This is a genomic window from Streptomyces sp. NBC_00249 (assembly GCF_026342355.1).
Classification (GTDB): domain Bacteria; phylum Actinomycetota; class Actinomycetes; order Streptomycetales; family Streptomycetaceae; genus Streptomyces.
The window spans coordinates 337792-393740 of the sequence record NZ_JAPEMV010000005.1 but is presented as its reverse complement, the minus strand read 5'-3'; the positions used below and the strand labels follow the sequence as shown (position 1 = coordinate 393740).

The following is a 55949-nucleotide window of genomic DNA, read 5'->3' as shown; positions in this document are numbered from 1 at the left end:
CCTGCACAACATGGCGCTGCGCCTCGACCCCGAGCAGGTCGTCGTCTACGCCTCCACCTGGAAGCACGGTGCGGAGGGCCGCGAGGCCACCGCCGCCTTCGACGCCGAGCAGCCCTTCCCGGTGGTGCGCGACCGCACGACCATGCTGCTGCCGACGCCCCGGGTGACCCGCCGCGCGGTGTCCCTGCTGCGCGAACACGGCTGCGAGTCCGTGTGGTTCGGGGCCGCGGCCCCGCTCGGGCTGATGGGTCCGGCGCTGCGCCGGGCCGGGGCGCGCCGCCTCGTCGCGACCACCCACGGGCACGAGGCGGGCTGGGCCCAGCTGCCGGCCGCGCGGCAACTGCTGCGCCGGATCGGCGAGGGCACCGACACCCTGACCTACCTGGGGGAGTACACCCGCTCGCGGATCGCCTCGGCGGTGACGGACCGGGCGGCGGCCCGGATGGTGCAACTGCCGCCCGGGGTGGACGAGAAGACCTTCCACCCGGAGTCGGGCGGAGCGGAGGTCCGGGCCGGGCTCGGGCTGACCGACCGGCCGGTGGTCGTCTGCGTCTCGCGCCTCGTTCCCCGCAAGGGGCAGGACACGCTGATCGAGGCGATGCCGCGGATCCTGGCGGCGGTGCCGGACGCGGTGCTGCTGATCGTGGGCGGCGGGCCGTACGAGGCGGACCTGCGGGCGCTGGCCGCCTCGACCGGGGTCGCGGACTCGGTGGTCTTCACGGGGGCGGTCCCGTGGTCCGAACTGCCCGCCCACTACGGCGCGGGCGACGTCTTCGCGATGCCGTGCCGGACCCGGCGGGGCGGGCTGGACGTGGAGGGGCTCGGCATCGTCTACCTGGAGGCCTCCGCGACGGGCCTGCCGGTGGTCGCGGGCGACTCCGGCGGGGCGCCCGACGCGGTGCTGGACGGGGAGACGGGCTGGGTGGTCCGGGGCGGCGCCCCCGACGACGCGGCGGACCGGATCACCGCCCTGCTGCTGGACCCGGCCCTGCGGGCGCGCATGGGCGAACGCGGGCGCGCGTGGGTCGAGGAGAAGTGGCGCTGGGACCTCCTGGCGGAACGCCTGCGCGAGCTGCTGTAGAGGGGCTGAAAAGACAGCCCCTCCGGCGTTTGAGGAGCGGGGTCCGGGGCGGAGCCCCGGGAGACGGCGAAAGGGCGGGGCGGGGACAGGCTCCGCGCAGCCACGGCTGACTGTCTCTCAGATACCTGTCAGGACGGCGTCTGGCTGGATGGACGCATTCCGCCCATGATGCGCCCATGACACCCAATCTGACGCGCCGTCACCTCCTGGGACTCGGCGCACTCTCGACCGCCTCCGCCCTCGGGTTCACACGGATCGGCCTGGCCTCCGCCTCCGCCGCCGAGCCCGCCGCGGCCCAGTACGCCCCCGCCGTGGTCGTCGGCTCCGGCTACGGGTCCGCCGTCGCCGCCCTGCGCCTCGGGCAGGCGGGGGTGCGTACCGTCGTCCTGGAGATGGGCCGGCTCTGGGACACCCCCGGGCCCGACGGCAAGGTCTTCCCCTCCACCTCGGCGCCCGACCAGCGCTCCATGTGGTTCCGCACCCGCACCGAGGCCCCGCTCGCCCAGTTCCTCTGGCTCGACGTGGTCAACCGCGACATCAGCCCCTACCCCGGCGTCCTGGACCGCGTGAACTACGGGGACATGTCCGTGTACGTGGGCCGCGGCGTCGGCGGCGGGTCCCTGGTCAACGGCGGCATGGCGCCGACCCCGAGGCGCTCGTACTTCTCCGAGGTGCTGCCGCAGGTCGACGCCGACGAGATGTACGGCACCTGGTTCCCCCGCGCCCGCGCCATGCTCGGCGTCAACGACATCGACCCGGCCTGGTTCGAGTCCACGGAGTGGTACCGCTTCGCCCGGACCTCCCGCAAGCACGCCCACAACACCGGTCTGAGGACCGTCTTCGTGCCCAACGTCTACGACTTCGGGTACATGCAGCGCGAGGCCGCCGGCACCGCCACCCGCTCCGCGCTCGCCGGGGAGGTCATCTACGGCAACAACCACGGCAAGAAGAGCGTGGACAAGACCTACCTGGCCGCCGCCCTCGGCACCGGCAACGTCACCATCGAGACCATGCAGCGCGTGGTCGGCGTACGCCAGGACCCGGCGGGCGGGTACGTCCTCACCGTCCGCACCATCGACCTGAGCGGCCGGGTCACCCAGGTCCGCGAACTCGGCTGCAAGCAGCTCTTCCTGGGCGCGGGAAGCCTCGGCACCACCGAGATCCTGCTGCGCGCCAGGGAGACCGGCGCCCTGCCCGCGCTCAGCGAGGAGGTCGGGCTCGGCTGGGGCCACAACGGCAACGTCATGACCGCCCGCGCCAACCACATGTGGGACACCGTCGGCGCCCACCAGGCCACCATGCCCGCCCTGGGCATCGACGACTGGGACAACGCCGCCAACCCGGTCTTCGCCGAGATCGCCCCGCTGCCCATGGGCTTCGAGCACTGGATCTCGATGTACCTGGCCATCACCAGGAACCCCGAGCGCGGGCACTTCACCTACGACGCCGCGAGCGACTCGGCGCGGCTGAACTGGACCCGGGACCAGAACACCCCGTCCGTGGAGGCCGCCAAGCGCCTCTTCGACCGGATCAACCGGCGCAACGTCACCGTGTACCGGCACGACCTCTTCGGCGACAACAAGGCCTTCGCCGACAACTTCACCTACCACCCGCTGGGCGGCTGCGTCCTGGGCCGGGCCACCGACGCGTACGGCCGCGCCAAGGGCTACCAGGGGCTGTACGTGGTCGACGGCTCCCTGGTGCCCGGCTCGCTCGGCGTGAACCCGTTCGTGACGATCACGGCCCTCGCCGAGCGCAACCTCGCCAGGATCCTCGCGGAGGACCCCCGCTGAGGCCGTGGCCGGTAGCCGGTAGTCGTGGCCGTCAGCCCCGGTAGAGGGCTTCGATCTCGTCCGCGAAGTCCTTCGCCACCACATTGCGCTTGAGCTTCAGCGACGGCGTGATGTGACCGGACTCCTCCGTGAACTGGGAGCCGAGAATGCGGAACTTCCGCACCGATTCCGCCTTCGAGACGGCGGCGTTGCCGTCGTCCACGGCCTTCTGGACGGCGGCGATCAGATCCGCGTCCTCGCGCAGCTCCGCCGCCGTCACCCCGGCCGGCTTGCCGTTCTCCGCGGCCCACCGGCCGAGGAACTCCTCGTCGATGGTGACCAGCGCCGCCACGAACGGCCGCGCGTCGCCCACCACCATGCACTCGCCGACCAGCGCGTGCGCCCGGATCCGGTCCTCGATCACCGCGGGGGCGACGTTCTTGCCGCCCGCCGTGACGATGAGCTCCTTCTTGCGGCCGGTGATCGCGAGGAAGCCGTCCTCGTCGAGGGTGCCGACGTCACCGGTGTGGAACCAGCCGTCCGTCAGCGCCTCCGCCGTGGCCGTCTCGTTCTTCCAGTACTCCTTGAAGATGTGCTCGCCGTGCAGCAGGACCTCGCCGTCGTCCGCGATGCGCACCACGGAGCCGGGCAGCGGCTGGCCGACCGTACCGATCTTCTGCTTGTCCCACGGGTTGAAGGCCGTGGCCGCGCAGGACTCGGTCAGGCCGTAGCCCTCGAGCACCGTGAAGCCGATACCGCGGAAGAAGTGGCCGAGCCGCTCGCCCAGCGGGGCGCCGCCGGAGATCGCGTACTCGCCGCGCCCGCCGAGGACCGTGTGCAGCTTGCTGTAGACCAGCTTCGAGAAGATCTTGTGCTTGAGCTTCAGCCCGAAGGACGGGCCGCCGGGGGCGTCGAGCGCCCGGCTGTACGCGATCGCCGTCTCGGCGGCCGCGTCGAAGATCCTGCCCTTGCCGTCGGCCTGGGCCTTGGCGCGCGCCGAGTTGTAGACCTTCTCGAAGACGCGCGGCACGCCGAGGATCAGCGTGGGCTTGAAGGACTGCAGCTCGTCGGTGAGGTTCTTGATGTCCGGTACGCAGCCCAGGCGGATCGGCGCCAGCACGGCCGCCACCTCCACCAGGCGGCCGAAGACGTGCGCGGCCGGGAGGAACAGCAGCACCGAGCACTCGCCCGTGCGGAAGAGCGGGCTGAGCCGCTCCACGACGTTCCCGCACTCGGCGAAGAAGTTGCGGTGGGTCAGCACACAGCCCTTGGGGCGGCCGGTGGTGCCCGAGGTGTACACGATGGTGGCCGGGTCGTCGGCGCCGGCCAGCGCGCTGCGCTCGTCGACCTCGGCGTCGGAGACCCCGGCGCCGGCGGCCTTGAGGGTGCCCAGCGCGTCCTGCTCGATCTCCCAGACCTCGCGCAGCTCGGGGAGGCGCTCGCGCAGGGAGGCCACGTTCGCGCTGTGCGCGGGACTCTCCACGATCACCGCGACGGCCCCGGAGTCACCGAGGATCCACTGGATCTGCTCCGGCGAGCTGGTCTCGTAGACGGGGACGGTGACCGCGCCCGCGCTCCAGATCGCGAAGTCGAACAACACCCACTCGTAGCGGGTGCGGGAGATGAGGGCGACCCGGTCGCCGGGCCGGACGCCGGAGGCGATCAGGCCCTTCGCGGCGGCGCGCACCTCGGCGAGGAACTCCGTCGCCGTGACGTCCTGCCACCGGCCGTCGGCCTTGCGGGCCATGACGGCGGTGTCGGGATGCTGGGCGGCGTTGCGGCGGATGAGATCCGTCAGGTTCCCGTCCGAAGGGACCTCGTACAGGGCCGGAAGGCTGAACTCGCGCAAGACTGCTGCTCCTCTGGGCGCCATCGCCACCGTGTGGACCGACCGGACGTTACCCACCGGTAGTGGGTTCCGGATAGAGGGAACCGGCCAGATGTTCCGTGCGTCACATTCTGTACATCGCCAGACATTGCCTGTGGATCCGGGGCCGCTCCCCAGACCCGGAACCGCCCTGCCGACAGTAGTCGACCCGCTTCGAGACTCGGAAGTAACCGCAGGTCCGGCAGGCTGTACGGGCTCCTCCAGGGATCCTCTACCCGTCCGCGGCGCCCGCCCCTAGGGTGGCGGCATGGGTGGCAGCACAGCGCGTACGCGAGTCCACGTCGTCAGCGACGTCCACGGCAACACCGAGGCGCTCGCCCGCGCCGGGGACGGCGCCGACGCGCTGATCTGCCTCGGTGACCTGGTGCTCTTCCTCGACTACGCCGACCACTCGCGCGGCATCTTCCCCGACCTCTTCGGCGTCGAGAACGCCGACCGGATCGTCGAGCTGCGTAATGAGCGCCGGTTCGGCGAGGCGCGCGAATTCGGCCGACGGCTGTGGGACGGGCTCGACAGGGAGCGGCTGATCGAGGAAGCCGTACGCCGCCAGTACGCACAGATGTTCGCGGCCTTCCCCAGTCCCACGTACGCCACCTACGGCAACGTCGACATCCCGGGACTGTGGCAGGAGTACGCCGGACCGGGCACCACCGTCCTCGACGGGCAGCGCGTGGAGATCGGCGGCCGGGTCTTCGGCTTCGTCGGCGGCGGCCTGCCCTCGCCCATGCGCACCCCCTACGAGGTGGACGAGGAGGAGTACGCCGCCAAGGTCGAGGCCCTCGGCGAGGTGGACGTCCTGTGCTCGCACATCCCGCCGGAGGTGCCGGAGCTCTGCTACGACACCGTCGCGCGCCGCTTCGAGCGGGGGAGCGAGGCCCTCCTCGCCGCCATCCGCCGCACCCGGCCGCGGTACGCCCTGTTCGGGCACGTCCACCAGCCGCTGGCCCGGCGGGTCCGGATCGGCGCCACCGAGTGCGTCAACGTCGGCCACTTCGCGGCGACGGGGCGGCCGTGGGCGCTGGAGTGGTGAACCGGGCCGTGCGCGTCGTGCCCTTCGCGTGACGGGAGGGGCCGCAGTGGCGGCACCCGCACGCACGGTAGCCTTCACGCGGCGGCCGGAGGCCCCCGCAGACTTGCCGAAAGACTTGCCGAACTTGTCGAACTCCCCCAGCTCGCGCTGGGAGGTACCACCAGCCCGGAGGAGCGACCGCGATGGCGGAACACACCAGCTCGAGCATCACGATCGAGGCCGCGCCGGCCCAGGTCATGGCCGTGATCGCCGACTTCGCCCGCTACCCCGAATGGACCGGCGAGGTGAAGGAGGCCGAGGTCCTCGCCACCGACGCCGAAGGCCGCGCCGAGAAGGTGCGGCTGCTGCTCGACGCGGGCGCGATCAAGGACGACCACACCCTCGCCTACAGCTGGAAGGGCGCCGACGAGGTCAGCTGGACCCTGGACAAGTCCCAGATGCTCCGGCAGCTGGACGGCTCCTACCGGCTGGCACCGCTCGACGGCGGCCGCACCGAGGTCACCTACCAGCTGACCGTCGACGTCAAGATCCCGATGCTCGGCATGATCAAGCGCAAGGCGGAGAAGGTCATCATCGACCGCGCGCTGGCGGGCCTGAAGAAGCGCGTGGAGAGCGGCACCGCTTCTTGACGCGCGCCGCGCGCCGCTCAGCGCGCCGGCGCGCTGAGCGGCGCGAGGCACGCGTCAAAGAAGGAAGGTCAGGCAGCATGCCGCAGACCCTGTTGATCACCGGCCCCGGAGGGGCAGGGCGGAGCACCGTCGCCGCCGCCACCGCCCTCGCCGCCGCCCACGGCGGACGGCGGGTGCTGCTGCTGTCCGCCGACCCGCTCCCCGAGCTCCCGCCGGCCCCCGGCTTGCGGACCGCCCGCGTCGACTCCGGCGAGGAGTTCCGCAGCGAGCTCGTCGCCCTCCAGGAGCGCGGCTCCGCCGTCATCGGCATGCTCGGCGGCCGGCCGCTGGGCGCCGAGGAGCTCACCGAGCTGCCCGGCGCCGAACAGTTCTCCCTGCTCCGCGCCCTGCGCCGGGCCGCCGAAGATCCCGCGGCCGACCTCGTCGTCGTGGACATGCCCCCGCTGCACCAGGCCCTGACCACCCTCGCCCTCCCCGCCCAGCTGCGCCGCTACCTGGCCCGGCTGCTGCCCGCGGAGCGCCAGGCGGCCCGCGCCCTGCGCCCCGTACTGGCCCAGCTGGCCGGGGTCCCGATGCCCGCCCAGTGGCTCTACGAGGCCGCCGCCCGCTGGGACGAGGAGCTGGCCGCCGTCCAGGCCGTCGTCGAGGCCGCCACGACCCGGGTCCGGCTCGTCGCCGAGCCCGGACCCGCCGCCGACGCCGCCCTGCGCACCGGGCGGCTCGGGCTGGCCCTGTACCGGACCGGAGTCGAGACCCTGGTGGCCAACCGGCTCGCCCCGGCCGGCTCCGCCGACCCCTGGACGGCGGGGATCGCCGCCCAGCAGGACGCCAGCCTCGCCGCGTGGGCCGGCGCGGCCGACGCCGTCCCCGTGACCCGCCTGCCGCACCTGGGCCGCGACCCCCGGGGCTCCGGTGACCTGGCCGTGCTCGCCGCCGCCGACGGGATCGCCCCGCTGCCCGACGGCGGCGGCGCGCAGCCCGCCTGGGCGGTCGAGGACCGGATCGCCGCGGACGGGGTGCTGGCCTGGGTGATCCCGCTGCCCGGCGCCCGCAAGAGCGAGCTCGACCTCGTACGGCGCGGCGACGAGCTGCTCCTCACCGTCGGCCCGTACCGCAGGATCGTTCCGCTGCCCTCGGCGCTGCGCCGCTGCACCGTCTCCGGCGCGGCCCTCGCCGACGGGAAGCTGACCGTCCGCTTCACCCCTGACCCGCAGCTCTGGCCCCGGGGGGACTGAACGCCGTACCCCCGTTCGGGTAAGGTCGAAAGAGGCCGTACCGAACGCCCCGCAAGGAGAATCCGCGATGAGCGAGGCCACCGAGAACGACGCCTGGGCGCAGGCCTGCGCCGAGGACCTCGCCGCCGAGAAGGAGCGCCGCCGGGCCCGTACGCAGGGCGCCGGCGCGAGCACGGGCACCGCCGCCGAGGAGCTGTTCAAGCTGTTCGAGGCCGTCGCCGACAAGGTCTCCTCCCTGGACAATCCGCTCCTCGGCACCGCGGCCCAAGGCGCGGTGCGCGAGTTCGTCAACCAGGCGAGGACCGCCGCCAAGCCCGTCGTCGAGCGCAACCCCGAGGTCTTCGGCCACCTGGCGGCCGCCGGCTCCGAACTGCTGGCGGCCTACCGCTCGGCCGTCGCGGGGCACGAACGCCGCTGGACGCGGGACGAACCGCCCGCACCCCGCAAGCCCGCCGACGACGGCACGGACGCGGGCACCGACGACGGCGGGGACGACCCCGGACCGGGCCCGGCCGAGCGGATCGATCTCGACTGATCCTCCGCCGGCCTCGGGTACGGTGGGCCGTGGCGGGGTTTGACCGGAAACCGAGGGACTAATGGGACTCACCATCGGCGTCGACATCGGCGGCACGAAGATCGCGGCCGGCGTGGTCGACGAAGAGGGCACCATCCTTGAGACGTACAAGGTGCCCACCCCGCCGACCGCGGACGGAGTGACGGAGGCCATCTGCGCCGCCGTGTCCGAGGTCAGCAGCAACCACACCATCGACGCCGTCGGTATCGGCGCCGCCGGATACGTGGACGACAAGCGCGCCACGGTGCTCTTCGCGCCGAACATCAACTGGCGCCACGAGCCCCTGAAGGACAAGGTCGAGCAGCGCATCGGCCTGCCGGTGGTCGTCGAGAACGACGCGAACTGCGCGGCCTGGGGCGAGTACCGCTTCGGCGCCGGCCAGGGCCACGAGGACGTCATCTGCATCACCCTCGGCACCGGCCTGGGCGGCGGCATCATCATCGGCAACAAGCTGCGCCGCGGACGCTTCGGCGTCGCCGCCGAGTTCGGTCACATCCGCGTCGTCCCCGACGGCCTGCTGTGCGGCTGCGGCAGCCAGGGCTGCTGGGAGCAGTACGCCTCCGGGCGCGCGCTCGTCCGCTACGCGAAGCAGCGCGCGAACGCCACCCCCGAGAACGCCGCCGTCCTCCTCGGCCTCGGCGACGGCACCCCCGAGGGCATCGAGGGCAAGCACATCAGCGAAGCCGCGCGGGCCGGAGACCTGGTGGCCATCGACTCCTTCCGCGAGCTCGCCCGCTGGGCCGGCGCGGGCCTGGCCGACCTGGCCTCCCTCTTCGACCCGTCGGCGTTCATCGTCGGCGGCGGGGTCTCCGACGAGGGCGACCTCGTCCTGGACCCGATCCGCAAGTCCTTCAAGCGCTGGCTGATCGGCGGCGCGTGGCGCCCGCACGCGCAGGTACTGGCCGCACAGCTCGGCGGCAAGGCCGGGATGGTCGGCGCCGCGGACCTGGCGCGCCAGGGCTGACCGGATGCCTGCCGTTGCCCGCCGCGCCCCTTGGGGGAGCGGCGGGCAACTGCGTATGTTGCGGAGCATGCTGCCCAACTCTGTGACAGAACCGGACGGTTCAGCCGTGATCCGGGTACTCAGCTACAACATCCGCTCCCTGCGCGACGACGAGGAGGCGCTGGCCCGGGTGATCCGGGCGTGCGCGCCCGACCTGGTCTTCGTCCAGGAGGCGCCGCGGTTCTTCCGCTGGCGCAAGCACGCCGCCCGGCTGGCCTCGAAGGCCGACCTGGTGGTGCTGAGCGGCGGCGCCACGGCCGCCGGCCCGCTGCTGCTGTGCTCGCTACGGGCCTTCGTGGAGCGCACCGAGGACGTGCTCCTGCCGCGCACCCCCGGCCACCACCGGCGGGGCCTCGCGACGGCGGTGGTCCGCTTCGGCGCGGCCAGGGTCGGGGTGGTCAGCGCGCACCTGTCGCTGAACCGGGCGGAACGGACGGCCCAGGCGGGGATGCTGCTGGACCGGGTCGCCGGGCTGGGCACGCCGTACGCGATCGCGGCCGGGGACCTGAACGAGAGCCCGGGCGGCCCCGCCTTCAGCCGCCTCTCCCAGACCCTCCAGGACTGCTGGACGGTCGCCCCCTGGGGCGGGGAGCACACCTTCCCGGCGGCGGCGCCGGACCGGCGCATCGACGCCGTCTTCGCCTCACCGGGCGTCCAGGTCCTCACCTGCGGCGTCCCCGCGGACCTCCCGGGCCTCACCCGGGGGGACCTCCACCGCGCGACGGACCACCTCCCGGTCCTGGCCACCCTCCGGCTGCCCGTTCCTTCTTGACGCGGCCCTCGCACCGCTCGGCCCTGGCGGGCCTCCCCTTTTTGACGCGCCGCTTGCACGGCTCGGCCGCGAGCGGCGCGTGAAGAAGGGGTGCGGTGCGTCAAGAAGGACAGCTCACACCACCGCGCCGCGGCCCGGGTCGTCCTCGTCGTCGTCGCCCTGCGACATGCGGGCCACCAGGGTGGCGAAGCCGCCCAGGAAGCCGCCGATGCCCAAGGTGGTCAGCCACCAGGTCATGTCCCACTGCAGCAGCACCGCCAGCAGCAGCAGGACCGGCCCGCCCACCACCGCCAGCCACGCGAACTTCGCCGTGGTGTCGGCCGGCGGCAGCTCCGGTTCCGGCGGGACGAAGTGTCCCTCCTCGGCCGGGGTCAGGTCGTCGTCCTCCGGTTCCGCCAGGGCGTGGTCCCGGGGGCCCTCGACGCCCACGCCCGGGGCGAAGACCACCGAGCTGCCCAGCGCGGCCGGCGGCGCCGCCGCCGGGGGTTCCGGCTTGACGTCCTCCTCCGGCAGCATCAGGTTCTCGATCGGGCGGAACGGCCTGGCCCCCGGCGGGTCCGGCGGCTCCTGCCCGTACCCGGCGACGATCGCGGCCCACGCCGCTTCCTCGTCCAGCGGGGGAACACCCCCGGAGGACTCCTCGTGCTCAGCCACCGCTGGCCGCCCCCTCCCTGCCGACGCTCTCCGCGAGCCGTCCGACGAACGCAAAACTGTCCGCGAAGATCCGCTCCGCGTCATGGTCCAACGTCGCGACGTGGTAGCTCTGTTCCAGCAGGGTCTCGGTGACGTCCGTCGACGACACCCGGGCCAGGATCCGCGCCGAGTCGACCGGCGGTACGACGTGGTCCTGCGGGCTGTGCAGCAGCAGCACCGGCTGCGTCACCTGCGGCAGTTCGGCGTCGACCAGCCGGAAGAACTTGCGCAGCGAGTCCGCGGCCCGCGTCGGGACCCGGTCGTAGCCGACCTCCGCCGAGCCCGGCTTCGCGATGTCGCTCGCGATGCCCGGCGTCGACCGGATGAAGTGCTTGGCCACCGGAAGGGCTACGGCCAGCGGGTCGTGCACCTTGTTGGCCGGGTTGACGAGCACGATGCCGCTGATCGCGTCCCCGTGCTTGGCGGCCAGCCGCAGCGTCAGCGCGCCGCCCATCGAGAGACCGAAGACGAACACCCGCTCGCACCGGTCCAGCAGCTCCCGCAGCGCGCGGTCGACCTCGGCGTACCAGTCCTGCCAGCCCGTGAGCTGCATGTCCTGCCAGCGCGTCCCGTGTCCGGGCAGCAGCGGCAGGGACACCGTCAGCCCCCGCTCGGCGAGGTACTCGGCCCACGGGCGCAGGGACTGCGGGGAACCGGTGAAGCCGTGGCAGAGGAGGACGCCGACCTCTCCGCCCTCGTGGCGGAAGGGCTCGGCTCCAGGGAGGACGGGCACCAGGGTCTCCTTCAAGGGGGGCGGGGGGTGCGTTGCTCTGTGTGACTTCACCGTACGCGACCGGGGTGGTACCGACCAGGGTCGTCGGGCCGCTCCGGGCGGAGCCAGGGGATAAGGTCTGTTCGACAGACACAGGAAGGCTTTCGAGTTGATCTACGGCGCAATGAAGTTCTCCATCGGCGGTTCCCTGAAGCTCGCTTTCAGGCCGTGGGTGGAGGGCCTCGAGAACATTCCCGCGGAGGGGCCGGCGATCCTCGCGAGCAACCACCTGTCCTTCTCGGACTCCTTCTTCCTTCCGGCCGTGCTGGACCGGAAGGTGACCTTCATCGCGAAGGCGGAGTACTTCACCTCCCCCGGGGTCAAGGGCAAGCTGACGGCGGCCTTCTTCAAGGGCGTCGGCCAGCTCCCCGTGGACCGTTCCGGCGCGCGCGGCGCGGGCGAGGCCGCCATCAAGAGCGGTATCGATGTCATCGAGCGCGGGGAGCTGTTCGGTATCTACCCCGAGGGGACCCGTTCACCCGACGGCCGGCTGTACCGGGGCAAGCCCGGCGGGCTGGCCCGGGTGGCGCTCGCCACCGGCGCGCCCGTGATCCCCGTGGCGATGATCGACACCGAGAAGATCCAGCCGCCCGGCAAGGTGGTCCCGAAGCTGATGCGCCCGGGCATCCGGATCGGCAAGCCGCTGGACTTCAGCCGCTACCACGGGATGGACGGGGACCGCTTCATCCTCCGCTCGGTGACCGACGAGGTCATGTACGAGATCATGAAGCTGTCCGGCCAGGAGTACGTGGACATCTACGCGACGGCCGCCAAGCGGCAGATCGCGGACGCGGAGAAGGCCGCCAAGGCCGACAGCAAGGCCGAGCACAAGGCCGACAAGAGCACGGAGTAGGGCGGTCGCGGCAGCGCCCGCACGGGGGTGGGGGAGATGGCGAAGCGCGAGCGCGTCGTACGGATGTCGGTCGAGCTGCCGCTGTGGCGGGCCCTGACCTTCTACCGGCTGCTCACCATGGTCTACGCGGTGCTGCTCTTCGCCTCCGCGTACAAGCGGTTCGACCACCCCTGGACGGCGGCCGGTTACCTCGCCGTGCTCGCCGTCTGGACCCTCGCCACCTACCCCAGGGTGGCGAACGCGGCCGCCTGCACCAAGGGTTTCCTCGGCGCCGACCTCGTCGTCGCGCTGACCGGCATCCTGCTCACCCCGTTCGCGGACACCCATCAGCGGATCGCCGACGGCGGCCCCACCCTCCCCACCATCTGGACGGCCGGCTCGGTCCTCGCCTTCGCCCTCAAGGGCGGCTGGCGCTGGGCCGGTTTCGCCTCGACCTTCGTCGCCGCCGCCAACATCGCCGTCCACGGCGGCGACCCCACCGAGGACACCCTGCACAACGTGCTGCTGGTCTGGGTCGCCTCCATCGCCATCGGCTACGTCGTCGAGGTCGCCCGGGCCAGCGAAGCCACCCTGGCCCGCGCCCTGGAGATCGAGGCCGCCACCCGCGAGCGCGAACGCCTCGCCCGCGACATCCACGACGGGGTCCTCCAGGTCCTCGCCATGGTCCAGCGGCGCGGCACCGAACTGGGCGGCGAGGCCGCCGAGCTCGGCCGGATGGCGGGCGAGCAGGAGGTCGCGCTGCGCACGCTGGTCTCCAGCGGCCTCGTGCACCCCTCCCGGGTCTCGCGCGACGAGTCGCTGGGCGCGCTGGTGGACACCTACGAGGTGGAGGAGCCCGGAGCCGACGAAGGCGAGCTGGACCTGCGTTCCCTGCTCGCCCCGCACGCCGGCTCGAAGGTGAGCTTCGCCGAGCCGGGCACCCCCGTACCGCTGCCGGTGCCCGCCGCGCGGGAGCTGGCGGCGGCGGTCGGAGCCGCCCTCGACAACGTGCGCAAGCACGCCGGGGAAGGGGCCCGCGCCTGGATCCTCGTCGAGGACTGGGGCGACGAGGTGATCGTCACCGTCCGCGACGACGGCCCGGGCATCCCGGCCGGGCGGCTCGACCAGGCGGAGGGCGAGGGGCGGATGGGCGTCGCCCTGTCCATCCGGGGCCGGCTGCGCGACCTCGGCGGCACCGCCGAGCTGGTGTCCGTCCCCGGACAGGGCACCGAAGTGGAACTGAAAGTACCGAGGGGGAGAACCCAGTGACCGATCCGCACGAGATCAAGGTGATGGTGGTCGACGACCACCCGATGTGGCGGGACGCGGTCGCCCGCGACCTGGCCGCCGCCGGGTTCGACGTCGTGGCCACGGCCGGCGACGGCCCGGAGGCGGTGCGCCGCGCCCGCGCCGTCGTCCCGCACGTCCTGGTCCTCGACCTCAACCTGCCGGGCATGCCCGGGGTCCAGGTCTGCAAGGAGCTGGTCGGCGCCGATCCCGCGCTGCGCGTGCTCGTCCTGTCGGCCAGCGGGGAGCACGCCGACGTCCTGGAGGCGGTCAAGTCCGGGGCGACCGGCTACCTGCTGAAGTCCGCCGGAGCCCAGGAGCTGATCGACGCGGTGAGCCGTACGGCCGCCGGCGACCCGGTGTTCACCCCCGGCCTGGCCGGCCTGGTCCTCGGCGAGTACCGGCGCCTGGCCACCGATCCGGCGCCCGCCACCGCCGACGAGCCGAAGGCCCCGCAGCTGACCGACCGCGAGACCGAGGTGCTGCGCCTGGTGGCGAAGGGCCTGTCGTACAAGCAGATCGCGGAACGCCTGGTCATCTCCCACCGCACGGTGCAGAACCACGTCCAGAACACCCTGGGCAAACTCCAGCTGCACAACCGCGTGGAGCTCGTCCGCTACGCGATAGAGCGCGGCCTCGACGACGCGTAGCGCGCGGAGCCGGTCGTACGTACTGCTTACTTCCTCGTACGAGTGAAAGCGCGGACGCAACGCCCCGTGATTCCACCGGAATTGACCCCTCCAAGGCCCTTGCTGTGACCTGAGTCACCACTAGCGTGACCGTCATGGCGAAGGGAGATTCCATGAAGGTCGGAGTGCTCACGGGCGGCGGCGACTGCCCCGGGCTCAATGCGGTGATCAGGGCCGTCGTCCGCAAGGGCGTCCAGGAGTACGGATACGGGTTCGTCGGGTTCAAGGACGGCTGGCGGGGCGCGGTCGAGGGGGACACCGTCCCGCTCGACATCCCCGCCGTCCGCGGGATCCTGCCCCGCGGCGGCACCATCCTCGGCTCCTCGCGCACCAACCCGTTCAAGACGGAGCACGGGGTCCGCGAGATCAAGGAGAACCTCGCCAAGTACGAGGTCGACGCGCTCATCGCGATCGGCGGCGAGGACACCCTGGGCGTGGCCGCCCGGCTGCACGGGGAGTACGGCATCCCGTGCGTCGGCGTGCCCAAGACCATCGACAACGACCTGTCGGCCACCGACTACACCTTCGGTTTCGACACGGCCGTCGGCATCGCGACCGAGGCCATCGACCGGCTGCACACCACCGCCGAGTCCCACATGCGGGTGCTGGTCGTCGAGGTCATGGGGCGGCACGCCGGCTGGATCGCCCTGCACTCGGGCCTCGCGGGCGGGGCGAACGTCATCCTCATCCCCGAGCAGCGCTTCGACATGGACAAGGTCTGCGCCTGGGTGACCTCCCGGTTCAAGGCGAGCTACGCGCCGATCGTGGTGGTCGCCGAGGGCGCGATGCCGACCGACGGCGAGCTGGTGCTCAAGGACGCCACCACGGACTCCTTCGGGCACGTCCGGCTCTCGGGCGTCGGCGAGTGGCTGGCCAAGGAGATCGAGGCCCGCACCGGCAAGGAGGCCCGTACGACGGTCCTCGGGCACATCCAGCGCGGCGGCACCCCGAGCGCCTTCGACCGCTGGCTGGCCACCCGCTTCGGACTGCACGCGATCGACGCGGTGCGCGACGGGGACTTCGGCAAGATGGTCGCGCTGAAGGGGACCGACATCGTCCGCGTGCCGATCGCCGAGGCCACCTCGAAGCTCAAGACGGTCGACCCCGCGCTGTACGCGGAGGTCGGGGTCTTCTTCGGCTGAGGCCGCCGAGGGCCGGGCGGCCGGGCCGCCGGGCATCGTCGGACCGTGGGTCGTATCGTGACAAACGACCCATGGTTCGACGTACGGGAGCAAGCGTGGAGATCCTGGCCTTCGGAGTGACCGCCGACGAGAAGCCCCTCCTCGAGCGGGCCTTCGCCGGACAGCACGAGGTCCGCTGCCTCGACGTCTTCCTCAGCGAGGACACCGCACCCATCGCCGCCGGGTACGAGATCGTCTCCTCCAGCGTCAACGCCGACCTGAACAGCAGGGTCCTGAACACCCTGTCCGACGGCGGGACGAAGATGATCGCCCAGCGGTCCACCGGCTTCAACAACATCGACCTGGACGTGGCCCGCCGCCTCGGCATGACGGTCGGCCGGGTCTCCTCCTACTCCCCCCACTCGGTGGCCGAGTTCGCCTGGACCCTGGCGATGGCCGTCAACCGCAAGGTCGTCCGCGCCGCGATCCGCACCCGCGACTTCGACTTCCGGCTGAACGGGCTGATGGGCCGCGACTTCCACGGCCGTACGGCCGGTGTCCTCGGCACCGGGAAGATCGGCGCGGCCTTCGCCCGGATCGCCCACGGCTTCGGGATGGACCTCCTCGGCTGGGACGTCGCCCAGAACCCGGCCTGCCTGGAGCTGGGCATGAAGTACGTGGACAAGGAGGAGCTCTTCGCGCGCTCCGACCTGATCAGCCTGCACGTGCCCCTGCTGGACTCCACGCACCACCTCATCGACGCGGCCGCCCTCAAGGCGATGCGCGACGACGTGATCCTCGTGAACTCCAGCCGGGGAGGCCTGATCGACACCGAGGCCCTGGTCGCTGAGCTGCGGGCGGGCCGCTTCACCGGTGTCGGCCTCGACGTGTACGAGGCGGAGGCCGGGGTGTTCTTCCTCGACAAGTCGCTCGAAGCCGTCGAGGACGACACCCTGGCCCGGCTGGTCACCTTCCCGCACGTCGTGGTGACCAGCCACCAGGCCTACTACACGGCCGACGCCGTCGGACAGATCATCGACACCACCGTCCGGAACGTGGCCGACTACCTGGCCGGCCGCCGCTCCGAGAACACCCTCCTGCCGTCCGCCTGACCGCTACGCCGGGGCCATGACCCCGCTCAGCAGGTCCCGGACCAGCTCCACCCCGCGCAGGGTGAGCACCGACTCCGGGTGGAACTGCACGCCCGCGACCCCGCCCGCCGCCGACCGCAGGGCGTGCACCTCACCGGTGGCCGGGTCCCGGGAGACCTCGATCCCCTCGCCGGCCAGCCGCAGCGCCAGCTCGTCGGAGCAGTGCGCGGTGTACGTGTTGTAGAAGCCGACCACCTCCTCGGCCCCGAACAGGTCGATCCGCGTCTGCGCCCCCTGCGCCGGCTCCGCCTTGCGGATCAGCGGCAGCCCCAGCTCGGCCGCCAGCAGCTCGTGGCCCAGGCAGACGCCCAGGATCCCGCCCCGGTGCGAGGCCAGCAGCTCGGCGGCCAGGGCGCGCAGCATCCGCATCTTCGGGTCGTCGGACTCCGCCGGGTTGCCCGGCCCCGGGCCCAGCACGATCGGGCCGTCCCAGGCCAGGGCGGCCTCCCGCAGCCCCGGGTCGTCGTAGCGGCGTACGGTCACGTCCAGCCCGGTCACCCGCAGCACGTGGGCCAGCATCGCGGTGAAGGTGTCCTCCCCGTCCACGACCAGGGCGTGCCCGGTGATCTCCGCCGGGCGCTCCTGCATCCGCAGCCAGAACGGGGCCAGGTCCCCGCGCCGGGCGTCCAGGGCCGCCCGCACCCGGGGGTCGTCCGTCAGCCGGGCCCCCTCGAAGGCCGGCCGGGGCGCGGCCTCCCGTACGCCCAGGGCCGCCAGCACCCCGGCGGCCTTGGCGTGCGTCTCGGCGACCTCGCCCGCCGGGTCCGAGTGCCTCACCAGGGTCGCCCCGACCGGCACGCGCAGGGCGCCGTCGGGGGCGATGTCGGCGGTGCGGATCAGGATGGGGGAGTCGAGGGTCTGCGCCCCGGCGGAGTCGATGCCCAGCAGCGCGAGGGCGCCCGCGTAGTAGCCGCGGCCGCCGCTCTCGTACCGCTCGATGACCCGGCAGGCGTTCTGCACGGGCGAGCCCGTGACCGTCGCCGCGAACATGGTCTCCCGCAGCACCTCGCGGACGTCCAGCGAGGAGCGTCCGCGCAGCTCGTACTCCGTGTGCGCGAGGTGGGACATCTCCTTCAGACGGGGGCCGACGACGACCCCGCCCATGTCGCCGACCGTGCACATCATCTTGAGCTCCTCGTCGACGACCATCGACAGCTCCTCGGTCTCCTTGCGGTCGCCGAGGAACGCCAGCAGCGAATCGGCCGTCGGGCCCCCTGCGGGATAGCGGTACGTGCCGCTGATCGGGTTCATCACGACCGTGCCCCCGGACATCCGCACGTGCACCTCGGGGCTGGCCCCGACCAGGGTGCGGTCCCCGGTGTGGACGACGTACGTCCAGTACGCGCCGCGCTCGCCGAGCAGCAGGCGGCGGAACAGGGCGAGGGCGTCGGCCCGGCCGAAGCCCTCGATGCGGTCCTCGTAGGTGCGCCGGATGACGAAGTTCGCGCCCTCGCCCCGGCCGATCTCCTCGCGGATCACCCGTTCGACGGTGGTCGCGTAGTCCTCGTCGGACACGTCGAAGCCGCCGCCGTCGACCTTCACCTCGTGGTCCGGGAGCGCGGCCAGGGCCTCGGCGAGGGGGATCTCCCAGGCCTCCTCGGCGGCCAGCACGCTCAGCGGCGTGCCGTCGTCGCGCACGTCGAAACCGCGCTCGCGGATCTGGCGGAACGGCACCAGGGCGAGGGCGGGAAGCTCCCCGACGGGCAGGTCGGCGAGGCGCTCGGCCTCGTGGACCGGGCCGAGCAGCACCTCGACGGTGTCGTGGTCGCGGCCCGGGGTGCGCCGGCGCAGCAGGGCGAAGGGCGGGCAGGAGTCGTCGAGCAGCCGGCTGAGGGAGTGGTCCTGGGACATGGGTGGGCGGGTCCTTCCGGTGTGCCGGTGGGTCCGGCGCGGTGTCGGGGGAGGAGCGGCCCTGGTCCGTCTGTCCGTGGAACACGGAAGGCCGCCCCTCGGGGCGGCCTTCGCGTCGCTCGTGTCAGTGGGTACGCACGAGGGGTGGGCCGCCGGGAGCGGGCCACCACCAGTTCTGGTCGGAGTGTGCGTACATGCGAGGCACCCTAGCCCAAGCGGACGTGATCTCGCTGCATCCGTTCTATACCGACATGTGAACCTCGGATTCCGTTCATTTCCGGGCCCTGGGCCTTCGAACGACACCGTCTCACCAGGTGGGCGCCGGGCCGGACGCGACGTGGGACGCCGTAATGTGTACGAGGTGACCGTGAACGCTGAAACCCAAGCCCCCGCCGCCAAGGCGACCTGGCGAGACCTTCCCGCGGCGCAGCAGCCTTCGTACCCCGATGCCGAGGCCCTGCGCGCTGTCGTCGCGGACCTCGAGTCGTATCCTCCCCTCGTCTTCGCGGGTGAGTGCGACCAGCTGCGCGCCCGTCTGGGAGCCGTCGCCAAGGGCGAGGCGTTCCTGCTCCAGGGTGGCGACTGCGCCGAGGCCTTCGACGCCGTGTCCGCCGACCACATCCGCGCCAAGCTGAAGACGCTGCTCCAGATGAGCGCCGTCCTGACGTACGCGGCCTCCGTGCCCGTCGTGAAGGTCGGCCGCATCGCGGGCCAGTACTCCAAGCCGCGCTCCAAGGACACCGAGACCCGCGACGGCGTCACCCTGCCGACCTACCGCGGTGACTCCGTCAACGGCTTCGCCTTCACCGAAGAGGCCCGGATCCCGGACCCCGAGCGGCTGAAGCGCATGTACCACGCGTCGGCCTCGACGCTGAACCTGGTGCGCGCCTTCACCACCGGTGGCTACGCCGACCTGCGCCAGGTGCACGCCTGGAACCAGGACTTCGTGAAGTCCTCCCCGTCCGGGCAGCGCTACGAGCAGCTCGCCCGGGAGATCGACAACGCCCTGAACTTCATGAAGGCCTGTGGCACCGACCCGGCCGAGTTCAAGGCCGTCGAGTTCTACGCCTCCCACGAGGCGCTGCTCCTCGACTACGAGGGCGCCCTCACCCGTACGGACTCCCGCACCGGGAAGCTGTACGACACCTCCGGCCACATGGTCTGGATCGGTGAGCGCACCCGCCAGCTGGACCACGCACACATCGAGTTCTGCTCGCAGATCGCCAACCCGATCGGCATCAAGCTCGGCCCGACCACCACGGTGGACGAGGCGCTGACGTACATCGACCGCCTGGACCCCGAGCGCGAGCCGGGCCGGCTGACCTTCGTCGTCCGCATGGGCGCCGACAAGGTCCGCGACAAGCTCCCCGAGCTGGTCGAGAAGGTCACCGCGTCCGGTGCGACCGTCGCCTGGGTCACCGACCCGATGCACGGCAACACCTTCGAGGCGGCCTCGGGCCACAAGACGCGCCGTTTCGACGACGTGCTCGACGAGGTCAAGGGCTTCTTCGAGGTCCACAAGGGCCTCGGCACCCACCCGGGCGGCATCCACGTCGAGCTCACCGGTGACGACGTCACCGAGTGCGTGGGCGGCGGCGACGAGATCTTCGTCGACGACCTGCACCAGCGCTACGAGACGGCCTGCGACCCGCGGCTCAACCGCAGCCAGTCCCTGGACCTGGCGTTCCTGGTCGCGGAGATGTACCGCGACCAGTAGGGATCGCGATCAGTAGGTGGCTTCCTACGACGATGGGGCGCGGATCGATGTGATCCGCGCCCCATCGTCGTACCCGGGTCTTTTAGGGGACCCTAACTTTGGGTACGGTTAGGTAAGCCTCACCGAATAGGGGATGGCCCGCCGAACCGTTCCGCACCAGGGAGGTGAACCGCGTGTACGTCTGCTCTTGCTTCGGGGTCACCGACAAGCAGGTCAAGGAACACGCGGCTGCCGGGGCCTGCACCCCCCGCCAGATCGCCTCCGCCACGAAGGCCGGCACCGACTGCGGCTCCTGCGTGCGCACCATCCAGGGCCTGCTCGGCCGCGGGGCCTGCCCCCGCCGGGAACTCCTGGAGAAGGGCAACGGGGCCGCGGTTCTCGCGGCCGAACCCGTGGCCGCGCTGGCCGAAGCGGCGTAGACGCCCGTAGGCGCCCGGGCGCGTCCGGGGCCGTCAGCTCTCCGGCTGCTCGATCAGCTGCGCGATGTAGAGCGGCTCCCCGATGCTCTCGATGAGCTCCAGCTGGGTGTCGAGGTAGTCGATGTGGTGCTCCTCGTCCTCCAGGATCTCCTCGAACAGCCGCGCCGAGGTGATGTCGCCCTTGCCGCGCATGACCTCGATGCCCCGCTTGAGGCGGTCGATGGCCTCGACCTCGACCTGTCGGTCCGCCTGGAACATCTCCGTCAGGGTCTGGCCGACGCGCACGTGGAACAGGCGCTGGTAGTTCGGCAGCCCGTCCAGCATCAGGATGCGTTCGGTGATCTTGTCCGCGTGCTTCATCTCGTCGATGGACTCGGCACGGGTGTAGTTGGCGAGCTTCGTCCAACCCTTGTTGTCCTGGATGCGGTAGTGCAGCCAGTACTGGTTGATGGCCGTGAGCTCGCCGGTCAGCTGCTCGTTGAGAAACTCAAGGACCTCGGGGTCGCCCTGCATCGCAGAGGCTCCTTCCAAGCAATGTCAGCTAGGTGACTGGGCAGGTGCGCGCATCTTTGCACCGCCGTTGGAGGCCGTCCAGTAAGTGCCTCCTTAGTGGGAGTTGCCGTGACTTGCCCGAATAGGGTCTTGCCTGGTCGTGACCACCCCGCTACGTCTGTCACCATGGAGACATGGGTCAGCCGGAAAGCCGGGAATCTCCGGGAGCAGAGCAGTTCGAGCTCCCTCCGGGGCAGCGGTTGCAACGGGGTTGGCCCGTCACCCACTACGGTCCCGTGCCCAAGTTCAAGCCGGAGCGCTGGGAGTTCCGCGTCTTCGGCGCGACGGCCGACGGCGAGAAGCACTGCTGGAACCACGAGGAGTTCGCGGCCCTGCCGTTCGAGTCGGTCGTGGCGGACCTGCACTGCGTCACCAAGTTCAGCATGCTGGGCGCCGAATGGGGCGGGGTGTCGACGCGCACCGTACTGGCCCTGGCCCCGCCGGCCCCGCAGGTCACGCACGTGATGGTGTGGGCCGAGTACGGCTTCAGCTCCAACATGAGACTGGCCGACTTCGCGGCCGAGCGCACCGTCTTCGCCACCCACATGGGCGGCGAACTGCTGACGGCCGAGCACGGTTTCCCGCTGCGGCTCGTGGTGCCGCACCTGTACGCCTGGAAGGGTCCCAAGTGGGTCCGCGGCATCGAGTACATGACCGCCGACCGCCGCGGCTTCTGGGAGGAGCGGGGCTACCACAACATCGGTGACCCCTGGCGCGAACAGCGGTACTCGTACCAGGAGGAGCCGGGCGACGGCCCCGAGCTCTAGCGGTACCCCCTGGCGGTATCAGTGGTGGTACTGGTGGACGACCGCGTGACCCTTGCCGCGGCCGATCATCCACTTGTTGACCGGGGTGGTCACGACGAAGGCCAGCACCAGTGAGAGTGCGAGCACCGTCCAGAACAGCGGCTCCGACAGGTGGGCGTCCATCGCGCCGGGCCACAGGGCGATCACCCCGTTGTCGATCAGCTCCATGACGGCGATCGAAAGGGTGTCCGCGGCCAGCGCCACCCGGACGGCCGTACGGAAGTCCACTCCCGCGGCGAGGATCCCGCGCAGGGTGAGCGCGTAGCCGAAGAAGAACGCGAGGGCGATCGCGAGGATCATCGTCGAGACGTTCCCCCAGCCCAGGGCCGTGCCGATGATCATGCCGAGCACCTCGCCGATGGCGCATCCGGTGAGGCAGTGCAGGGTGGCCTTCGCCGCCATGGCCCAGCTGACCTTGCCGTGGCTGCCGTGGCTGCCGTGGCCGCCGTGCTGGTGGTGCTCGTGTCCGTGGTGCTCGTGCTGATCGTGGTGCTGGTGTGCGTGCTCCATGACGACAACCCCCTGCTGGGAAACGCGGACTACGGTCCTGCCGAGATGACAGAACCGTATACCCCCCAGGGGTATTCCTCAAGGAGTGGATCAGGGGTCAGCGCGGGCCGCGCAGCTCCTTCAGCAGGGCCACGTCCGCCGCGTGCCCCTCCTTGCCGCCCGGCGTCTCGATGATCAGCGGCACGCCCTCCGTCTCCGGGTGCTCGTACAGCTCCGCGAAGGCCTCGCGGCCGATGTGGCCCTGGCCGATGTTGGCGTGCCGGTCCTTGTGGGCGCCGACGCCCTCCTTCGAGTCGTTCGCGTGGATCAGCTTCAGCCGGCCCGGGCCCACCGTGTCCACCAGCAGGTCCAGCGTCTGCTTGGTGCCGCCCCGCTCGGCGAGGTCGTGCCCGGCCGCGAAGATGTGGCAGGTGTCCAGGCAGATGCCCAGCTTCGGATGGTGGTCGAGCGCCTCGAAGTACGGCCCGAAGTCCCAGGTGCGCGAGCACAGCGAGGAGCCCTGCCCGGCCGTGGACTCCAGCAGCAGGAAGGGGTCGTCGTCATGGGTCAGCTCGTCCAGCAGGGGCAGCATGTGCTCCCTGACCTGCGCGTACGCCGCCTCGCGCGGGCGGCCCCCGGTCGCCGAGCCGGTGTGCACGACCACCCCGAGCGCGCCGATCCGCCGGGCCCGGCGCAGCGAGTGCCGCAGCGACTCCACCGACTTCTCCACGGTCGCCTCGGTGTGCGAGCCGAAGTTGATCAGGTACGGGGCGTGGACGTACGCGGGGATCGCCGCCTCGGCGCACCCGGCGCGGAACAGCTCGTCCTGCGCCGGGTTCCCGGTCGGGGTGGCCCAGCCGCGCGGATTGGCGACGAAGACCTGCACGGCCTCGGCGCCCATCTCGCGGGCGTAGGTCAGGCCGACCGAGGCCAGCCCGCCGGCGACGGGGACGTGCCCGCCCACCGGGTTGCGCATCGGGGGAACGCTCACAGGCCTTTCGTCCTCACGGTGATGGTGCTGCCCTCGGAGGCGCCCTGGCCGGCGGGCACCGACTGGGACTCCACCGTGTTGCTGAAGGAGAGGAACGGGCGGTCCACCTTCACCTTGAAGCCGAGGGCCTCCAGGCTCTTGCGGGCGGCGTCCACATCCTGGCCGGTGACGTTCGGCACCTGGACCTGACGCGGGCCCTTCGAGGCGGTCAGCGTCACCGTGTCACCGGCGGCGGCCTGCGAGCCCGGGGCGAGCGACTGGTTCGCCACCTGGCCGGCGGGCTGCGGGGAGTTGACCGGCTCGGGGGAGGGGCCGACCTTCAGGCCGACGCCCTCCAGCGCGGCCTTCGCGGCGACGAGGTCCAGCCCCACCACGTTCGGGACCGGCACGGGCCGGCCCTTGCTGACGAGCAGCGCGACGGCGGTGTCGGGTGCCCGCTTCTGGCCGCCCGCCGGGTTGGTGCTGATCACCGAGCCCTGGGCCACGTCCTGGCTGAAGGCCTGGGTGACGATGCCCGGCGCCAGACCCGTCTTCGTCAGCTCGGTCTGCGCGTCCTGGAGCGGCCGCCCCTTGAGGTCGGGCACGCTGACCGTCTCGGGGCCGCGCGAGACGGTCAGCGTCACCGCGCCGTTGTCGCGGATCCGCTTGCCGCCGCCGGGGTCCGTGTTCATCACCGTCCCGCGGTCGAAGGCGTCACTGAACTTCCGGTCGACGGTCTTCACCCCGAGACCGGCGGCCGACAGCTGGGACCTCGCCTGCTCCTCCGTCTTGCCGAGGAGGTTGGGGACCTTGGTGAACTGGCCGGAGCTGATGTACCAGACGCCGATGCCCAGACCGAGCGCCAGCAGCACCCCGGCGACCACCAGGACCACGCCGCGCCGCGGGCGCGGGCGCGGCGCCCGGCGGCGGTCCGGTGCGGGCGCCGGCGAGGTCGGGGGCACGGCCAGCCGGGAGGTGTGCTGCACCGCGTCCGTGTCGACGGGGCGGGGGATCACCCCCGTACGGTCCTCGCTGGAGGTCCGCTCCTGGGCCCGCGCCTGCGGCGGTACGGCGTCCAGCTCCGCGTCGCCGAGCTGCGCGCGGGCGTCGCGGGCCAGCCCGAGCAGGGACGCGGCGTCGGAGGGGCGCAGCCCGGGGTTGCGGGCCGTGGCCTGCGCGACCAGGGAGTCGAGGGCGGCGGGCAGTCCGGGGACGGCGGCCGAAGGGGGCGGCACGTCCTCGTTGAGGTGCTGGTAGAGCACCTGGGCGGGGGTGCCGCCGGTGTGCGGTTTGCCGCCCGTGAGCATCTCGTAGAGGACGACACCGCAGGCGTAGACGTCGACGCGGGTGTCGGTGACGCCGTTCTCGATCTGCTCGGGCGCCAGGTACGACACCGTCCCGAGGATCGATCCGGTGGTGTTCGTCGCCGAGTCCACGGAGCGGACGAGACCGAAATCGGCGACCTTGACGCGGCCGTCGTCGCCGATCAGGACGTTCTCGGGCTTCATGTCCCGGTGGACGAACCCGGCGCGGTGCGCGGCGCCGAGGGCGGCGAGGACCGGCTCCAGGATGTCCAGGGCGGCCCGCGGCTGGAGGGCGCCGCGCTCACGGAGCACGTCGCGCAGGGTGCAGCCGGAGACGTACTCCATGGCCAGGTAGGTGTACGGCCCGTCCGTGCCCTGGTCGAAGACGGCGACCACGTTCGGGTGGGCGAGGCGGGCCACGGACTTCGCCTCACGGATGAAGCGGTCGACGAAGCCGGCGTCGGCGGCGAGGGCCGGGTGCATCACCTTCAGCGCGAGGACGCGGTCGAGGCGCGTGTCGACGGCCCGGTAGACCGTGGCCATGCCGCCGGCCGCGATACGGGCGTCGATGCGGTAGCGGCCGTCGAGCACGCGCCCGACGAGGGGGTCATCCAGGGTCGTATCCACCCGGCGATTCTACGAGCCGACGCGTTTGAGCCGTCCGGGGCGTCCACGCTTGCAGCGCAGCCGTGACATGGGGGGCGGTACGCGGCTCGCGGCGTGGGCCCGCCATCTCCCCCTCGACCCCCTGGGGCGGGCCGGTGGCTGCCCACCCGCCCCCGGGTGCGGGCGGGTGGTCGGGGAGCCGTAGCCCCCTGGACGGTCTCAGGGAGGTGTTGGGGGTTTCCCGTCAGTCTCATCGTCCTTCCGTGTCGGGCCGGCCTGTCAAGGGCGCTCACTGCGTTCGCGTCGCTTCGCGATGGCCTTCGGCCACCCTTGACAGACCGTCCCGCCCCGGAAAAACGAAGACTGCCGGGAAACCCCCAAAAGAACGGCACGGTCCATGGCCGAAGGACGGGTCCCTCAGGGATGAGGCGAGGGACCGGGCGCCGGCCCGCCGGGCATCCGAGCCCTCAGACGTCCAGACCCCCGGACCGGGGGCCCGGCTACCCGCACCAAAGGCCGACCAGGCGCCCCTGCGGCGCACCCAGGCGCAACAGATCGCTACGCGCTCCTCGAATCACGGCGACCGACGGCCGCCGGGGGCTGATACCCCCACCACATGTCGATCAGAGCGGCGCGGGAAGCGTTCAGGCGCGTGAGATCGCTACGCGCTTCTCTGATCTCGGCGACTGACGGCCGTCAAGGGCTGATCTGTCGCGGGTTCGATGTTGGTGACGGCAGTGGCGAACTCACGGCCGGAGGCGTTGCGGATGTAGGCGAGCTCCATCCAGCGCTCTACGCCGGTGTCGGAGACGTTCTCGTTGATCACGGCCATGAGTACGCCCTCGACACCCGACGGGATGTCGCGCACGCGCTGGCGGAGGAGCCAGTGCGGCACGTACTCGTAGCACTCACTCATCGGACGTGGTCTCGAACGTGCCGAGGAAGCGCTCCCAGCCGGCCAGTGCGCGGTCGAGCAGTTCAGAGCTCGGCTCGATTGCCGCGACAGCCCTCACCGAGAGGGTGTCGCTGTCGATGCCGGACGTGGCTGCCGGGCGGACGGGAATCTGACTCATGTGGCAACTCCTCTAGAGAAGCTGAACTCCTTCACTCATGTATATGAGTGACACGAGGAAGAGTGCCCTGACTCCTGTACATGAGTCAACCCGCTGTGATGGTGAAAGCACAGCGGGTTGCAGGTGGAGTGGTAGTCGTCAGCCGGTCGCCGGGATGCGGAACTCGAAAACGAACTGGTCAGCTGCCATGAGGGTGTCGCATACCTCCACGACGCGACCCGCATCCGTGACGGCGTTCCTCAGCAGGTGCACCACAGTGGCGCCAGGGCTCAGCGCCAGCTCCGATGCCTCGGCCTTCGCGGCAGGCCGCGCCTGCAGGGTCTCCACGAACTCGGCGAAGGTGTGGCCACGCTCTTCAAGGCGGGCGTAGATGCCGCCGCCTCCGGGGTTCTCGGCGAAGAGTTCCGGGATGTCGCGCACCACGTCCCACGGCAGGTACGACGTCGCGGTTTCCACGGGAGTGCCATTGCGGAAGTACAAGCGGCGGCGCGCGAGGACCTGAGTCCCCACCTCCACGCCCAGCCGCTGGGCGATCGTCTCCGGTGCCTTCACCGGCCCGACGTAGACGACGCTGACCTTCGCGGTAGCGCCCGACTGTTCCGATTCGGCAAGGTAGGCGGCTTTGCCGCTCTGCCGAAGCGAACGACGGAACCGATCTGATGACCGGTGGCGCACCGGCGGCCGGTCCTTGACGTAGGAGCCCTTGCCATGGCGGGTCTCCACAAGACCGCTGGCGCGGATCTCCAGCATGGCCTTGCGGACGGTCCCGCCCGAGACCCCGTACCGCTCGACCATCTCGGATTCGCTGGGCACCTGGTCTCCCGGCTTCAAGGTGCCGGCATGAACCTGCTGGACGATGTCCTCGGCGATCTGCAAGTACCGAGGGACGGCCTTGCCTCCTCCTACAGCTTCTCCCATGGTCCTTCGCATCCTCCTATGCTCATGTACATGAGTAACAGTGACCCGTCGGACAGGTCAACGCCACGCCATTCTGTGTCGGTTGCCGGGGTGGTGGTGCGTGATGACGGCCGACTGCTGGCCATCCGGCGAGCCGACAACGGGACATGGGAGCTACCGGGCGGAGTGCTGGAGCTGACGGAAACGCCCGAGGGCGGGGTGAGGCGGGAAGTGCTGGAGGAAACCGGCATTCATGTCGAGGTGGACCAGCTCACCGGCGTGTACAAGAACATCACGGCTGGAGTGGTGGCCCTGGTCTTCCGCTGCAAGCCTTCAGGTGGAACCGAACGCCTCTCAGGCGAAAGCACGGCAGTCCAGTGGCTCACACCGGACGAGGTGGCCGAGCGTATGTCGGAGGTCTACGCCATCCGACTACTGGACGCCCTTGACGGCAACAGCCCCCATGTCCGAAGTCACGACGGACGCCAACTGCTCACAGATCAGCCCTTGACGGCCGTCGGTCGCCGAGATCGGAGAAGCGCGTAGCGATCTGTCGCGACCGTCCGCTTCCCGCGCCGCTCTGATCGACATGTGGTGGGGGTATCAGCCCCCGACGGCCGTCGGTCGCCGTGATTCGAGGAGCGCGTAGCGATCTGCTGCGCCTGGGTGCGCCGCAGGGGCGCCTGGTCGGCCTTTGGTGCGGGTAGCCGGGCCCCCGGCCCGGGGTCTGGGGGCTCGGATGCCCGGTGGGCCGATGCCCGGTCCCTCGCCTGATCTCTGAGGGAACCCGTCCCTTCCCTGTCGACCGTGCCGTTCTTTTGGGGGTTTCCCGGCAGTCTTCGTTTTTCCGGGGCGGGACGGTCTGTCAAGGGTGGCCGAAGGCCATCGCGAAGCGACGCGACCGAAGGGAGCGCCCTTGACAGGCCGGCCCGACACGGAAGGACGATGAGACTGACGGGAAGCCCCCAACCTTCCCTGAGGCCGTCCAGGGGGCTACGGCTCCCCGACCACCCGCCCGCACCCGGGGCGGGTGGGCAGCCACCGGCCCGCCCCAGGGGGTCGAGGGGGAGATGGCGGGCCCGCGCCGCGAGCCGCGTCGAAGGGGATCAGAACGCCGGGCGTTCCGGGTCCAGGGCCGCGCGGCCCTCCGCCGGGGAGGAGGCTTCGGCGAAGCGGCGTTGGGGGATGCGGCCCGCGCGGAAGGCGAGGCGGCCCGCCGTGACGGCGTCCCGCATCGCCGCCGCCATCAGGACGGGGGACTGGGCGCGCGTCACCGCCGAGGCGAGCATCACCGCCGCGCATCCGAGTTCCATGGCGAGGGCCACGTCGGAGGCGGTGCCGGCGCCTGCGTCGAGGATGACCGGGACCCCGGCCCGTTCCGCGATCAGCTCGAAGTTGTGCGGGTTGCGGATTCCCATCCCCGAGCCGATGGGGGACCCCAGCGGCATGATCGCCGCGCAGCCCACGTCCTCCAGCTTGCGGGCGAGGACCGGGTCGTCGTTGGTGTACGGGAGGACGGTGAAGCCCTCGTCGACCAGGGTTTCCGCGGCGTCCAGCAGCTCGACGCCGTCCGGCAGGAGGGTGCGCTCGTCGGCGACGACCTCCAGCTTGATCCAGTCCGTGCCGAGGGCCTCGCGTGCCAGCCGGGCGGTGAGGACCGCCTCGCCCGCCGTGAAGCAGCCCGCCGTGTTGGGGAGGACGGCGATGTCCAGCCGGTTCAGGACGGACAGGACCGAGCCCTGCACCGTCGGGTCCAGGCGGCGCATCGCCACGGTGGTCAGTTCGGTGCCGGAGGCGACGAGGGCGCGCTCCAGGACGTCCAGGCTCGGGGCGCCGCCCGTGCCCATGATCAGGCGGGAGGAGAAGGTCCGGCCGCCGAGGGTGAAGAGGTCGTCCGCCATGGTCGTCAGCCTCCCTGGACCGCGGTGAGGATCTCGATCCGGTCGCCCTCGTCCACCGGTGTGTGCGGCCACTGGCCGCGCGGGACGACGGTCTCGTTGAGGGCGGCGGCGACGCCCTTGGGTGCCCGGGTCAGTGTGGCGACCACCGCGTCGAGGGTGGTGCCGTCCGCGATCTCGCGCGGCTCGCCGTTGACGGAGATGGTCATACGAAGGACTCCTGACGGGTGGTGGAGAAGCGGCGCGGGCTGAAGGGGCGGGCGATCTCCGGTACGACGCCGGTCGCCAGCAGTTCCCCCATCACGTCGCCGGTGAGCGGGGTCAGCAGCACCCCGTTGCGGTAGTGCCCGGTGGCCAGGTGCAGCCCGGGCAGCTCGGTCGGGCCGAGCAGTGGCGCGTTGTCGGGGGAGCCGGGGCGCAGGCCCGCCCGGGTCTCGACGAGCGGGAGCTCGGTGATGCCGGGCACCAGCTCGTGGGCGTCGCGCAGCAGCTCGTACACCCCGCCCGCCGTGACGGTGGTGTCCCAGCCGAGTTCCTCGCTGGTGGCCCCGACGACGAGCTCGCCGTTCTCGCGCGGCACCAGGTAGACGTGGCTGCCGCGTACGACGGCCCGTACGGTCCGCGACAGGAACGGCCCGTACGCGGCCGGCACCGCGAGCCGCAGCACCTGGCCCTTGACGGGCCGTACGGGCACCGCCACCTCCGGCGGCACCCCCGCGAGGCGTCCGCTGAGGGAGCCCGCCGCGAGGACCACCTGGTCGGCGCGCAGCTGCGTACCGTCCTCCAGTGCGGCGCCCACGGCCCGGTCGGCGGTGGTCAGCAGCCGCTCGGCGCGCGTGCGGTGCACGGCGACCCCGGCCCGTTCGCAGGCGGCGAGCAGTGCGGCCGCGAGTCGGCGCGGGTCCACCTGGTGGTCGCCGTCGACGCGCAGCCCGCCGCGCACCCCGGGGGCGAGCATCGGTTCCAGGCGGCGGCACTCGCGGCCGGTGAGCCACTCGGACTCCAGGCCGCAGCGGCGCTGGAGGGCGTGCAGCTCCCGCAGGTGGAGCCGGTCGTCGGCGTCGAGGGCGACGGCGAGGGTGCCGCAGGAGCGGTAGCCGAGGTCCATGCCGCCGCTGGCTTCGGCGAGTTCGGCGGCGAACTGCGGGTAGCGCTCCGCGGAGGCGACGTTGAGCCCGAGCAGGGTCTCCTCGCCGTAGTGCAGTTCGGTGACGGCGGCGAGCATGCCGGCCGCGACCTGGGCGGCGCCGCCGCCGGGCTCCGGGTCGGCGAGCGCGGTGCGCAGCCCGCGCCGGGCGGCCCGCCAGGCGGTGACCAGGCCGATGATGCCGCCCCCGATGACGAGGACGTCGGATCCGTTTCGTCCGGATCCGCTTCGAGATGAGTGCATGGGCGTCCAGCCCCTCCCTTCGCCGGCATGACCCGGATCAGGTTCGTACGGTCGGAGGCCGGCCAGCCTCCCTCTCAGCCCGGTGCGCCCGGACTCCCGCGATAGGTACGGTGGCCAGACTAACCCTGTGCGCGGTGGCGGGTAAGGCTGCCTCCCCGCCCCCTGTTCCTGACGGGCCGTCAGTTCACTAGGCTGGGCGCGTGAGCGAGCAGACGCGAAAGCAGACGGAACAGAACACGCCCGGTGTCGTGATCGTCGGCGCCGGAATGGCCGGGGTGCAGACCGCGGTGGCCTTGCGGGAACAGGGCTTCACCGGCCCCGTCATCCTGCTCGGCGCCGAACCCCACCAGCCCTACGACCGCCCCCCGCTGTCCAAGGCGGTGCTGCTCGGCAAGGCCGAGGACTCCGCCTTCGAGGTCGATTTCGAGGGGCTCCGGATCGACCTGCGACTGGGGACCGAGGTCACCGGGCTCCGGGCCGCCGACCGGGAGCTCGACACGGAGGCCGGCCCGGTCCCGTACGAGGCCCTCGTCCTGGCCACCGGCGCACTGCCGCTGACCCTCCCCGGCACCGAGGGCGTCCCCGGCGTCCACCTGCTGCGCACCCTCGACGACGCCGCCCGGCTGCGCCCCGTCCTGGCGGCGGCCCCCGCCGCCGTGGTCGTCGGGGCGGGCTGGATCGGCGCCGAGTTCGCCACCGCGGCCCGCGAGGCCGGCTGCGCCGTCACGGTGGTCGAGGCCGCGGACCGGGTCCTCGCGGGAGCCCTCCCGGCGGAGGTCACCGCCCCGATGGCCCGCTGGTACGCCGAGGCCGGGGCCGAACTGCTCACCGGCACGAAGGTCGCCGCCGTCGAGCCGGGCCGGGTCCTGCTCGCGGACGGCCGCGCCCTGCCGGCCGGCGCGGTCGTCGTCGGCATCGGCGCCCGCCCCGCCACCGACTGGCTGGCCGGGACCGGCGTGGACCTGGGCCCCGACGGCTCCGTCACGGCCGACGCCCACCTGCGCACCAGCCTGCCCGGGGTGTACGCGGTCGGGGACTGCGCCTCCTTCCCCTCGGCCCGCTACGGGACCCGGCTGCTGGTCCACCACTGGGACAACGCCCTCCAGGGCCCGCGGGCGGTCGCCGCGAACATCCTCGCCGGGGAGCCCGTCCGGGCCTACGACCCCGTCCCGTACTTCTGGTCCGAGCAGTTCGGCCGCTTCGTCCAGTACGCGGGACACCACGGCGCCGCCGACACCCTGCTGTGGCGCGGCGACCCCGCCGCACCCACCTGGTCGGTGTGCTGGCTGCGCGGCGGCGCGCTGGTCGCGGTCCTCGCGGTGGGCCGCCCCCGGGACCTGGCCCAGGGCCGCAAGCTGATCGAGTCGGGCACCCCCCTGGACCCGGCCAGGGCGGCGGACCCGGACGTCCCCCTGCGCTCCGCCACGGCCTGACCAGGGCCCGGCCACGGCCCGGCCAGGGCCCGGCCACCGCCGGTCGGGCGCCCGGCGGGGCCACGGACGGACGGGGCCAGGTACCGGCGGCCTGTCCGAGGTGGCAGGCTTGTCCCCGTGACCGAGATTGACGCAAAGATCGATGCCCTTGTCCCCGCCTGGCTGTACCTCCCCGACATCGCGGAGATGCTCGACATCGAAGTGACCAAGGTTCGCCAGCTGGTCAAGGAAGGTCAGCTGCTCGCGGTGCGCCGCGGCGAGAACCGCTCCCTCCAGGTGCCCGCCGCCTTCATCGACGGAGACAAGATCGTCAAGGGTCTGGTCGGCCTGCTGACCGTCCTCCGCGACGATCGGTTCACCGACGAGGAGATCCTGGAGTGGCTGTTCACCGCCGACGACACCCTGCCCGGCACCCCCGTGCAGGCTCTGAGTGAGAATCGCGGCACGGAGGTGAAGCGCCGCGCTCAGGCGCTCGCCCTCTGACCGGCTGATCCACAGGTGTACGGGCCCGCAGCCCGGGCCCGTACACCGCCACCACCACGGGGGGACTCCCATGCAGCAGCTTTCCGACGCCCGGCTCTACCTCTGCACGGACGCCCGCAAGCGGCAGGGAGACCTCCCGGAGTTCCTCGAGGCCGCCCTGGCCGGCGGCGTCGACATCGTCCAGCTCCGCGACAAGGGCATGGAGGCGGGCGAGGAGCTCGAACACCTCCAGGTCTTCGCCGAGGCCGCCCGCCGCCACGGCAAGCTCCTCGCGGTCAACGACCGCGCCGACGTCGCGCACGCCATCGGCTCCGACGTCCTGCACCTCGGCCAGGGCGACATCCCCGTCCCCGCCGCCCGCGCGATCCTCGGCGCCGGCGTCCTGATCGGGCGCTCCTGCCACGCGGAGTCCGAGGTGGACGCGGCCGTCGCCGAGCCCGGCGTGGACTACTTCTGCACCGGCCCCTGCTGGCCCACCCCCACCAAGCCCGGCCGCTACGCCCCGGGCCTGGACCTCGTCCGGTACGCGGCCTCCCTGGAGCAGGACCGCCCCTGGTTCGCCATCGGGGGCATCGACCGCGGCAACCTCGACGAGGTGCTGGACGCCGGCGCCACCCGCGTCGTCGTCGTACGGGCGATCACCGAGGCCTCGGACCCGCAGGCCGCCGCGGCCGAACTCTCCAAGGTGATCCGCGCCCGCCTGGCCTAGTGTCCAAAAACGTGTCCAATTGATGGACAACGCTTCGGCGTCCGCCGGGGCGCGTCTAACCTGCCCGTATGGCCCTAGGAACCGCTTCCACCTGGTCGGACCGTGCACACACGGTCCGCGACCTCCTCGCGTCCGGAAGCTCGTACTCGTTCGAGTTCTGGGCCCCCAAGACCGAGAAGGGCGAGCGCAACCTCTGGAACGCGCTCCGCCGGATCGAGGCGGTCTCCCCGAGCTTCGTCTCCGTCACGTACGGAGCCGGCGGTTCCACCCGGGGTGGCACCGTCCGCGCCACCGAGCAGATCGCCGCGGACACCACCCTCACCCCCGTCGCGCACCTGACGGCCGTCGACCACTCCGTCGCCGAGCTGCGCCACGTCATCGGCCAGTTCGCCGACGCGGGGATCCGCAACATGCTGGCACTGCGCGGCGACCCGCCGGGCGACCCGATGGGCCCGTGGGTCAAGCACCCCGAAGGCGTGGACTACGCGGCCGACCTCGTGCGCCTGCTCAAGGAGTCCGGCGACTTCTGCGTCGGCGTCGCGGCCTTCCCCGAGATGCACCCCCGCTCGCAGGACTGGGACACGGACATCCGGCACTTCGTGGACAAGTGCCGTGCGGGCGCGGACTACGCCATCACCCAGATGTTCTTCGATCCCGAGAATTATCTGCGGCTGCGCGACAGCGTCGCGAAGGCGGGCTGCGAGACCCCGATCATCCCCGAGGTCATGCCTGTTGTGGGCATCAAGCAGCTCGACCGGTTGCCCCAACTCAGTACCGCGGTCTTCCCCGCGGACGTGAAAGAGCGCATGCTCGCCGTCAAGGACGATCCGGCCGCTGTACGCTCCATTGGCATCGAGTTCGCCACGGAGTTCTGCGCGCGGCTGCTGTCCGAGGGTGTCCCGGGACTGCACTTCATCACGCTGAACAATTCCACGGCGACCCTCGAGATCTACGAGAACCTGGGCCTGCACCAGCGGGCCTGATCGGCCGTCCCCCGTTCCCGCGCCGGCGGCCGTACCGAGAGGGGCCACGCATGGGAATGACGGTCCTCTACATCGCGTTCGGCATCGTCGCGTTGTGGCTGCTTGCCGAGGTCTTGATGCAGTACAAGGCCCGGCTGCGCTGGCGCCTGCTCGCCTTCGCCGGGTTCCTCGGCGTCGTCGCCGGGGTGGTGCTGCCCTCGGTGCTCGTGATCGCCGCGGGCGCGACCGCCTTCGCCGTCGGCCAGACCCTGGTGACGCTGTCCTTCCGCAAGGGCTTCGTGGCCGGCTGGGCGTTGCGCCGCGGCGGTGAACCCGTACGCGAGGACCGCGGCAGACGCCGCCGTGGGGGCGGTACGCCGCGCCCCGAGGCCGGGCTCGAAGTCAGCGGCCTGGAGTATGGATCGGACACCGGCCCCGCCGCCGTCCCCTCCGACGACGACCAGGTGTTCACCCCGCAGCCGGTCCCCGAGGACACGGGCTCCTACGGGATACAGAGCTTCGCCCCCCAGCAGCCCGACGCGACGGCCGCCTTCGCCTCGCCGTTCACCACGCCCGAGCAGGACGCGCACCAGTACGCGGCCTACCAGGACCCCCAGCAGGGCCAGGGCGCCTACGACTACTCCACCGGGTACCAGGGCGGCGAACAGCAGGTCTACGCCGCCTACTCGGACCCGTACATCGGCACGGGCGGCGCGGTGGCCCCGCAGCAGCCCTACGACTACACCCCCTACGCCGACTACTCGCAGCAGCAGTACTCCATGGACACCCCGCCCGGCGGGATCTGGGTCCCGCAGCAGCGGGCCACCGACACCCCGCCGGACCCGCAGGCCCCGGACCCGGACGCCCCCCAGGGGTACCCGTACCACCAGGACAACAACAACGGCTACCGCTACTGACGGCGGGGGAGGGGGCGGACTTCCGCGGCTCACTGCGAGCCGCGGAAGTCCGCCCCCTCCACGATCAGCCCGGCCACCAGGGCCCCGGTCATCCCGGCGTGCGCGAGCCCGCCGCCGGGGTGCGCCCAGCCGCCCGCGAGGTACAGGCCGGGCAGCGCCGTGACGTTGCCCGGGTGCAGCAGCGTCCCGCCCGCCCCCGCGAGGGACGGCGCGGGCACCGAACCGCCCACCGCTCCCGTGGCCGCCTCCACGTCGGCCGGGGTGCGCACCTCCTGCCACAGCAGCCTCTCCCGCAGGTCCGGGACGGCCCGTACGGCGAGGTCCAGCAGCTCCCGGGGCTCCGGGACGCCCGCACCGCCCGCCGGGCCGCACACGGCGCTCACGGTGACCGCCTCATGGCCGGCGTCGGGTCGGCCGGCCGGGTCGTCCGGGCGCAGGACGGTCACGTCCAGTCCGGGGGAGTGCACCAGCGTCCGGTGGACGGCGTCCGCCGGGCGGGCGCCGCGCAGGGCCAGCAGCAGGGTGATCCGGCCGGGCACCCGCTCGCCCCGCACCGGTACGCCGTCCGGGGGGCGGGGCACGGAGGAGGCCGGGAGCTGCCTCGGGTCGATCCCGCAGACGACGGAGTCGGCGGCGGCCTCGGTGCCGTCGGCGAGCAGCACCCCGGCCGCCCGGCCGCCGCGCACCAGGACCCCCCGTACGGGCGCGCCGAAGACGAAGGTGACCTTCCGCTCCAGGCAGCGTTCGTGGACGGCGGTGGCCAGCTCCCGCATGCCGCCCCGGACGTACCAGCTGCCGAAGGTCTGCTCCATGTAGGGCAGCGCGGCCGCCGAGGCGGGCGCGGACGCGGGGTCGATCCCGTAGGCCCGTACCCGGCCGGCCAGCAGCTCGCCGAGCTCCCCGCCCAGCTCGCGCGCGGCGACCTCGGCCAGGGTGGGCGGGCGGCGGCGCAGCAGGCCGCTGCCGCGCAGCGCCGGGTACGGGTCGCGGCCCAGCACCTGCCAGTCGGGGCGCAGCGGCTCCTCCAGCAGGGGGCGGCGGGTGGCGTCCCAGGTGTCCCGGGCGCGGCCCAGCAGGGAGTTCCAGCGCTCGCCGGCGCCCGGGCCGAAGGCCGCGTCGAGGGCGGCGGCGACCCCGCCGCGCGAGGCGCCCGGGAGGGTGACGGTGGTGTCGCCGACGATGTGCCGGACGGCCGGGTCCAGCTGGACGAGGCCGACGCGGTCTTCCAGGGGGGCCTTGCCGGTCTTCACGAACAGGTCGCGGTAGACGGCGGGCAGGTGGAGCAGCCCGGGCCCGGTGTCGAAGGAGAATCCGTCGCGCTCGTACCGGCCGACGGCTCCGCCGTACGAGGGACCGCGCTCGTACACCGTCACCTGGTGCCCCGCCACGGCCAGCCGGGCCGCTGTCGCCATCGCGCCCATCCCGGCGCCGATCACCGCAATTCGTGCCATGCGGCTGAGCCTATCGAGCGAGGTCAGGGCGTCAGGGCGGTGGTGCCCCGGTGGCGGCGCGGGCCTCGGCCGCGAGCCGCTTCTCCTCGCGGCGCTGCGCGCGGCGGCGCAGGAAGCGGCGGATGCGGGCCCACAGGTAGATCAGCAGGGCCAGGCCCGCGGCCAGCAGCACGGCCGCGATGATCGCGGCGGCCTGCGGGTTGAACATGGCGAAGGTGACGATCCCGGCGACGCCCGCGTCCTCGGCGGTGCTGACGACGATGTTGCTGAAGGGCTCGGGCGAGGTGTTGATCGCCATCCGGGTGCCCGCCTTGACGGCATGGCTGGCCAGGGCGGTGGAACCGCCGATCGCGCCCGCCGCGAGGTCGGACAGCGAGCCGCTCTGCCCGGCGAGCAGGGCCCCGACGACGGCGCCGGAGACGGGGCGGATCACGGTGTGGACGCTGTCCCACAGCGAGTCCACGTACGGGATCTTGTCGGCCACCGCCTCGCACAGGAACAGGACGGCCGCCACGATCAGGACGTCGGTGCGCTGGAGCGACGCCGGGACCTCGTCGGTCAGGCCGGTCGCGCCGAAGATGCCGAGCAGGAGGACCACGGCGTAGGCGTTGATCCCGCTGGCCCAGCCGCTGGTGAAGACCAGGGGGAGCACACTCACCCGGTCATCATGCCGCAGCCGGGCGGACGGGGCAGGAGGAAACGGTGAGGGGACGACCGCACGCGGCCGTCCCCTCACCGACGGAGTCTCTGCGGGGCTACTGCCTACTGCCCCTGTTCGTCACGGCGGCGCTGCCACCGTTCCTCGATCCGGGTCATCATCGACCGACGCTGCCGGCTGCGGCCACCATGGGCCGAACCGCCTGCACTTCCGGAGACGGGCTGCTCGCCGGGCTTGGGTGCCTTGCGCCAACCGGTGACCACGAGGACCGTACAGGCCAGCATGACGAGGAATCCCACCACGCTGATCCAGAGCACTTCCTGCCAGATCACACCGGTCATGAGGAGCGCGATACCCACCACAATGCCTGCGACTGCCTGGTAGACCCGTCGCCGGGTGTACGTGCGCAGTCCACTGCCCTCAAGCGCTGTCGCGAACTTGGGGTCTTCGGCGTACAGCGCTCGCTCCATCTGCTCGAGCATTCGCTGCTCGTGCTCCGAGAGCGGCACGGGAGTCCTCCTCATCCGTCGGTCGCGGGGGGTAGCGACCAGGGGTCCCCTTCAGGATAGGCGGGGAATCGCCCCCGTGATACCCGCCCTCTACGCCACATTCTGCAAACCACTGCGCCAAAAAATCCACTGCACAGAACAAGCATGAAGCAATATGTCAAACGTACCGTCGCCAGCGCGGTCACTGAGGCGCTTATTCCCCACTGAGCGGTCCGCCATGCCGACCGGTGCTTCCGATCATACGGGGCGGATCGCCGGACCGGAGGGTGTTCCGGCAGAGCCCGTGGGTGCAAGCTCGCAGATCAGGCGGGCTTCTCGCCCAGGACGTGCAACTGCGTGGCGACCGCGTGGAAGGCGGGCAGCTCGGCGGCGGCCTCCTCCAGACGCAGCAGTGCTTCCACCGCGCCCGGCTCGGTGTCCACCAGGACCCCGGGGACCAGGTCGGCGAAGATCCGTACGCCGTGCACCGCGCCGACCTCCAGACCGGCCCCGCCGACCAGCTCGCCGAGCTGCTCGGCGGTGAAACGGCGCGGCACCGGGTCGCCGGAGCCCCAGCGCCCGGCCGGGTCGGTGAGCGCGGTGCGGGCCTCGGTGAAGTGCCCGGCCAGCGCCCGGGCCAGCACGGCCCCGCCGACGCCGGCGCCGAGCAGGCTGAGGATGCCGCCGGGGCGCAGGGCGGCGACGGCGTTGGCCACGCCCTCGGCCGGGTCGTCCACGTACTCCAGCACGCCGTGGCACAGCACCGCGTCGTAGGACTCCCGCTCGACGACGTCCAGCAGGCCCTGGGCGTCGCCCTGGACCCCGCGCACCAGATCGGCGACGCCCTCCTCGGCGACCCGGCGTTCCAGCCCGAACAGCGCGTTCGGGCTGGGGTCGACGACGGTCACGCGGTGGCCGAGCCGGGCCACCGGGACGGCGAACTTGCCGGTGCCGCCTCCGGTGTCCAGTACGTCCAGTACGTCCCGCCCGGTCGCCTTGACCCGACGGTCGAGGGCCTCCTTGAGGACCTCCCACACCACGGCGGTGCGGAGGGAGGCACGGGGGCGGGAAGTGTCCGACACGGCTGATGACTCCTCGGCGCGTAAGGGTGGGGGAGCGGTGCGTGCCCCACCCTATTGCCTCGGACAGCCGGGCAGCTCATCCCGCGTGCGGACGCTCCGGCCGGGGCTGCGGCAGCGGGTTCGCCACGGGCTGGAGCGCGAGCATCCGCTCGACCAGCCGCACGAACATCCCCACGGCCCGTACGAGGTCGTCCGCGTCCCGGGCCGTCGCCGCGTCCCGTATGCCCGCCTCGGCCCGGGCCCGGCGCTCCGCGCCCGAGGCGAACAGGGCGCTCCACTCGGTCAGCTCCGGCGCTATCTCCGGCAGCACCTCCCACGCGCTGCGGATCCGGGGCCGCCGCCTCGGGTGCACCGGCTCCGGCCGCCCGCGGGCGGCGAGCACGGCCGCGGCGGCGCGCAGCGCGGCCAGATGGGCCGTGGCGTACCGCTCGTTGGGCCGGGGCAGGCGGGCCGCCTCGGCCAGGCCGCCGCGGGCCTTGGCGAGCAGGTCCAGGGCGGCCGGTGGTGCGGCCGACCTGCGCGGGACGGGGTGGACAGGGGACGGGGACGGTGTGGCCATGACGAACCTCCTGTCGTTGCGTGGTGCTCTGCGTGCTGGTGCCGGGTTCTTTCGTGGATCCATCGTGACGGGCCCCACTGACAATCGCGCTGACCTGCGGATTCGTACCCAATACCCCCCTCGTGTCCGGACTTTGGTCCCGGACCTGCTAGTTTTTGAACTGACTGGTCAGTTCAAAAGAAGGGGGACGGCGTGGACAGCCCGCACGGCGCGGCCGTCAAGGCCGAGGGCTTCGGACTCAAGGGCCCGCGCGGCTGGGTGTTCCGGGGCGTGGGGATCGACGCGGCACCCGGCTCGCTCATCGCGCTCGAAGGACCCTCCGGCAGCGGACGGACCTGCCTGCTCCTCGCCCTCACCGGGCGGATGAAGCCCACCGAGGGCCACGCCGAGATCGGCCGCCACCGCCTGCCGAAGAAGATGGCGGCCGTCCGCCGGATCACCGCCCTCGGCCCGGTCCCCGGCGTCAACGACCTCGACCAGGCGCTCACCGTCGCCGAGCAGCTGCGCGAAGGAGCCATGCTCCAGCGCCGCTACGACGGCCCCCTGCGCGCCCTGCTGCGCCCGCGCGGCGAACACTGCGCCACCGTCGCCGCCCGGACCGAGGCCGCCCTGGCCGCCGTCGGACTGGACCCCGCCACCCTGCCCAAGGGCCCGCGGACCTCCGTACGCGCCCTGGAGCGGCTGGAGGCCCTGCGGCTCTCCCTGGCCATCGCCCTGCTGGGCAACCCCCGGCTGATCGCCCTCGACGACCTCGACATGAAGCTCTCCGACGCCGAACGCGCCGAGGTCTGGGCCCTGCTCCGCTCGATCGCCGACCGGGGGACCACGGTCCTCGCGGTGTGCAGCGAGGCCCCGGAAGGCGTGACCGTGCTGCGCACCGTCACCGCCGAGGAGCCCCCGGCCCCGGCGACCCCGGCCGCCGCCCCGCGCGCCGAGAGCCCGAAGGTCACCTGGGGAGCCGAGGCCGACGCGAAGGCGGACTCGAAGGCGGACAAGGCCGACACGAAGGCCAAGGCGAAGCGCAAGGGCAAGCCCGACCCGACGCCCGAGCCCGACCCGACGCCCGCGTCGGAGCCGGAGGGCGAAGCCGAAGCCGCGCCCGCCACCGAGAGCGGGAACGAAGCCGCCCCGCCCACCGCGCCCGCCGCCGAACCGGCCGACGCCACCACCACCCACACCACCGACGAAGACACGAAGGGGGCGGACGATGCGCTCGCCGAAACTGGCCGCGCTTGAGCTGAAGCGGTTCGGGCGGGGGAAGCTGCCCCGGGCCGCTCTCGTCGCGCTGCTCCTCCTGCCGCTGCTCTACGGAGCCCTGTACCTCTGGTCGTTCTGGGACCCGTACAGCCGCCTCGACAAGGTGCCCGTCGCCCTCGTCAACGCCGACAAGGGCACCACCGTCGACGGCAAGCGCGTCGACGCCGGCGCCGAGATCACCAAGAAGCTGCACAGCAGCAAGACCTTCGACTGGCGCGAGGTCAGCGCGAGCGAGGCGGAGAAGGGCCTGGAGAACGGGAAGTACTACCTCTCCCTCACCATGCCCGCCGACTTCAGCACGCGGATCGCCTCCAGCTCCGGCGAGGACCCCACCACCGGGGCCCTCCAGGTCCGTACGAACGACGCGAACAACTACATCGTCGGCTCCATCTCGCGCAGCGTCTTCTCCGAGGTCCGCTCGGCGGCCTCCACCAACGCCTCCCGCGGCTTCCTCGACAAGATCTTCGTCTCGTTCTCCGACCTCCACGACAAGACCGCCGAGGCCGCCGACGGCGCCGACAAGCTCAAGGACGGCGCGGGCAAGGCCCAGCAGGGCGCGAAGGACCTCGCCGACGGCCTGGACACCGCCAAGGAGAAGTCCGGCGAGCTCACGGGCGGCCTGAAGAAGCTCAACTCGGCCGCCGGCCAGCTGGAGACCGGGTCGCGGGACGTCGCCAACGGCACCCAGACCCTCGCCGACAAGGTCAACGGGGCCTCCGCCAAGGCCCGTCCCTTCGTCAAGGACCCCAAGAACATCGCGGACACCGCCAAGCTCGTCGCCGACAACGCCGCCGTGCTGAAGAACCACCTCGACAAGTTCGCGGAGAAGGCCCCGGGCGTGGCCGCCCTCACCAAGACCCACTCCGCCGACATGGACGACTTCTACACGAAGTACTGCGTCACCCCCGCCGCCGGCATCCAGCTGCCCCCGGGCCTCTGCGTCGACGCCAAGAAGCACAAGGACCGCGCGGCCGAGGCCGCCCTCCTCGCCGGTGACGTCAACACCCTCGTCGCCAACTCCAACGGCGACGTCAACAAGCTCCGCCCCCAGCTGACCGACCTGGAGAACAAGGCCCGCGAGCTCGTCATCGCGGCCCCCGGCCTCGCCGGGGACCTCGACGCGGCCGTCGCCAAGGTCAACGCCCTCAACACCGGCGCCCACAAGGTCGCCGACGGCATGGTCCAGGTGCACTCCGGCATCGGCAAGGCCGCGGGCGGCTCCGGCGCCCTCGGCGAGGGCGTCGGCAAGCTCGGCGACGGCGCGCACAGCCTCAACGGGGGCATGTTCAAGCTCGTCGACGGCACCGGCGAACTCGCCGGCGGCCTCCACGACGGCGCCGGCAAGATCCCCGACTACGACCAGCAGCAGCGCGACACCCGCACGCAGGTCATGGCCGACCCCGTCCAGCTCGCCAACCAGTCCCTGCACAAGGCGCCCAACTACGGCACCGGCTTCGCCCCGTACTTCATCCCGCTGTCCCTGTGGGTCGGCGCGATGGTGGCGTACATGCTGATCGCCCCCATGAACAAGCGGGCCCTGGCCGCCGGCGCCTCGCCCTGGCGGATCGCCGTCGCCGGCTGGCTGCCGGTGCTCGGCCTCGGCGCCGCGCAGGTGGGCGCGCTCATGTCCGTACTGCACTGGGCCCCCGGACTCGGCCTCCAGATGGCCCGCCCGGCCCTCACCATCGCCTTCCTGGTCCTGGTCACCGGCTGCTTCGCGGCGATCGTCCAGTGGCTCAACGCCAAGTTCGGCGCCGCCGGACGCATCCTCGTCCTGGCCGTCCTGATGCTCCAGCTGACCTCGGCCGGCGGCACCTACCCCGTCCAGACCAGCCCGGACTTCTTCAACGACATCCACCCGTACCTGCCGATGTCGTACATCGTCGCCGCCCTGCGCCGCCTCATCACCGGCGGCGACCTCACCCCCGTGTGGCAGGGCTCCGCGGTCCTGCTGGCCTTCACGGTCGGCGCCCTGGCCCTCACCGCCCTGGCCGCACGCGGCAAGCAGGTGTGGACGATGGACCGGCTGCACCCCGAACTGAGCCTGTAAGGGGCTGTTGACCTGTGAGAATCAGCGCCATGGAAAGCAGCAGCGCCGGTACGGGCACGCACACGGGTACCGCCGGGGGCGGCGGTCGCCGGGCCGCCACACGGCAGAAGCTCTACGAGGCCGCCGTCACCCTCATCGCGGAACAGGGTTTCTCCGCGACCACGGTCGACGAGATCGCGGAGAGGGCCGGAGTCGCCAAGGGCACCGTCTACTACAACTTCGCGAGCAAGACCGAGCTCTTCGAAGAGCTGCTCCGGCACGGGGTGGGTCTGCTGACCGCCTCGCTGCGGGAGGCCGCCGAGGAGACGGAAGCGCGGGGCGGCAGCCGGATCGAAGCCCTCGACGGGATGATCCGGGCGGGCCTGGTCTTCATCGACCGCTACCCGGCCTTCACCCAGCTCTACGTCGCCGAACTCTGGCGCACCAACCGGGCCTGGCAGTCCACCCTGATGGTGGTCCGGGGCGAGGCGGTCGCCGTCGTCGAATCCGTCCTGCGGGAAGGCGTCGAGCGCGGGGAACTCAGCGCGGAGATCGACGTGCCGCTGACGGCGGCGGCGCTGGTGGGCATGGTGCTGGTCGCGGCGCTGGACTGGCAGGCCTTCCAGAGCGAACGGTCGCTGGACGACGTCCACTCGGCGCTGTCACTGCTGCTGCGGGGGCGGGTCAGCGGGAGCCGGTGACCCCCGGTCGGCGGTGCCGTTCGCGGGGCGGGCGGCGTAGAACTGAGTATCCGTACCTACGGCCAGAGATGAGTACGCGTACGGATGGGCTCCCACCTGCGAAGACAGCAGACTGGGGGTGACGGACAGGGCCGCCCGGCCCGTACCGCGGACACGGGGCCGCGGGGCGGGTCGGCGCCTGGCCGGCCGTGCGGAACGCCGGCGGTGGCCGGGCTCGGGGGGAACGAGCCCGGCCACCGTCGGCGCCGTGTTTTTGCCGCCCGCCTTTTTTGACGCGTGCCTCGCGCCGCTGCGCCGGCCTCCGGCCGTCGGTGGTGGGGCGGGGCCGGTTCGGGTGGCTGGGCCCGTCTGTTGTCTGCGGACCGTTGCCGCTGCGCGGGGCGGTGTCCCCTACCCGCCCTTCCACCGTTCCCGCCTCACACGCCGGCGAGGCTGGGTGGGTGGGGTGTGGGCTCTGCGCCCTGGCGCGCCTCACTACACGGCGCTCCGCGCCCGCGCCTCAAGCGCCGGCGGGGCTGGGGGCTCGGCAGGGGTAGGAGTGTCCTCGGGGTGCCCCAGCCATCGCGTGGCAACGCGCCCGCACTCGAACGGCTACGCCGGCAAAATTCAGCCCCTCCGGCGTTTGAGGAGCGGGGGTCCGGGGGCTGGCCCCCGGGAGCGGACCTGCGGACCCAGCCCCGCCGGCGATTGAGGCGGGAACGGGCGAAGGCTGGGGCGGGGAGCAGCCCCGCAGGGTCCGCCCCCCCCCGCACGGGCTAGCGGCGGAGCGGGAGGCGGACGCGGGAGGTCAGCGACGCGGCGCGGGCCGAGAGGGCGGCCAGGCGGGCCGAGACCGCCCAGGAGACGCGCGCCGCCGAGCGCGGCAGCAGCAGCGCCCGCAGCCGCACCCGGCGCGGCATCGCCGCCAGCAGGGCCGCCCGGCCCAGCAGGACGTCCGAGGCCAGCGCCCCGTACGGGGCGGCCTCCGCGCCCGGCGGGGCGTACAGCGCCCGTTCGACCGCGCCCGCGACCCGGTGCACGGCCTGCGCGGCCTCACCGTCGAGCCGGCCCAGGGTCACGACCCGTCCGGCGGCCCGGCGCGGCGACAGCGCCTCGTCGGGCTCGATGCCCACGTCCCACGCGCTGTCGCCCAGCTCCCGCCACGCCTCCAGCACGTCGGGGCCGCCCGCCCGCCCGACGCCCAAGCGCCGGGAGCGGACCCTGCGGCGCCACAGCAGCGGCAGCAGCGGCAGGCCCAGCAGGGCCAGCGCGCCCGCGCTCCAGCCGAGGACCGCGCCCACCGGGACGCCGTCGGAGCCCGCGCGGCCGCCCTGCTGGGCCGCGGCGGCCCCGCATTCGCCGAGCTTCTTCAGCTCCGGCGGGCAGGCGTCGTTCTGCGAGGGCGTCACCGCGGGCGCCGACGCCGCCTGCGAGGGCAGCGCGGACGGCGCGGAGGGCTGCGGCGCCGGGGTGTCGGTGCGGCTGTACTCGGGGATGGAGATCCCGGAGCGGGGCGTCGGCTCGAACCGGGTCCAGCCCACGCCCTCGAAGTACAGCTCCGGCCACGCGTGGGCATCGCGCATCGAGACGTTCACGCTGCCGTCGGACTGCTTCTCGCCCGGGGTGAACCCGACCGCCACCCGCGCCGGGATGCCCAGCGTGCGCGACATCGCCGCCATCGAGAAGGCGAAGTGGACGCAGAAGCCCTCCTTGTCGTTCAGGAAGCGGGCGATGGCCTGCGAGCCGGTCCCCGAGGACACCTTCGTGTCGTAGCGGAAGCCGCCGTTCACCGCGAAGAAGTCCTGGAGCTTCACCGCCCGCGTGTAGTCGTCCTTCGAGCCCTGCGTGACCTGCCGGGCCGTCTCCGCCACCACCGGCGGCAGGTTGTCCGGCAGCTTCGTGTATTCGGCCTGCACGAACGGGTTCGGGCCCGGGGCGGCCTGGAGCTGCTCGGCCGTCGGCCGCAGCAGCAGGCTCCGTACGGTGTACTGCGCGCCCTGCACGTTCTGGAAGCGGTCCTTGCCCAGCTGGTCCCCGACGAGGGTCCGCCCGGCCGGCTCGTAGCGCCACTTGCCGCCGATGTCGACCTGCGTGGCCGGGTACGGCATCGGCAGGTAGCGCTGGGCGTAGGTCTCCGCGGCGGAGACGGTGGTGCGGACCTCCGTCGCGCTCTCGCGGACCCGCTCGCTCAGCCCGGACGGGGTCGGCAGCCGCTCCGGGACGTCGGTCAGCGGGCGCCCGGAAGCCTCCCACTTGACCCCGTTGAACTCGTCCAGCGCCAGGATCCGCAGGTACTGCTCGCCGAGCTGGGGGCTGTCCGTGCGGTACTTCAGGACCACCCGGTTGTCCTGGGCGTTCAGGCTGCTCTGCAGGGACACCAGCGGGTTCACCGCCGAGATCGTGCCGCCCCCGCCCGCCTTCGCCGTGTCGTCGCCCGGCGTGCCCAGCATGCCGCCGCCGAGCGCCGGCAGTACGGCCGGCACCGCCAGCGCCAGACCCAGCGCGACCGCGCCGATCCGCCGCCCGGTGCGCACCGGGGCGAGGGCCCGGCCGCCACCGCCGGACCCGCCGCCGTAGCCGGAGGCGGCCGAGACCCGTCCGCTGGGGGCCGCGCCGAAGACCCGGCCCCACTGCGCGAGCCGGTCCCGGCCCTCGGACAGCAGGAGCAACAGGTAGCCCGCGCCGGCCAGCAGGAAGGCGAACCAGGCGCCGCCCTGGCCCGCCGACAGTCCCGCGGCCACCGAGTACAGCGCCAGCAGCGGCAGTCCGGCCGCGGCGGCCGTACGCATCGTCACCGCGAGGAAGTCCACCAGCAGCCCGATGAGCAGCACCCCGGCCAGCAGCAGCAGCCGGATGCCGTCGGTCAGCGGTGCGGGTATGGCGAACTCGCCGACGTCCCGCACACCCTGCTGGAACAGCCCGGCGAAGTCGCCGACCAGGAAGGACAGCGGCCCGCTCCCGGTCGGCTCGGCCTTCCCGGCGAACAGCAGCGCGAGCAGCAGCAGCGACACCAGCAGCTGCGCCGCCACGGTCAGCGCCCGAGCCAGCGGCACCCGCCGGGCCCCGGCCCCCACCGCGCCCTGGACGCCCAGCAGCGCGGCGGCCTGGAGCAGCCAGCCGGAGGACTCCACCAGCGGGGCCAGCGACCAGGCGGTCAGCAGCGTCGCCAGCATTCCGAAGAGCGTCACACGCGCCCGCCCGCTCATCCCCAGCCTCCGGAGGTCGCCGTGCCGAGGGGAGCGTTCCCGGCCTGTCGCCACAGCTCGCCGAACGCGGCCCCGGGCGGTACGGCCAGCGCCGTCCAGCCCGCGTCCCGCAGCCTGCTCAGCCGCTGCTCCACCCGCGAGGGCTCCCCGGCCCACAGCGCGGGGTCCAGTACGAACGCCACCGCGCCCGCGCTGCGCTGCCGCATCCGGGCCGCCATTTCCGCCTGTACGTCGTCCAGCTCGCCGAAGAAGGCGATCAGCAGTCCGTCGCCGCCCGAGGAGCCGGGGGCCGAGCCGCCGCCGCGCAGTGCCTCGTAGGCCCCGGAGAGCCCTTCGCCGACGGAGTGGCCGACGATCGCGAGGGTGTCCATCATCAGCCCGGCCGCCTCGGCGGACTCCTGGCCGCCGGAGGAGAAGCCGCCGGCGCCGTCGCCGGGGACCGAGTCACCGGTGTCGGTCAGCAGCCGTGCCGAGAATCCCTGTTCGAGGACGTGCAGCAGGGTGGAGGCGGCCGCCGAGACGGCCCACTCGAAGGCCGAGTCGGGGCCCGCGCCCTCGTAGGCGAGGTCGCGGGTGTCGAGCAGCACGGTGGCCTTGCTGCGCTGCGGCTGCTCCTCGCGGCGCACCATCAGCTCGCCGTAGCGGGCGGTGGAGCGCCAGTGCACCCGGCGCAGGTCGTCGCCGCGCCGGTAGCCGCGCGGGATCACGTCGTCCTCCCCGGACAGGGCCAGCGAGCGGCGGGTGCCGTCGCCGTAGCCGTTGGCCTCGCCGGTCATCCGGACCGGGGGCAGCGGCTGGGTGCGGGGGACGACGGTGAGGGTGTCGTAGGCGCTGAAGGAGCGGGTGAGCTCGACCAGCCCGAAGGGGTCGGTCAGCCGCAGCTGGAGCGGCCCCAGCGGGTAGCGGCCGCGCAGGTCGGAGCGGACCCGGTACGAGACCTCGCGCCGCCCCCCGGCCTCGACCCGGTCCAGGACGAAGCGGGGCCGCGGGCCCAGTACGTAGGGCACCCGGTCCTGGAGCATCAGCAGGCCCGTGGGCACCCGGGAGACGTTCTCCAGCCGCAGCTGGACCCGGGCCTCGCCGCCGGCGGGCACCCGCAGCGGGCTGAGCCGGCGGGTGCCGGTGACCCGGTGGCGGGTGCGGTGCAGGGCCAGGACGCAGATCAGCGGCAGTACGACCAGCAGCAGTCCGACCCGCAGCAGCTGGCTCTGGCCCAGGACGTACGCGCACACGGCGGCGGCCGTCCCGGCGGCCAGGAACGAGCGGCCCCGGGTGGTCAGCCCGGCCAGCGAGGCGCGCAGCCCCCCGGGATCCCTCACCTGCCCGCCGGCGCCGCCGGGGGCACCGGCGCTCATCAGAAGCCCCGGATGCCCGCGCCGGGCGGCATCTCGCCGCGGGCGTGCGCGGCGGGGACGGGGGTGCGCTGGAGGATGTCGTGGACGACCTGCTCGGCGGTGCGCCGGTTCAGCTGGGCCTGCGCGGTGGGCAGCAGCCGGTGCGCGAGGACGGGGGCGGCCAGCTGCTGGACGTCGTCGGGCAGGACGTAGTCCCGGCCGGCCAGCGCGGCGGAGGCCTTCACGGCCCGCAGCAGGTGCAGGGTGGCGCGGGGCGAGGCGCCCAGGCGCAGGTCGGGGTGGCTGCGGGTGGCGGAGACCAGGTCGACCACGTAGCGGCGTACGGGCTCGGCCACGTACACCTCGCGGACGGCCTCGATGAGCTTGACGATGTCGTGGGCGTGCGCGACGGCGGTGAGGTCGTCGAGCGGGGACAGCCCGCCGTGCACGTCGAGCATCTGGAGCTCGGCCTCGGGGCTGGGGTAGCCGACGGAGACGCGGGCCATGAAACGGTCCCGCTGCGCCTCGGGGAGGGGGTAGGTGCCCTCCATCTCCACCGGGTTCTGGGTGGCGACGACCATGAAGGGGCTGGGCAGCGTGTAGGTGGTGCCGTCGATGGTGACCTGGCGCTCCTCCATCGACTCCAGCAGCGCGGACTGGGTCTTGGGCGAGGCGCGGTTGATCTCGTCGCCGATGACGATCTGCGCGAAGATCGCGCCCGGCTTGAACTCGAACTCGCGGCGCTGCTGGTCGTAGATGCTCACGCCGGTGATGTCGGAGGGCAGCAGGTCCGGGGTGAACTGGATGCGCTGCACCGAGCAGTCGATCGACTTGGCGAGGGTCTTGGCCAGCATCGTCTTGCCGACGCCGGGGACGTCCTCGATCAGCAGGTGGCCCTCGGCGAGCAGCACGGTCAGCGCGAGGCGGACGACCTCGGGCTTGCCCTCGATCACGCTCTCGACCGACCGGCGGACCCGCTCGGCCGTACTGGTCAGATCAGCGAGGCTCGCTCGGTCGTCATACGTGGTCACCTGGTTCTCCTCGGCCCTTTCCCAGGGCCGACGCTGTTGCGCTTGAACCGGCCCACCCCGAAACACGGACACCGCCCCGGAGGGGTCTCCGGGTGACGTCATCCCCGCATTGTTGACGGCGTCACGGCCCCGTGTCACTCAGCAGGCGGGATCGATCTCCCGCAGGAGTCCGGTGTGCACGTCGAAGACGAAGCCTCGCACATCGTCCTTGAAGGGCAGGAAGGGGTTCGTGCGGACCCGCTGCATGGACTGGCGGACGTCCTGGTCCACGTCGCGGAAGGCCTCCACGGCCCAGGCGGGGCGCTGGCCGACCTCGTCCTCCAGCTCGTGCCGGAAGTCCTCGGTCAGGCTTTCGAGACCACAGCCGGTGTGGTGGATGAGTATCACCGCGCGGGTGCCCAGAGCGCGCTGGCTGATGGTGAGCGAGCGGATGGTGTCGTCGGTGACGACCCCGCCGGCGTTGCGGATCGTGTGGCAGTCGCCCAGCTCCAGGCCGAGGGCCTTGTGGAGGTCGAGGCGGGCGTCCATGCAGGCCACGACGGCCACGCGCAGGACCGGGCGGGCGTCCATGCCGGGATCGGCGAACTCCGCGGCGTACCGCCGGTTCGCCTCCACCAGGCGGTCGGTGACGGAGTCGCCGCTGGATGCCTGGGGCGCGGGACGGGCGGGCAGGGATGCGGAAGTCGTCATGGTTACGACGTTAGTGGTCACAGCTCGGAGTGGCATTGAGTGAGGGTGGACAAAGAACGTCAACGGGGCTTGTTGTGAGCTAACCCACAGAGGTGAGGCGGGGGCCTCCGTTCGGGTGATTCGGGGGTTTTGTCGGTTCGGTGGGAGTGGGGCGCACCGGCCACGGGGCGGTTCGTTGACCGCGGCGACCGTTGCACTAAAGTGGCGCGAACCGGCCGGAGACCGGCCCCCACCGGCCGTCCCGGCCCCGTGTGACAACTGGTAAGACTCCGCGTGCGCGGCGCGGCGTACGCCTGCCGCGCCGTTATCTGAGAGGGCGCTTTGACTAGCGAGTCCCGACATGTCCCGGTGATGCTCCAGCGGTGCCTGGACCTGTTGGCCCCGGCGCTGGAGAGGCCGGGGGCCGTCGTCGTCGACTGCACCCTCGGCCTCGGCGGCCACAGCGAGGCCCTGCTGACCCGGTTCCCCGAGGCCCACCTGATCGGCCTCGACCGCGACAAGGAAGCCCTGCGGCTCTCCGGCGAACGCCTCGCGCCCTTCGGGGACCGGGCCACCCTCGTCCACGCGATCTACGCCGACCTCGCCGAGGTCCTCGACGGCCTGGGCATCCCCGCCGTCCAGGGCATCCTCTTCGACCTCGGCGTCTCCTCCATGCAGCTCGACGAGGCCGACCGCGGGTTCGCGTACGCGCAGGACGCGCCGCTGGACATGCGCATGGACCAGACGACCGGCATCAGCGCCGCCGAGGTCCTCAACACCTACGCCCCCGGCGAGCTGGTGCGCATCCTGCGCCAGTACGGCGAGGAGAAGCAGGCCAAGCGGATCGTCTCGGCGGTCGTCCGCGAACGCGAGAAGGAACCCTTCAGCAACAGCGCGCGCCTGGTCGAGCTGATCCGCGACGCACTGCCGCAGGCGGCGAAGCGCACCGGCGGCAACCCCGCCAAGCGGACCTTCCAGGCCCTGCGCATCGAGGTCAACGGCGAACTGTCCGGACTGGAGCGGGCCATCCCGGCGGCCGTCGACCGGATCGCCGTCGGCGGCCGGATCGCGGTCCTCTCGTACCACTCCCTGGAAGACCGCCTGGTCAAGCAGGTCTTCGCGGCCGGCGCCACCTCCACGGCCCCGCCGGGGCTGCCGGTGGTACCGGAGAAGTACCAGCCGAAGCTGAAGCTCCTCACGCGCGGCGCCGAACTGCCGACCGAGGAGGAGATCGCCGAGAACCGGCGGGCGGCCCCGGCACGGTTCCGGGGTGTCGAACGCATCCGCGAGGCGCGGCTGTGACCAAGGCCGGGAAGGTGGCCACGCTGACGCGTGGACAGGCGGCCCGGCTGGTCCGGGGCGGGCGGGGCCCTTCGGCCGGCGCCGGGCAGGCGGCGCGGATGCCGTTCGTCCTGCTGGTCGTGGCCCTGCTCGGCGGCGGCCTGATCAGCCTGCTGCTGCTGAACTCGGCCCTCAACCAGGGCTCCTTCCAGCTCACGAAGCTGAAGAAGGAGACCACCGCGCTCACCGACGAGGAGCAGGCGCTCCAGCGGGACGTCGACGGCTACTCGGCGCCGGACGCGCTGCAGCGGCGGGCGCACGAGCTCGGGCTGGTGCCCGGGGGCAGCCCCGTCTTCGTCGGCCCCGACGGGAAGGTCGCCGGCGCCGTGTCCACGGCGGAGGCCCCGCCGTCGCCTCCGGCGGTCAGCGTGGGTCCGGCCGCCGTGCCCTCCCCGGTCCCCGGCGGCACCCCGCCGCCCACCCCGACCCCAGGCAGGTGACGTCGTGACGCGGACCCCTGCGGGCCCTCCCCCCGCCCCCCCGAACTCCACCCCACCCCCCGGCCGACCACGCGCCGCCCGCGCCTCAGTCGCCGGCGTGGCCGAGTGCCCGGGCGCTGCCCGGACCCGCGCCTCAATCGCCGGCGGGGCTGGAATGGCCCCTGCCGTCCGGACCTGCGCCTCGATCGCCGGCGCGCGCCAGGACACGGCGCTCCGCGCCCGCGCCTCAAACGCCGGCGGGGCTGGGATTGCCCCTGCCGTCCGGATCCGCGCCTCGGTCGCCGGTGCGCGCCAAGACACGGCGCTCCGCGCCCGCGCCTCAAACGCCGGCGGGGCTGGAATGGCCTCTGCCGCCGTCGGCGGGGCTGGGAGTGCCCTTCGGGCAGCCCCGCCGCCCGACGAACGGCTGCGTCGGCAAAATCCAGCCCCGCCGGCGTTTGAGGCGCGGGGTCTGGGGCGGAGCCCCAGGGGGGTGGGCGGAGCCCGCCTTCAGGGGCGCAGCGGCCGGTCCGCCGTGCCCGACGCGACCCCGCAGGCGGCGCGGAGCCCCAGGGGGCTGGGCGGAGCCCGCGGTGTGCTCGGGGCTTCCCCGCAGGGGGCCCGGTGAGTGGCAAGGAGGCACCGCGTCGCAGGACCCCCGGGCCGCCGCGCCCGCGGCCCGGGGACCGGGCGCGGGCCGGGGCGACGGCCCGCCCGGCCTCGCGCCCGGCGACCCGCCGCCCCACCGCGCAGCGCACCCCGCACACCATCCGCCTCGGCAGCCCCAAGCCCCGGCTGCGCCTGGTCGGCGTGGGCCTGACCCTGGTCATGCTGGCCTTCGTCGTACGGCTCCTCCAGGTGCAGGCCGTGGACGCCTCCGCGTACTCCGCCAAGGCCACCGAGAACCGCTTCGCCAGCCACACCCTGGCCGCCGAGCGCGGGGAGATCACCGACCGCAAGGGCGTGGCCCTGGCCACCAGCGTGGACGCGTACGACATCACCGCCGACCCGAAGATGTTCACCCCGCAGGAGAGCAAGGCCCCCGACGCCCCCGAGCAGGCCGCCGCCCTCCTCGCGCCGATCCTCGGCAAGGACGCCCAGGAGCTCACCGCGCGCCTGAAGACCAAGAACACCCGTTACGTGATCCTCGCCCGCCGCCAGACCCCCCAGGTCTGGAACCAGATCAAGGACCTCAAGAAGCTCTTCGCCGACAAGGCGGCGGCCGACCGGAAGAGCAACGGCCCCGGCGCCAACGTCATCGCGGGCGTCTTCAACGAGAACAGCAGCAAGCGCGTGTACCCGAACGGCGACCTCGCCGCCGGGATACTGGGCTACGTCAACGCCGAGGGCAAGGGCGGCGGCGGCCTGGAGTCCGCCCTGGACAAGAAGCTGTCCGGCAAGGACGGCGAGCTCACCTACGCCCAGTCCGGCGGCCGCCGCGTCCCCACCGCCGGTTCCAGCGAGAAGCCCGCCGTGCCCGGCGAGGACATCGAGCTGACCATCGACCGCGACATCCAGTGGGCCGCGCAGAGCGCCATCTCCGAGCAGGTCGAGAAGTCCGGCGCCGACCGCGGCTACGTCATCGTCCAGGACACCCGCACCGGCGAGGTCCTGGCCATGGCCAACGCCCCCGGCTTCGACCCCAACGACCTCTCCAGGGCCAGCTCGGCCGCCATGGGCAACGCCGCGCTCCAGGACGTGTACGAGCCCGGCTCCACCGCCAAGGTGATGTCGATGGCCGCCGTCCTGGAGGAGAAGAAGGCGACCCCCGGGACCCACGTCGAGGTCCCCAACCGACTCCACCGCGGGGACCGGCTGTTCAAGGACGACATCGACCACCCGACCTGGTACCTGACCCTCAACGGGGTCCTCGCCAAGTCCTCCAACATCGGCACCATCCTGGCCACCGGCCAGCTCGGCGCCACCCAGTCCGAGTCCAACAAGGTCCTCTACTCGTACCTGGACAAATTCGGCATCGGCCGGCCCACCGGCCTGAACTACCCCGGCGAGTCCCGCGGCATCCTCGCCAAGCCCGAGGCCTGGTCCACCTCCCAGCAGTACACGATCCCCTTCGGCCAGGGCCTGTCCCTCAACGCCATGCAGGCGGCCTCCGTCTACTCCACCATCGCCAACGGCGGCGTACGGATCACCCCGACCCTGGTGCGCGGCAGCAAGGGCCCCGACGGCCGCTTCACCCCCGCCCCGGCACCCGAGCGGACCCCCGTGGTGAGCCCGGAGACGGCCAGGACCCTCGCCGAGATGCTCGAATCCGTGGTCGACGACCAGGAGGGCACCGGCACCAAGGCCCGCATCCCCGGCTACCGGGTCGGCGGCAAGACCGGCACCTCCAACCGGGTGGATCCGGCCACCGGCCGCTACAAGGGCTACACCGCCTCCTTCGCCGGTTTCGCACCCGCCGACAACCCGCGGATCACCGTCTACTGCGCCATCCAGAACCCCACCAAGGGCAGCTACTTCGGCGGCCAGATCTGCGGCCCGATCTACAAGACGGTCATGGAGTTCGCGCTGAAGACCCTCCAGGTCGCGCCCTCCGGCACGGCCCCCGCCGGGCTCCCGGTGACCTTCGACGCCGGCCCGCAGCCGGCCGCCCCGAGCGCCGCTCCCGGCCCCGCCCCGAACGGCGCGCAGCCCAGTCCCCAGCCCTGACAGTGAACCGACCGCCCAGCCAGGAATGCGTGAGGCACCCCCAGTGACAACGATCACCCCGAAACCCGGGAACCAGTCGCCCGTCGACGCCCAGGCCGGGCCCTCGCTTCGCGAGCGGCCCGCCACGCCCGGTACGCTCACCGCCGTGCCCCACGCTGATCAGCCCAGAACCGCCCAGAAAGACGCCCCGGCAGTGCCGCCGGGAGCGCCCCGGCCCGTGTCCGCCCGCCCGACCCCCCTGGGCGAGCTGGCCACCCTGCTGGGTCTGCCCGATTCAGGTGCCACCCGGATCACCGGGATCACCCACGACTCCCGTGCGGTGCGCCCCGGTGACCTGTACGCGGCCCTGCCCGGCGCCAAGCTGCACGGCGCCGACTTCGCGGCCCAGGCGGCCGCCCTCGGCGCCGCCGCCGTGCTGACCGATCCGGCCGGCGCCGAACGCGCCGCCGCGACCGGCCTGCCCGTGCTCGCCGTGGACGATCCGCGCGGCCGGATGGGCGAGCTCGCCGCCGAGATCTACGGACGCCCCGGCGAGGGCCTGCTCCAGCTCGGCATCACCGGCACCTCCGGCAAGACCACCACCGCGTACCTCGTCGAAGGCGGCCTGCGCGCGGCGGGACGCAGCACCGGACTCGTCGGCACCGTCGAGATGCGCATCGGCGACGAGCGCATCAAGTCCGAGCGCACCACCCCCGAGGCCACCGACCTCCAGGCCCTGTTCGCCGTCATGCGCGAACGCGGGGTCGAGGCCGTGGCCATGGAGGTCTCCAGCCACGCCCTGGTGCTCGGCCGGGTCGACGGCTGCGTCTTCGACGTCGCCGTCTTCAACAACCTGAGCCCGGAACACATGGAGTTCCACACCGGCATGGAGGACTACTTCCAGGCCAAGGCGCAGCTGTTCACCGAACGCCGGGCCCGCGTCGGCGTGGTCAACGTCGACGACGAGTACGGCCGCCGCCTCGCCAAGGAGGCGCCGATCCCGGTCGTCACCTTCTCCGCCACCGGGGACCCGGCCGCCGACTGGCGTGCCGAGGACGTGGTCAGCGGCCACATGGACTCCACGCTGACCCTGGTCGGCCCGGAAGGACAGCGCGTACGGGCCACCGCGCCGCTGCCCGGCCCGTTCAACGTCGCCAACACCGTCGCCGCGATCGTCACCCTCGCCGCCGCCGGCCTCGACCCGCAGACCGCCGCCGACGGCGTCGCCGCGGTCCCCGGGGTCCCCGGCCGGCTGGAGCGGGTGGACGCGGGACAGCCGTACCTGGCCGTCGTCGACTACGCCCACAAGACGGACGCCGTCGAGTCGGTGCTGCGCGCCCTGCGCGAGGTCACCACCGGCAAACTGCACATCGTCCTGGGCTGCGGCGGCGACCGCGACACCACCAAGCGCGCCCCGATGGGCGCCGCGGCCGCCCGCTACGCCGACGTGGCCGTGCTGACCTCCGACAACCCGCGCTCCGAGGACCCCCTCGCGATCCTCGCCGCGATGTTCGAGGGCGCCGTCTCCGTACCGCCCGCCGAACGCGGCGCCGTCCTCGTCGACGCCGACCGGGCCGCGGCCATCGCCGCCGCCGTCGCGCGCGCCGGGGCCGGGGACACCGTGCTCGTCGCCGGCAAGGGCCACGAGCAGGGCCAGGACACGGGCGGCGTCGTACGCCCCTTCGACGACCGCGCCGTACTGCGCGAGGCCATCGAGAACCGCCAGCGCAGCGCCCGACAGGCCGAGGTGGACCAGTGATCGCCCTTTCCCTCGCCGAGATCGCCGACATCACCGGCGGCCGGCCCCACGACATACCGGACCCCTCGGTGCGGATCAGCGGCCCCGTCGTCATCGACTCCCGCCAGGTGGAGTCCGGCAGCCTCTTCGCCGCCTTCGAGGGCGAACACGTCGACGGGCACGACTACGCCGCACGCGCGGCCGCGGCCGGCGCCGCCGCCGTCCTCGCCGCCCGGCCCGTGGGCGTCCCGGCGATCGTCGTCCCCGACGTGGAGAAGGCGCTGGGCGCCCTCGCCCGCGCCGTCGTCGAACGCCTCGGCACCGACGTGGTGGCCCTGACCGGCTCCGCCGGCAAG

Annotated in this window: 53 protein-coding genes and 1 riboswitch (2 of these 54 only partly in view); of the genes, 30 read left to right on the top strand and 23 right to left on the bottom strand. The window is 72.7% G+C overall.

What is annotated here, in order from left to right:
• Together OOK31_RS23565 and OOK31_RS23560 are read left to right on the top strand one after the other, a co-directional pair.
• Positions 1–1081, top strand: the 3' portion of a protein-coding gene (locus OOK31_RS23565) for a glycosyltransferase family 4 protein (protein WP_267089287.1). 62 nt of this gene lie to the left of the window's left edge; the window shows 1081 of its 1143 coding nt (coding positions 63–1143); its start codon lies off the left edge, out of view; its stop codon occupies positions 1079–1081.
• Between the two features lie 176 nt (positions 1082–1257).
• On the top strand, positions 1258–2874 hold the full coding sequence (locus OOK31_RS23560; RefSeq protein WP_267089286.1) for a GMC oxidoreductase: 1617 nt from the start codon (positions 1258–1260) through the stop codon (positions 2872–2874).
• A gap of 31 nt (positions 2875–2905) precedes the next feature.
• On the opposite strand, the gene OOK31_RS23555 is transcribed toward OOK31_RS23560, so the two are convergent.
• Positions 2906–4702 (bottom strand): long-chain fatty acid--CoA ligase, encoded by a 1797-nt coding sequence (locus tag OOK31_RS23555; RefSeq protein ID WP_267089285.1) that lies wholly within the window; start codon positions 4700–4702, stop codon positions 2906–2908.
• Between the two features lie 286 nt (positions 4703–4988).
• On the opposite strand from OOK31_RS23555, the gene OOK31_RS23550 reads away from it, so the two are divergent.
• The 6 genes from OOK31_RS23550 to OOK31_RS23525 all read left to right on the top strand — a co-directional run bounded on the left by OOK31_RS23550 (position 4989) and on the right by OOK31_RS23525 (position 9984).
• Positions 4989–5771 (top strand): metallophosphoesterase, encoded by a 783-nt coding sequence (locus OOK31_RS23550; RefSeq protein WP_267089284.1) that lies wholly within the window; start codon positions 4989–4991, stop codon positions 5769–5771.
• A gap of 182 nt (positions 5772–5953) precedes the next feature.
• A complete protein-coding gene (locus OOK31_RS23545) occupies positions 5954–6400 on the top strand; it encodes an SRPBCC family protein (RefSeq protein WP_267089283.1) in 447 nt (148 codons plus the stop codon).
• 77 nt (positions 6401–6477) lie between these two features.
• Positions 6478–7635, top strand: coding sequence for an ArsA family ATPase (locus OOK31_RS23540; RefSeq protein ID WP_267089282.1), 1158 nt, complete (start codon positions 6478–6480; stop codon positions 7633–7635).
• Positions 7636–7702: 67 nt separating this feature from the next.
• Positions 7703–8170, top strand: a complete 468-nt coding sequence (locus tag OOK31_RS23535; RefSeq protein ID WP_267089281.1) for a DUF5304 domain-containing protein — start codon at positions 7703–7705, stop codon at positions 8168–8170.
• A 61-nt stretch (positions 8171–8231) separates the two neighbouring features.
• Positions 8232–9173, top strand: coding sequence for an ROK family glucokinase (locus OOK31_RS23530; RefSeq protein WP_267089280.1), 942 nt, complete (start codon positions 8232–8234; stop codon positions 9171–9173).
• 55 nt (positions 9174–9228) lie between these two features.
• The gene (locus tag OOK31_RS23525) at positions 9229–9984 is read left to right on the top strand and encodes an endonuclease/exonuclease/phosphatase family protein (protein WP_267089279.1); all 756 of its coding nucleotides are present in this window, start codon (positions 9229–9231) and stop codon (positions 9982–9984) included.
• Between the two features lie 114 nt (positions 9985–10098).
• On the opposite strand, the gene OOK31_RS23520 is transcribed toward OOK31_RS23525, so the two are convergent.
• Positions 10099–10638: a hypothetical protein gene (locus OOK31_RS23520; protein ID WP_267089278.1), complete on the bottom strand. Its 540-nt coding sequence runs from the start codon at positions 10636–10638 to the stop codon at positions 10099–10101.
• Positions 10631–11410, bottom strand: a complete 780-nt coding sequence (locus tag OOK31_RS23515) for a carboxylesterase (protein ID WP_267089277.1) — start codon at positions 11408–11410, stop codon at positions 10631–10633. Before OOK31_RS23515 ends, OOK31_RS23520 begins: the two co-directional genes overlap by 8 nt.
• Before the next feature lie 163 nt (positions 11411–11573).
• Between OOK31_RS23515 and OOK31_RS23510 the strand changes: the two genes are divergently transcribed.
• The 5 genes from OOK31_RS23510 (at position 11574) to OOK31_RS23490 (ending at position 16490) form a co-directional block, all read left to right on the top strand.
• Complete coding sequence (locus OOK31_RS23510; RefSeq protein ID WP_267089522.1) at positions 11574–12302, top strand: 1-acyl-sn-glycerol-3-phosphate acyltransferase; 729 nt, start codon at positions 11574–11576, stop codon at positions 12300–12302.
• 36 nt (positions 12303–12338) lie between these two features.
• Positions 12339–13550, top strand: coding sequence for a MacS family sensor histidine kinase (locus tag OOK31_RS23505; protein WP_267089276.1), 1212 nt, complete (start codon positions 12339–12341; stop codon positions 13548–13550).
• Between the two features lie 23 nt (positions 13551–13573).
• Entirely contained in the window at positions 13574–14218 is a 645-nt protein-coding gene (locus OOK31_RS23500) for a response regulator transcription factor (protein WP_267089521.1), read from the top strand.
• Between the two features lie 152 nt (positions 14219–14370).
• A complete protein-coding gene (locus OOK31_RS23495) occupies positions 14371–15399 on the top strand; it encodes a 6-phosphofructokinase (protein ID WP_267089520.1) in 1029 nt (342 codons plus the stop codon).
• 95 nt (positions 15400–15494) lie between these two features.
• Positions 15495–16490 carry a 2-hydroxyacid dehydrogenase gene (locus OOK31_RS23490; protein WP_267089519.1) on the top strand — a complete coding sequence of 332 codons (996 nt, stop codon included), beginning with the start codon at positions 15495–15497 and terminating at the stop codon, positions 16488–16490.
• A gap of 3 nt (positions 16491–16493) precedes the next feature.
• Here the strand turns inward: OOK31_RS23490 and OOK31_RS23485 are convergent, their stop codons facing one another.
• The gene (locus OOK31_RS23485; protein ID WP_267089275.1) at positions 16494–18380 is read right to left on the bottom strand and encodes an anthranilate synthase family protein; all 1887 of its coding nucleotides are present in this window, start codon (positions 18378–18380) and stop codon (positions 16494–16496) included.
• Positions 18381–18741: 361 nt separating this feature from the next.
• Between OOK31_RS23485 and OOK31_RS23480 the strand changes: the two genes are divergently transcribed.
• Positions 18742–20097, top strand: a complete 1356-nt coding sequence (locus OOK31_RS23480; RefSeq protein ID WP_267089274.1) for a class II 3-deoxy-7-phosphoheptulonate synthase — start codon at positions 18742–18744, stop codon at positions 20095–20097.
• 173 nt (positions 20098–20270) lie between these two features.
• Positions 20271–20516: a bacterioferritin-associated ferredoxin gene (locus OOK31_RS23475; protein ID WP_267089273.1), complete on the top strand. Its 246-nt coding sequence runs from the start codon at positions 20271–20273 to the stop codon at positions 20514–20516.
• Positions 20517–20549: 33 nt separating this feature from the next.
• Here the strand turns inward: OOK31_RS23475 and bfr are convergent, their stop codons facing one another.
• Entirely contained in the window at positions 20550–21029 is a 480-nt protein-coding gene (gene bfr / locus OOK31_RS23470) for a bacterioferritin (protein WP_053676038.1), read from the bottom strand.
• Between the two features lie 173 nt (positions 21030–21202).
• Here bfr and OOK31_RS23465 point away from each other — a divergent pair, with 173 nt between their 5' ends.
• The gene (locus OOK31_RS23465) at positions 21203–21835 is read left to right on the top strand and encodes a sulfite oxidase-like oxidoreductase (protein WP_267089272.1); all 633 of its coding nucleotides are present in this window, start codon (positions 21203–21205) and stop codon (positions 21833–21835) included.
• An 18-nt stretch (positions 21836–21853) separates the two neighbouring features.
• Here OOK31_RS23465 and OOK31_RS23460 read toward each other — a convergent pair whose 3' ends face one another.
• From OOK31_RS23460 to OOK31_RS23435, 6 genes are all read right to left on the bottom strand, one after another.
• Complete coding sequence (locus OOK31_RS23460) at positions 21854–22384, bottom strand: DUF4396 domain-containing protein (RefSeq protein WP_267089271.1); 531 nt, start codon at positions 22382–22384, stop codon at positions 21854–21856.
• Between the two features lie 97 nt (positions 22385–22481).
• Positions 22482–23339, bottom strand: coding sequence for a deoxyribonuclease IV (locus OOK31_RS23455; RefSeq protein WP_267089518.1), 858 nt, complete (start codon positions 23337–23339; stop codon positions 22482–22484).
• An 11-nt stretch (positions 23340–23350) separates the two neighbouring features.
• A complete protein-coding gene (gene pknB / locus OOK31_RS23450; RefSeq protein ID WP_267089270.1) occupies positions 23351–25264 on the bottom strand; it encodes a Stk1 family PASTA domain-containing Ser/Thr kinase in 1914 nt (637 codons plus the stop codon).
• A 640-nt stretch (positions 25265–25904) separates the two neighbouring features.
• Positions 25905–26159, bottom strand: a complete 255-nt coding sequence (locus OOK31_RS23445) for a hypothetical protein (protein ID WP_267089269.1) — start codon at positions 26157–26159, stop codon at positions 25905–25907.
• Positions 26152–26316 (bottom strand): hypothetical protein, encoded by a 165-nt coding sequence (locus OOK31_RS23440; protein ID WP_267089268.1) that lies wholly within the window; start codon positions 26314–26316, stop codon positions 26152–26154. Before OOK31_RS23440 ends, OOK31_RS23445 begins: the two co-directional genes overlap by 8 nt.
• Positions 26317–26454: 138 nt before the next feature.
• Positions 26455–27234 carry a GntR family transcriptional regulator gene (locus OOK31_RS23435; RefSeq protein WP_267089267.1) on the bottom strand — a complete coding sequence of 260 codons (780 nt, stop codon included), beginning with the start codon at positions 27232–27234 and terminating at the stop codon, positions 26455–26457.
• Between the two features lie 18 nt (positions 27235–27252).
• Between OOK31_RS23435 and OOK31_RS23430 the strand changes: the two genes are divergently transcribed.
• A complete protein-coding gene (locus tag OOK31_RS23430) occupies positions 27253–27759 on the top strand; it encodes an NUDIX hydrolase (protein WP_267089266.1) in 507 nt (168 codons plus the stop codon).
• 560 nt (positions 27760–28319) lie between these two features.
• Here OOK31_RS23430 and OOK31_RS23425 read toward each other — a convergent pair.
• From OOK31_RS23425 to thiO, 3 genes are all read right to left on the bottom strand, one after another.
• Positions 28320–29114: a thiazole synthase gene (locus OOK31_RS23425; protein WP_267089265.1), complete on the bottom strand. Its 795-nt coding sequence runs from the start codon at positions 29112–29114 to the stop codon at positions 28320–28322.
• A gap of 5 nt (positions 29115–29119) precedes the next feature.
• Positions 29120–29320 (bottom strand): sulfur carrier protein ThiS, encoded by a 201-nt coding sequence (gene thiS / locus OOK31_RS23420; RefSeq protein WP_267089264.1) that lies wholly within the window; start codon positions 29318–29320, stop codon positions 29120–29122.
• Positions 29317–30501, bottom strand: coding sequence for a glycine oxidase ThiO (gene thiO / locus OOK31_RS23415; RefSeq protein ID WP_267089263.1), 1185 nt, complete (start codon positions 30499–30501; stop codon positions 29317–29319). The genes thiS and thiO overlap by 4 nt, the downstream gene beginning before the upstream one ends.
• Positions 30499–30611, bottom strand: a riboswitch (TPP riboswitch). (Overlaps the previous gene by 3 nt.)
• 156 nt (positions 30612–30767) lie before the next feature.
• Here thiO and OOK31_RS23410 point away from each other — a divergent pair.
• The 5 genes from OOK31_RS23410 to OOK31_RS23390 all read left to right on the top strand — a co-directional run bounded on the left by OOK31_RS23410 (position 30768) and on the right by OOK31_RS23390 (position 35005).
• Positions 30768–31934, top strand: a complete 1167-nt coding sequence (locus tag OOK31_RS23410; protein WP_267089517.1) for an NAD(P)/FAD-dependent oxidoreductase — start codon at positions 30768–30770, stop codon at positions 31932–31934.
• 117 nt (positions 31935–32051) lie between these two features.
• Complete coding sequence (locus OOK31_RS23405; protein WP_267089262.1) at positions 32052–32417, top strand: Rv2175c family DNA-binding protein; 366 nt, start codon at positions 32052–32054, stop codon at positions 32415–32417.
• A 70-nt stretch (positions 32418–32487) separates the two neighbouring features.
• A complete protein-coding gene (gene thiE / locus OOK31_RS23400) occupies positions 32488–33126 on the top strand; it encodes a thiamine phosphate synthase (RefSeq protein ID WP_267089261.1) in 639 nt (212 codons plus the stop codon).
• 68 nt (positions 33127–33194) lie between these two features.
• Positions 33195–34109, top strand: a complete 915-nt coding sequence (gene metF / locus OOK31_RS23395) for a methylenetetrahydrofolate reductase [NAD(P)H] (protein WP_267089260.1) — start codon at positions 33195–33197, stop codon at positions 34107–34109.
• 50 nt (positions 34110–34159) lie between these two features.
• Positions 34160–35005 (top strand): hypothetical protein, encoded by an 846-nt coding sequence (locus OOK31_RS23390; protein ID WP_267089259.1) that lies wholly within the window; start codon positions 34160–34162, stop codon positions 35003–35005.
• 29 nt (positions 35006–35034) lie between these two features.
• Here the strand turns inward: OOK31_RS23390 and OOK31_RS23385 are convergent, their stop codons facing one another.
• The 5 genes from OOK31_RS23385 to OOK31_RS23365 all read right to left on the bottom strand — a co-directional run bounded on the left by OOK31_RS23385 (position 35035) and on the right by OOK31_RS23365 (position 39243).
• Positions 35035–36456, bottom strand: coding sequence for an NAD(P)/FAD-dependent oxidoreductase (locus tag OOK31_RS23385; protein WP_267089258.1), 1422 nt, complete (start codon positions 36454–36456; stop codon positions 35035–35037).
• 31 nt (positions 36457–36487) lie between these two features.
• Complete coding sequence (locus tag OOK31_RS23380) at positions 36488–37114, bottom strand: DUF4126 domain-containing protein (protein ID WP_267089257.1); 627 nt, start codon at positions 37112–37114, stop codon at positions 36488–36490.
• A 104-nt stretch (positions 37115–37218) separates the two neighbouring features.
• A complete protein-coding gene (locus OOK31_RS23375) occupies positions 37219–37623 on the bottom strand; it encodes a DUF3040 domain-containing protein (protein ID WP_267089256.1) in 405 nt (134 codons plus the stop codon).
• Between the two features lie 302 nt (positions 37624–37925).
• On the bottom strand, positions 37926–38684 hold the full coding sequence (locus tag OOK31_RS23370) for a bifunctional 2-polyprenyl-6-hydroxyphenol methylase/3-demethylubiquinol 3-O-methyltransferase UbiG (protein ID WP_267089255.1): 759 nt from the start codon (positions 38682–38684) through the stop codon (positions 37926–37928).
• Between the two features lie 76 nt (positions 38685–38760).
• The gene (locus OOK31_RS23365) at positions 38761–39243 is read right to left on the bottom strand and encodes an SAV_6107 family HEPN domain-containing protein (RefSeq protein ID WP_267089254.1); all 483 of its coding nucleotides are present in this window, start codon (positions 39241–39243) and stop codon (positions 38761–38763) included.
• A 192-nt stretch (positions 39244–39435) separates the two neighbouring features.
• Here OOK31_RS23365 and OOK31_RS23360 point away from each other — a divergent pair, with 192 nt between their 5' ends.
• The 3 genes from OOK31_RS23360 to OOK31_RS23350 are packed head-to-tail and all read left to right on the top strand — an operon-like array spanning position 39436 to position 43230.
• Positions 39436–40479 (top strand): ATP-binding cassette domain-containing protein, encoded by a 1044-nt coding sequence (locus tag OOK31_RS23360; protein ID WP_267089253.1) that lies wholly within the window; start codon positions 39436–39438, stop codon positions 40477–40479.
• Positions 40451–42550, top strand: a complete 2100-nt coding sequence (locus OOK31_RS23355) for a YhgE/Pip family protein (RefSeq protein ID WP_267089252.1) — start codon at positions 40451–40453, stop codon at positions 42548–42550. The genes OOK31_RS23360 and OOK31_RS23355 overlap by 29 nt, the downstream gene beginning before the upstream one ends.
• Before the next feature lie 29 nt (positions 42551–42579).
• Entirely contained in the window at positions 42580–43230 is a 651-nt protein-coding gene (locus tag OOK31_RS23350; RefSeq protein ID WP_267089251.1) for a TetR/AcrR family transcriptional regulator, read from the top strand.
• Between the two features lie 755 nt (positions 43231–43985).
• On the opposite strand, the gene OOK31_RS23345 is transcribed toward OOK31_RS23350, so the two are convergent.
• The 4 genes from OOK31_RS23345 to OOK31_RS23330 all read right to left on the bottom strand — a co-directional run bounded on the left by OOK31_RS23345 (position 43986) and on the right by OOK31_RS23330 (position 49506).
• Entirely contained in the window at positions 43986–46397 is a 2412-nt protein-coding gene (locus OOK31_RS23345) for a DUF3488 and transglutaminase-like domain-containing protein (RefSeq protein WP_323188246.1), read from the bottom strand.
• Between the two features lie 14 nt (positions 46398–46411).
• Positions 46412–47770, bottom strand: coding sequence for a DUF58 domain-containing protein (locus tag OOK31_RS23340; protein WP_267089249.1), 1359 nt, complete (start codon positions 47768–47770; stop codon positions 46412–46414).
• Positions 47770–48780, bottom strand: a complete 1011-nt coding sequence (locus OOK31_RS23335) for a MoxR family ATPase (protein WP_267089248.1) — start codon at positions 48778–48780, stop codon at positions 47770–47772. Before OOK31_RS23335 ends, OOK31_RS23340 begins: the two co-directional genes overlap by 1 nt.
• Positions 48781–48918: 138 nt before the next feature.
• Positions 48919–49506: a carbonic anhydrase gene (locus OOK31_RS23330; protein ID WP_267089247.1), complete on the bottom strand. Its 588-nt coding sequence runs from the start codon at positions 49504–49506 to the stop codon at positions 48919–48921.
• A 315-nt stretch (positions 49507–49821) separates the two neighbouring features.
• Here OOK31_RS23330 and rsmH point away from each other — a divergent pair, with 315 nt between their 5' ends.
• The 5 genes from rsmH to murF form a co-directional block, all read left to right on the top strand.
• The gene (rsmH, locus tag OOK31_RS23325) at positions 49822–50751 is read left to right on the top strand and encodes a 16S rRNA (cytosine(1402)-N(4))-methyltransferase RsmH (protein WP_267089516.1); all 930 of its coding nucleotides are present in this window, start codon (positions 49822–49824) and stop codon (positions 50749–50751) included.
• The gene (locus OOK31_RS23320; RefSeq protein ID WP_323188245.1) at positions 50748–51230 is read left to right on the top strand and encodes a hypothetical protein; all 483 of its coding nucleotides are present in this window, start codon (positions 50748–50750) and stop codon (positions 51228–51230) included. The genes rsmH and OOK31_RS23320 overlap by 4 nt, the downstream gene beginning before the upstream one ends.
• 603 nt (positions 51231–51833) lie before the next feature.
• On the top strand, positions 51834–53876 hold the full coding sequence (locus OOK31_RS23315; protein ID WP_323188244.1) for a penicillin-binding protein 2: 2043 nt from the start codon (positions 51834–51836) through the stop codon (positions 53874–53876).
• 43 nt (positions 53877–53919) lie between these two features.
• Positions 53920–55614, top strand: a complete 1695-nt coding sequence (locus tag OOK31_RS23310) for a UDP-N-acetylmuramoyl-L-alanyl-D-glutamate--2,6-diaminopimelate ligase (RefSeq protein WP_267089246.1) — start codon at positions 53920–53922, stop codon at positions 55612–55614.
• A protein-coding gene (gene murF, locus OOK31_RS23305; protein WP_267089245.1) for a UDP-N-acetylmuramoyl-tripeptide--D-alanyl-D-alanine ligase crosses the window boundary here: on the top strand, positions 55611–55949 show its beginning. It continues 1086 nt past the right edge of the window; the window shows 339 of its 1425 coding nt (coding positions 1–339); it begins with the start codon at positions 55611–55613; its stop codon lies beyond the right edge, outside the window. Before OOK31_RS23310 ends, murF begins: the two co-directional genes overlap by 4 nt.

What these genes read in the sequence shown, in the direction of transcription:
- OOK31_RS23560 (WP_267089286.1), top strand. Translation starts at nt 1,258, where the DNA reads ATGACACCCAATCTGACGCGCCGTCACCTCCTGGGACTCGGCGCACTC.
- OOK31_RS23550 (WP_267089284.1), top strand. Translation starts at nt 4,989, where the DNA reads ATGGGTGGCAGCACAGCGCGTACGCGAGTCCACGTCGTCAGCGACGTC.
- OOK31_RS23545 (WP_267089283.1), top strand. Translation starts at nt 5,954, where the DNA reads ATGGCGGAACACACCAGCTCGAGCATCACGATCGAGGCCGCGCCGGCC.
- OOK31_RS23540 (WP_267089282.1), top strand. Translation starts at nt 6,478, where the DNA reads ATGCCGCAGACCCTGTTGATCACCGGCCCCGGAGGGGCAGGGCGGAGC.
- OOK31_RS23535 (WP_267089281.1), top strand. Translation starts at nt 7,703, where the DNA reads ATGAGCGAGGCCACCGAGAACGACGCCTGGGCGCAGGCCTGCGCCGAG.
- OOK31_RS23530 (WP_267089280.1), top strand. Translation starts at nt 8,232, where the DNA reads ATGGGACTCACCATCGGCGTCGACATCGGCGGCACGAAGATCGCGGCC.
- OOK31_RS23525 (WP_267089279.1), top strand. Translation starts at nt 9,229, where the DNA reads ATGTTGCGGAGCATGCTGCCCAACTCTGTGACAGAACCGGACGGTTCA.
- OOK31_RS23510 (WP_267089522.1), top strand. Translation starts at nt 11,574, where the DNA reads ATGAAGTTCTCCATCGGCGGTTCCCTGAAGCTCGCTTTCAGGCCGTGG.
- OOK31_RS23505 (WP_267089276.1), top strand. Translation starts at nt 12,339, where the DNA reads ATGGCGAAGCGCGAGCGCGTCGTACGGATGTCGGTCGAGCTGCCGCTG.
- OOK31_RS23500 (WP_267089521.1), top strand. Translation starts at nt 13,574, where the DNA reads ATGGTGGTCGACGACCACCCGATGTGGCGGGACGCGGTCGCCCGCGAC.
- OOK31_RS23495 (WP_267089520.1), top strand. Translation starts at nt 14,371, where the DNA reads ATGAAGGTCGGAGTGCTCACGGGCGGCGGCGACTGCCCCGGGCTCAAT.
- OOK31_RS23485 (WP_267089275.1), bottom strand. Translation starts at nt 18,380, where the DNA reads ATGTCCCAGGACCACTCCCTCAGCCGGCTGCTCGACGACTCCTGCCCG.
- bfr (WP_053676038.1), bottom strand. Translation starts at nt 21,029, where the DNA reads ATGCAGGGCGACCCCGAGGTCCTTGAGTTTCTCAACGAGCAGCTGACC.
- OOK31_RS23465 (WP_267089272.1), top strand. Translation starts at nt 21,203, where the DNA reads ATGGGTCAGCCGGAAAGCCGGGAATCTCCGGGAGCAGAGCAGTTCGAG.
- OOK31_RS23460 (WP_267089271.1), bottom strand. Translation starts at nt 22,384, where the DNA reads ATGGAGCACGCACACCAGCACCACGATCAGCACGAGCACCACGGACAC.
- OOK31_RS23455 (WP_267089518.1), bottom strand. Translation starts at nt 23,339, where the DNA reads ATGCGCAACCCGGTGGGCGGGCACGTCCCCGTCGCCGGCGGGCTGGCC.
- OOK31_RS23445 (WP_267089269.1), bottom strand. Translation starts at nt 26,159, where the DNA reads ATGAGTGAGTGCTACGAGTACGTGCCGCACTGGCTCCTCCGCCAGCGC.
- OOK31_RS23440 (WP_267089268.1), bottom strand. Translation starts at nt 26,316, where the DNA reads ATGAGTCAGATTCCCGTCCGCCCGGCAGCCACGTCCGGCATCGACAGC.
- OOK31_RS23435 (WP_267089267.1), bottom strand. Translation starts at nt 27,234, where the DNA reads ATGGGAGAAGCTGTAGGAGGAGGCAAGGCCGTCCCTCGGTACTTGCAG.
- OOK31_RS23430 (WP_267089266.1), top strand. Translation starts at nt 27,253, where the DNA reads ATGCTCATGTACATGAGTAACAGTGACCCGTCGGACAGGTCAACGCCA.
- OOK31_RS23425 (WP_267089265.1), bottom strand. Translation starts at nt 29,114, where the DNA reads ATGGCGGACGACCTCTTCACCCTCGGCGGCCGGACCTTCTCCTCCCGC.
- thiS (WP_267089264.1), bottom strand. Translation starts at nt 29,320, where the DNA reads ATGACCATCTCCGTCAACGGCGAGCCGCGCGAGATCGCGGACGGCACC.
- thiO (WP_267089263.1), bottom strand. Translation starts at nt 30,501, where the DNA reads ATGCACTCATCTCGAAGCGGATCCGGACGAAACGGATCCGACGTCCTC.
- OOK31_RS23410 (WP_267089517.1), top strand. Translation starts at nt 30,768, where the DNA reads ATGGCCGGGGTGCAGACCGCGGTGGCCTTGCGGGAACAGGGCTTCACC.
- thiE (WP_267089261.1), top strand. Translation starts at nt 32,488, where the DNA reads ATGCAGCAGCTTTCCGACGCCCGGCTCTACCTCTGCACGGACGCCCGC.
- metF (WP_267089260.1), top strand. Translation starts at nt 33,195, where the DNA reads ATGGCCCTAGGAACCGCTTCCACCTGGTCGGACCGTGCACACACGGTC.
- OOK31_RS23390 (WP_267089259.1), top strand. Translation starts at nt 34,160, where the DNA reads ATGGGAATGACGGTCCTCTACATCGCGTTCGGCATCGTCGCGTTGTGG.
- OOK31_RS23385 (WP_267089258.1), bottom strand. Translation starts at nt 36,456, where the DNA reads ATGGCACGAATTGCGGTGATCGGCGCCGGGATGGGCGCGATGGCGACA.
- OOK31_RS23365 (WP_267089254.1), bottom strand. Translation starts at nt 39,243, where the DNA reads ATGGCCACACCGTCCCCGTCCCCTGTCCACCCCGTCCCGCGCAGGTCG.
- OOK31_RS23355 (WP_267089252.1), top strand. Translation starts at nt 40,451, where the DNA reads ATGCGCTCGCCGAAACTGGCCGCGCTTGAGCTGAAGCGGTTCGGGCGG.
- OOK31_RS23350 (WP_267089251.1), top strand. Translation starts at nt 42,580, where the DNA reads ATGGAAAGCAGCAGCGCCGGTACGGGCACGCACACGGGTACCGCCGGG.
- OOK31_RS23340 (WP_267089249.1), bottom strand. Translation starts at nt 47,770, where the DNA reads ATGAGCGCCGGTGCCCCCGGCGGCGCCGGCGGGCAGGTGAGGGATCCC.
- OOK31_RS23330 (WP_267089247.1), bottom strand. Translation starts at nt 49,506, where the DNA reads ATGCCACTCCGAGCTGTGACCACTAACGTCGTAACCATGACGACTTCC.
- rsmH (WP_267089516.1), top strand. Translation starts at nt 49,822, where the DNA reads ATGCTCCAGCGGTGCCTGGACCTGTTGGCCCCGGCGCTGGAGAGGCCG.